This window comes from Rikenella microfusus DSM 15922, from assembly GCF_000427365.1.
In the GTDB taxonomy this organism is placed as follows: domain Bacteria; phylum Bacteroidota; class Bacteroidia; order Bacteroidales; family Rikenellaceae; genus Rikenella; species Rikenella microfusus.
The window spans coordinates 1,568,568-1,626,238 of sequence record NZ_KE386488.1 but is presented as its reverse complement, the minus strand read 5'-3'; the positions used below and the strand labels follow the sequence as shown (position 1 = coordinate 1,626,238).

43 protein-coding genes and 1 tRNA gene (1 of these 44 only partly in view) are annotated in these 57,671 nt (G+C 58.4%); 17 read left to right on the top strand and 27 right to left on the bottom strand.

What is annotated here, in order from left to right; all coding sequences use genetic code 11:
• A protein-coding gene (locus RIKMI_RS0107825) for an NAD(P)/FAD-dependent oxidoreductase (RefSeq protein WP_027291155.1) crosses the window boundary here: on the bottom strand, positions 1-1,163 show its 5' portion. The gene continues 136 nt to the left of window position 1, outside the view; the window shows 1,163 of its 1,299 coding nt (coding positions 1-1,163); its start codon is at positions 1,161-1,163; its stop codon lies beyond the left edge, outside the window.
• A 42-nt stretch (positions 1,164-1,205) separates the two neighbouring features.
• Here RIKMI_RS0107825 and RIKMI_RS0107820 point away from each other — a divergent pair, with 42 nt between their 5' ends.
• On the top strand, positions 1,206-3,041 hold the full coding sequence (locus RIKMI_RS0107820; RefSeq protein WP_027291154.1) for a family 20 glycosylhydrolase: 1,836 nt from the start codon (positions 1,206-1,208) through the stop codon (positions 3,039-3,041).
• A gap of 412 nt (positions 3,042-3,453) precedes the next feature.
• On the opposite strand, the gene clpB is transcribed toward RIKMI_RS0107820, so the two are convergent.
• From clpB to RIKMI_RS0107785, 7 genes are all read right to left on the bottom strand, one after another.
• Positions 3,454-6,045 carry an ATP-dependent chaperone ClpB gene (clpB, locus tag RIKMI_RS0107815; RefSeq protein ID WP_027291153.1) on the bottom strand — a complete coding sequence of 864 codons (2,592 nt, stop codon included), beginning with the start codon at positions 6,043-6,045 and terminating at the stop codon, positions 3,454-3,456.
• Positions 6,046-6,182: 137 nt separating this feature from the next.
• Complete coding sequence (locus RIKMI_RS0107810) at positions 6,183-7,778, bottom strand: glycoside hydrolase family 31 protein (protein ID WP_027291152.1); 1,596 nt, start codon at positions 7,776-7,778, stop codon at positions 6,183-6,185.
• A gap of 10 nt (positions 7,779-7,788) precedes the next feature.
• The gene (locus RIKMI_RS0107805; RefSeq protein ID WP_027291151.1) at positions 7,789-8,118 is read right to left on the bottom strand and encodes a DUF4286 family protein; all 330 of its coding nucleotides are present in this window, start codon (positions 8,116-8,118) and stop codon (positions 7,789-7,791) included.
• Between the two features lie 414 nt (positions 8,119-8,532).
• Positions 8,533-9,813 carry a serine--tRNA ligase gene (serS, locus tag RIKMI_RS0107800; RefSeq protein WP_027291150.1) on the bottom strand — a complete coding sequence of 427 codons (1,281 nt, stop codon included), beginning with the start codon at positions 9,811-9,813 and terminating at the stop codon, positions 8,533-8,535.
• A gap of 157 nt (positions 9,814-9,970) precedes the next feature.
• Positions 9,971-10,231: a 50S ribosomal protein L27 gene (gene rpmA / locus RIKMI_RS0107795; protein ID WP_027291149.1), complete on the bottom strand. Its 261-nt coding sequence runs from the start codon at positions 10,229-10,231 to the stop codon at positions 9,971-9,973.
• Positions 10,232-10,286: 55 nt separating this feature from the next.
• Entirely contained in the window at positions 10,287-10,598 is a 312-nt protein-coding gene (rplU, locus tag RIKMI_RS0107790) for a 50S ribosomal protein L21 (protein ID WP_027291148.1), read from the bottom strand.
• 488 nt (positions 10,599-11,086) lie between these two features.
• Positions 11,087-11,947, bottom strand: a complete 861-nt coding sequence (locus RIKMI_RS0107785; protein ID WP_027291147.1) for a bifunctional methionine sulfoxide reductase B/A protein — start codon at positions 11,945-11,947, stop codon at positions 11,087-11,089.
• Positions 11,948-12,540: 593 nt separating this feature from the next.
• On the opposite strand from RIKMI_RS0107785, the gene RIKMI_RS0107780 reads away from it, so the two are divergent.
• The gene (locus tag RIKMI_RS0107780) at positions 12,541-14,628 is read left to right on the top strand and encodes a cation:proton antiporter (RefSeq protein ID WP_051214426.1); all 2,088 of its coding nucleotides are present in this window, start codon (positions 12,541-12,543) and stop codon (positions 14,626-14,628) included.
• 312 nt (positions 14,629-14,940) lie between these two features.
• Here the strand turns inward: RIKMI_RS0107780 and RIKMI_RS13445 are convergent, their stop codons facing one another.
• Together RIKMI_RS13445 and RIKMI_RS0107770 are read right to left on the bottom strand one after the other, a co-directional pair.
• On the bottom strand, positions 14,941-17,466 hold the full coding sequence (locus RIKMI_RS13445; RefSeq protein ID WP_051214425.1) for a zinc-dependent metalloprotease: 2,526 nt from the start codon (positions 17,464-17,466) through the stop codon (positions 14,941-14,943).
• A gap of 297 nt (positions 17,467-17,763) precedes the next feature.
• Positions 17,764-18,843 (bottom strand): hypothetical protein, encoded by a 1,080-nt coding sequence (locus RIKMI_RS0107770; protein ID WP_027291145.1) that lies wholly within the window; start codon positions 18,841-18,843, stop codon positions 17,764-17,766.
• Between the two features lie 200 nt (positions 18,844-19,043).
• Between RIKMI_RS0107770 and RIKMI_RS0107765 the strand changes: the two genes are divergently transcribed.
• Positions 19,044-19,472: an Hsp20/alpha crystallin family protein gene (locus RIKMI_RS0107765; protein WP_027291144.1), complete on the top strand. Its 429-nt coding sequence runs from the start codon at positions 19,044-19,046 to the stop codon at positions 19,470-19,472.
• Between the two features lie 79 nt (positions 19,473-19,551).
• Here RIKMI_RS0107765 and RIKMI_RS0107760 read toward each other — a convergent pair.
• Positions 19,552-19,627 (bottom strand) — tRNA-His (locus RIKMI_RS0107760).
• A 78-nt stretch (positions 19,628-19,705) separates the two neighbouring features.
• Between RIKMI_RS0107760 and RIKMI_RS0107755 the strand changes: the two genes are divergently transcribed.
• The 6 genes from RIKMI_RS0107755 to RIKMI_RS14625 all read left to right on the top strand — a co-directional run bounded on the left by RIKMI_RS0107755 (position 19,706) and on the right by RIKMI_RS14625 (position 25,990).
• The gene (locus RIKMI_RS0107755; protein WP_027291143.1) at positions 19,706-20,968 is read left to right on the top strand and encodes an ABC transporter permease; all 1,263 of its coding nucleotides are present in this window, start codon (positions 19,706-19,708) and stop codon (positions 20,966-20,968) included.
• Positions 20,965-21,693, top strand: a complete 729-nt coding sequence (ubiE, locus tag RIKMI_RS0107750; RefSeq protein WP_027291142.1) for a bifunctional demethylmenaquinone methyltransferase/2-methoxy-6-polyprenyl-1,4-benzoquinol methylase UbiE — start codon at positions 20,965-20,967, stop codon at positions 21,691-21,693. The genes RIKMI_RS0107755 and ubiE overlap by 4 nt, the downstream gene beginning before the upstream one ends.
• Positions 21,690-22,283, top strand: a complete 594-nt coding sequence (locus RIKMI_RS0107745) for an LEA/WHy family protein (protein ID WP_027291141.1) — start codon at positions 21,690-21,692, stop codon at positions 22,281-22,283. Before ubiE ends, RIKMI_RS0107745 begins: the two co-directional genes overlap by 4 nt.
• Positions 22,284-22,293: 10 nt before the next feature.
• A complete protein-coding gene (locus tag RIKMI_RS14335) occupies positions 22,294-22,800 on the top strand; it encodes a hypothetical protein (RefSeq protein WP_147288495.1) in 507 nt (168 codons plus the stop codon).
• 457 nt (positions 22,801-23,257) lie between these two features.
• Positions 23,258-23,983, top strand: a complete 726-nt coding sequence (locus RIKMI_RS0107735) for a ComF family protein (RefSeq protein WP_037292361.1) — start codon at positions 23,258-23,260, stop codon at positions 23,981-23,983.
• Between the two features lie 123 nt (positions 23,984-24,106).
• Positions 24,107-25,990, top strand: a complete 1,884-nt coding sequence (locus RIKMI_RS14625) for a DNA polymerase III subunit gamma/tau (RefSeq protein ID WP_027291139.1) — start codon at positions 24,107-24,109, stop codon at positions 25,988-25,990.
• A 704-nt stretch (positions 25,991-26,694) separates the two neighbouring features.
• Here RIKMI_RS14625 and RIKMI_RS0107725 read toward each other — a convergent pair.
• The 5 genes from RIKMI_RS0107725 to RIKMI_RS0107705 all read right to left on the bottom strand — a co-directional run bounded on the left by RIKMI_RS0107725 (position 26,695) and on the right by RIKMI_RS0107705 (position 34,065).
• Positions 26,695-27,903 carry an aspartate aminotransferase family protein gene (locus RIKMI_RS0107725; protein WP_037291705.1) on the bottom strand — a complete coding sequence of 403 codons (1,209 nt, stop codon included), beginning with the start codon at positions 27,901-27,903 and terminating at the stop codon, positions 26,695-26,697.
• 661 nt (positions 27,904-28,564) lie between these two features.
• On the bottom strand, positions 28,565-31,285 hold the full coding sequence (locus tag RIKMI_RS0107720; RefSeq protein WP_027291137.1) for a glycoside hydrolase domain-containing protein: 2,721 nt from the start codon (positions 31,283-31,285) through the stop codon (positions 28,565-28,567).
• A gap of 26 nt (positions 31,286-31,311) precedes the next feature.
• Complete coding sequence (locus RIKMI_RS13435; protein WP_084135226.1) at positions 31,312-32,160, bottom strand: TrmH family RNA methyltransferase; 849 nt, start codon at positions 32,158-32,160, stop codon at positions 31,312-31,314.
• A complete protein-coding gene (rsgA, locus tag RIKMI_RS0107710; RefSeq protein WP_027291136.1) occupies positions 32,129-33,067 on the bottom strand; it encodes a ribosome small subunit-dependent GTPase A in 939 nt (312 codons plus the stop codon). The genes RIKMI_RS13435 and rsgA overlap by 32 nt, the downstream gene beginning before the upstream one ends.
• 128 nt (positions 33,068-33,195) lie before the next feature.
• Positions 33,196-34,065 carry a helix-turn-helix domain-containing protein gene (locus RIKMI_RS0107705; protein ID WP_084135225.1) on the bottom strand — a complete coding sequence of 290 codons (870 nt, stop codon included), beginning with the start codon at positions 34,063-34,065 and terminating at the stop codon, positions 33,196-33,198.
• A gap of 311 nt (positions 34,066-34,376) precedes the next feature.
• On the opposite strand from RIKMI_RS0107705, the gene rpsF reads away from it, so the two are divergent.
• From rpsF to RIKMI_RS13430, 4 genes are all read left to right on the top strand, one after another.
• Complete coding sequence (gene rpsF, locus RIKMI_RS0107700) at positions 34,377-34,721, top strand: 30S ribosomal protein S6 (RefSeq protein ID WP_027291134.1); 345 nt, start codon at positions 34,377-34,379, stop codon at positions 34,719-34,721.
• A gap of 2 nt (positions 34,722-34,723) precedes the next feature.
• Positions 34,724-34,993 carry a 30S ribosomal protein S18 gene (gene rpsR / locus RIKMI_RS0107695; RefSeq protein WP_027291133.1) on the top strand — a complete coding sequence of 90 codons (270 nt, stop codon included), beginning with the start codon at positions 34,724-34,726 and terminating at the stop codon, positions 34,991-34,993.
• Between the two features lie 23 nt (positions 34,994-35,016).
• Positions 35,017-35,484, top strand: coding sequence for a 50S ribosomal protein L9 (gene rplI / locus RIKMI_RS0107690; RefSeq protein ID WP_027291132.1), 468 nt, complete (start codon positions 35,017-35,019; stop codon positions 35,482-35,484).
• Positions 35,485-36,235: 751 nt separating this feature from the next.
• Positions 36,236-37,582, top strand: coding sequence for an MATE family efflux transporter (locus RIKMI_RS13430; RefSeq protein WP_051214422.1), 1,347 nt, complete (start codon positions 36,236-36,238; stop codon positions 37,580-37,582).
• Positions 37,583-37,983: 401 nt separating this feature from the next.
• Here RIKMI_RS13430 and gltX read toward each other — a convergent pair whose 3' ends face one another.
• Positions 37,984-39,519, bottom strand: coding sequence for a glutamate--tRNA ligase (gltX, locus tag RIKMI_RS0107680; protein ID WP_027291131.1), 1,536 nt, complete (start codon positions 39,517-39,519; stop codon positions 37,984-37,986).
• A 409-nt stretch (positions 39,520-39,928) separates the two neighbouring features.
• Between gltX and RIKMI_RS13425 the strand changes: the two genes are divergently transcribed.
• Positions 39,929-41,149: an FMN-binding protein gene (locus RIKMI_RS13425; RefSeq protein WP_051214421.1), complete on the top strand. Its 1,221-nt coding sequence runs from the start codon at positions 39,929-39,931 to the stop codon at positions 41,147-41,149.
• A 66-nt stretch (positions 41,150-41,215) separates the two neighbouring features.
• Here the strand turns inward: RIKMI_RS13425 and infB are convergent, their stop codons facing one another.
• The 5 genes from infB to RIKMI_RS0107650 form a co-directional block, all read right to left on the bottom strand.
• Positions 41,216-44,023 carry a translation initiation factor IF-2 gene (gene infB, locus RIKMI_RS0107670; protein ID WP_037291702.1) on the bottom strand — a complete coding sequence of 936 codons (2,808 nt, stop codon included), beginning with the start codon at positions 44,021-44,023 and terminating at the stop codon, positions 41,216-41,218.
• A 113-nt stretch (positions 44,024-44,136) separates the two neighbouring features.
• Positions 44,137-45,375 carry a transcription termination factor NusA gene (nusA, locus tag RIKMI_RS0107665; RefSeq protein ID WP_027291129.1) on the bottom strand — a complete coding sequence of 413 codons (1,239 nt, stop codon included), beginning with the start codon at positions 45,373-45,375 and terminating at the stop codon, positions 44,137-44,139.
• A gap of 84 nt (positions 45,376-45,459) precedes the next feature.
• The gene (locus tag RIKMI_RS13420; RefSeq protein WP_051214420.1) at positions 45,460-46,056 is read right to left on the bottom strand and encodes a ribosome assembly cofactor RimP; all 597 of its coding nucleotides are present in this window, start codon (positions 46,054-46,056) and stop codon (positions 45,460-45,462) included.
• 339 nt (positions 46,057-46,395) lie between these two features.
• Positions 46,396-47,199 (bottom strand): acyl-ACP--UDP-N-acetylglucosamine O-acyltransferase, encoded by an 804-nt coding sequence (gene lpxA, locus RIKMI_RS0107655; protein WP_027291128.1) that lies wholly within the window; start codon positions 47,197-47,199, stop codon positions 46,396-46,398.
• Between the two features lie 41 nt (positions 47,200-47,240).
• Positions 47,241-48,638 carry a bifunctional UDP-3-O-[3-hydroxymyristoyl] N-acetylglucosamine deacetylase/3-hydroxyacyl-ACP dehydratase gene (locus RIKMI_RS0107650; RefSeq protein WP_027291127.1) on the bottom strand — a complete coding sequence of 466 codons (1,398 nt, stop codon included), beginning with the start codon at positions 48,636-48,638 and terminating at the stop codon, positions 47,241-47,243.
• Between the two features lie 160 nt (positions 48,639-48,798).
• Here RIKMI_RS0107650 and RIKMI_RS0107645 point away from each other — a divergent pair, with 160 nt between their 5' ends.
• Positions 48,799-49,764, top strand: coding sequence for an energy transducer TonB family protein (locus tag RIKMI_RS0107645; RefSeq protein ID WP_051214419.1), 966 nt, complete (start codon positions 48,799-48,801; stop codon positions 49,762-49,764).
• 559 nt (positions 49,765-50,323) lie between these two features.
• On the opposite strand, the gene RIKMI_RS14325 is transcribed toward RIKMI_RS0107645, so the two are convergent.
• The 3 genes from RIKMI_RS14325 to RIKMI_RS0107625 form a co-directional block, all read right to left on the bottom strand.
• On the bottom strand, positions 50,324-50,914 hold the full coding sequence (locus RIKMI_RS14325; protein ID WP_051214418.1) for a porin family protein: 591 nt from the start codon (positions 50,912-50,914) through the stop codon (positions 50,324-50,326).
• 142 nt (positions 50,915-51,056) lie between these two features.
• Complete coding sequence (locus RIKMI_RS0107635) at positions 51,057-52,739, bottom strand: peptide MFS transporter (RefSeq protein ID WP_027291125.1); 1,683 nt, start codon at positions 52,737-52,739, stop codon at positions 51,057-51,059.
• A 448-nt stretch (positions 52,740-53,187) separates the two neighbouring features.
• Positions 53,188-54,189, bottom strand: coding sequence for an NYN domain-containing protein (locus RIKMI_RS0107625; RefSeq protein WP_027291124.1), 1,002 nt, complete (start codon positions 54,187-54,189; stop codon positions 53,188-53,190).
• A 300-nt stretch (positions 54,190-54,489) separates the two neighbouring features.
• Here RIKMI_RS0107625 and RIKMI_RS0107620 point away from each other — a divergent pair, with 300 nt between their 5' ends.
• Together RIKMI_RS0107620 and rsmI are read left to right on the top strand one after the other, a co-directional pair.
• The gene (locus RIKMI_RS0107620) at positions 54,490-55,398 is read left to right on the top strand and encodes a hypothetical protein (protein ID WP_027291123.1); all 909 of its coding nucleotides are present in this window, start codon (positions 54,490-54,492) and stop codon (positions 55,396-55,398) included.
• Positions 55,399-55,421: 23 nt separating this feature from the next.
• Positions 55,422-56,141, top strand: coding sequence for a 16S rRNA (cytidine(1402)-2'-O)-methyltransferase (gene rsmI, locus RIKMI_RS0107615; RefSeq protein ID WP_027291122.1), 720 nt, complete (start codon positions 55,422-55,424; stop codon positions 56,139-56,141).
• 3 nt (positions 56,142-56,144) lie between these two features.
• Here rsmI and RIKMI_RS0107610 read toward each other — a convergent pair whose 3' ends face one another.
• A complete protein-coding gene (locus tag RIKMI_RS0107610) occupies positions 56,145-57,227 on the bottom strand; it encodes an MnmA/TRMU family protein (RefSeq protein WP_037291699.1) in 1,083 nt (360 codons plus the stop codon).
• Between the two features lie 54 nt (positions 57,228-57,281).
• Positions 57,282-57,671 carry a DUF3276 family protein gene (locus tag RIKMI_RS0107605; RefSeq protein ID WP_027291120.1) on the bottom strand — a complete coding sequence of 130 codons (390 nt, stop codon included), beginning with the start codon at positions 57,669-57,671 and terminating at the stop codon, positions 57,282-57,284.

Below are 57,671 nucleotides of genomic sequence, written 5' to 3'. Positions count from 1 at the left end.
AGCAGCCATAAGGCCCAGGCGACGAAACCGCCGAAATGCCGCCCTCCGATCTCGGCCACGGCCCGGTTGCGTCCGATCGTCGCCATCGAACCCTTATCGTTATATACGAACGGTTCCGGCGCCCGCCCCGCCGCCATCCGCGACAGATTCGCCGCCACCGACCGGCCCTGCTGGATCGCCACCTGGGCTACCTGCGGATGTCCGTCCGGATAACGCGGATCGCTCGTTTGCAGGCACTGGTCGCCGATCACGAAAACGTTTTCCGTCCCCTCCATGCGGTTGTACGCATCGACCCGTATCCGCCTGCCGCGGCCGCACCGTTCCGGCCCGATCCCGCCGACCGTATTGGCGACGACGCCGCTGGCCCAAACCACCGTCCGGGCCGGAATCGACTCTCCGTCGTTGTAATATACGGTATGTCCGTCGAAATCCCTGACCATGGCGCCCAGCACCACCTCCACCCCGCCGCGCTGCAAATCCCGCAGGGCGCGGGCCGACGACTCTTCCGAAAAACCCTCCAGCAAACGGGGCGCGGCATTCAGCAGATAGATCCGCATCTGTCCGGCAATATCCAGTTCCGGATAATCTTTCGGGAAAATATGCCGCTGCAATTCGGCCAACGCTCCCGCCAGCTCCACTCCGGTGGGACCGCCGCCGACGACTACGAAATCGAGCAGCTCCGACCGCTCGCGGGGATCGGTCGTCCGCACGGCCTGTTCCATCGCCGAGAGCACCCGGTTGCGCAGGGCCAGCGCTTCGCCGACGCTCTTGAGCGGCAGCGCATGCCGTTCGACGCGTTCCAGCCCGAAATAATTGGTATCGGTACCGGCCGCCAATACCAAATAGTCGTAATGCACATCGCCCGCCGAAGTCCGCAGCCGCCCCCGCTCCGTATCCACCGCTTCGACCGCGGCCATCCGGAAATGGAAATCGCGGCTGCGGCGGAATACTTTGCGCAACGGGAACGAGATGGCGGTCGGCTCCATACCGGAGGTGGCCACCTGATACAGCAGCGGCTGGAACTGATGGTAATTGTTGCGGTCGATCAGCACGACCTGAAAACCGCCGCGGCGCGTCAGGGCGCGGGCCAGCGCCACGCCCCCGAAACCGCCGCCGACAATCACCGCACGTTTTTTACCCGAAGCGGGAATATTCAAATCCATAGTCTGTTCGTTTATGAAACAAAATCTTTATCTTGCGCATCTATGAAACGATCGTTGTTCCTCCTCGCGCTGTCTGCCGCCGCATATGCGGCAACCGCCGTGCCAAACCCGGAACGGAACCTGCCCGCGCTGATTCCCTATCCGCAGCAGGTCGAAATCACGGGTCCTTACAAAATGCCGTTGCTGAACGTCAAGGTCAGGATCGACTCGACGCTGGCCCTGCCCCCCGAAGGCTACCTCCTCGAAACGTACCGAAGGGGAGTACGAATCACGGCCAAAGACAAACGGGGCGAGATATGGGCCTACCAGACGCTGCGCCAGCTGACCGACGACAAAGGGCTGGTGCCGAGCGTGCGGATCGCCGACTGGCCGGCTTTCGCCTGGCGGGGTTTCATGCACGACACGGGCCGCAATTTCATCTCGGTCGAAAACCTCAAGAAGCACCTCGACCTCCTTTCGCAATACAAGATCAACCTGTTCCACTGGCACTTGACGGACTACCCGGCCTGGCGCATCGAGTCGCGGGCGTTCCCGCAGCTCAACGACCCGATCTACCAGCGGCAGGGGCGCGACGAAGGCAAATTCTACACCTACGGCGAGATACGGGACGTAATCGCTTATGCCCGCAAAAAAGGCATCCTCGTCATCCCGGAAATCGACATGCCGGGACACAGTACCTATTTCAACAGCGCTTTCGGGTTCGGCATGGCCGATCCGCGGGGCATGAAAGTGCTGGAAACGGCGTTGAACGAATTCTTCGCCGAAATCCCGGTCTCGGAGGCTCCCTATATCCATATCGGTTCGGACGAAGTGCATATCCCGAATCCGGAGCAATTCATGCGGTGGGCGGACAGCATGGCGACGGCAGCCGGCCGCACCCCGCTGGTCTGGGATCCGGGACTGCCGGCGGCCTCGGAGAGGACGATCCGGCAAGTCTGGTCGGAGGCGCCGGGATACGTGGCCCGGAACCCGGAGGCACGGGGCCGTTTCGTCGATTCCTATATGGGCTATCTGAATAATTACGACCCCATATCGTTCACGCCGCGCATGCTGCTCCACAATCCATGCGACCGGACGCAAGGCGATTCGCTCGCGCTGGGCGGCATCCTCTGCCTGTGGAACGATACCAAAGCGCCGAGCCAGGAGGAACTGATACGCAACAGCAGCCTGTGGTCGGGCCTGCTGCCGTTCGCCGAACGGTTCTGGCGCGGCGGCCCGGTTCCCGAAGGGGCCGACGAAAACCCGAACCTGTATCCGGCCCCTTCGACACCGGCGGGACGGATGCTGGCCGAATTCGAGCAGCGGATGCTGGCGCACAAGAACGACCTGCTGCGCGACGAACCTTTCTGCTGGTGGCCCAACGCTTCCCTCGCCTGGCGGGTTTCGGAACCGGTCGCCCCCGGAGCGGATACGACCGGAGTGAAATGGCACACGCTCTACGGCGGCGCGATCGACGTGGACGCGATGCTTTCGTCGCTCGGCCTGCCCAAACCGGACTCGGCCGTCGTCTGGGCCGAAACGGTGATTACGGTTCCGCGCGACACGGTCATCCGGGCGCAAGTCGGGTTCGAGGCGCCGTCGCGTTCGAACCGCATCTCGCCGGGGATCGGACGGCAGGGACAATGGGAAGCCGGCAGCGACATTTGGGTAAACGGGGTGCGGGTCGCGCCGCCGGTATGGAAAGAGCCGGGCGCGTATGCGTTCCACTTCAATACATGGCACAAACCGGAAGAGGAGCTGCCCTATACGGACGAACAACTGTTCTGGACGCGCGAACCGGTCGAACTGCACTTGAAAGCGGGAGCGAATACGGTCCGCCTCTGTTCCCGGAAAGTATTTCCCGGCCAGCACTGGATTTTCGCCTTTATTCCCCACTAAACCGTTGGCGGACGTATCCCTCTTCGATATACCGCTTCCCGGTTATATATTTTGCCCGATTCCGTACTTTGGCGCACCGGATAGGTTCGACGGGAATTCCCCTCCACCGGCCCGACGCCGCCTGAATCGAGTATAGTAAACCCGGCAAAGACCCGGAGGAGCCGGCGCAAGCCGAAACAACAGCGGCGAAAATAGTCGGTATATGAATATACATAAACGGCTACCGTTTTACCGGACACTTTTTCGGCATACCGGAGCGACCCCGCCCCCGAACATACGGCTCGAAAAATACCGAAGCGGGCGGGTACGGTCGAAATGACCGCACCCGCCCGCTCGATATTTACGGGAGTTCTCCTAAAGAGACCCTCTGCCCCCGCTTTCGTTCGATCGGGGAAAGGCATCCCGTTCGGAATCAGTTCGAGAAGACCAGCCCCATATCGGAGGCGTCCACCGTAACCGGTTTTTCCTTATTCACCCGGCCGCTGAGTATCTGTTTCGACAACTCATTGACCAGATTGCGTTGCAGCGACCGTTTGATCGGCCGCGCCCCGAACTGCGGATCGAACCCGTCGCGGGCCAGCCATTCCACCGCCCGGTCGCTCACCGCCAGCTCGATACCGCTCTGTTCCAGCATCTTCGTCAGCGCGTTTATCTGCAACGAAACAATCCGGCGCACATCGTCGATGGTCAGCGGCAGGAACATGATGATCTCGTCGATCCGGTTCAGGAATTCCGGACGGATGGTCTGTTTCAGCAAATCCATCAATTCGTTTTTCGTCCCTTCGATGATACCGTCGCGTTTTTCATCGCTGATACCGCTGTCTTCCAACCCTTCGAAACGTTCGTTGATGATGTGCGAACCGATATTCGACGTCATGATGATGATCGTGTTGCGGAAATCGACCGTACGCCCCTTGTTGTCCGTCAGACGCCCGTCGTCCAGCACCTGCAACAGGATATTGAACACGTCCGGATGCGCCTTTTCGATTTCGTCGAGCAGCACCACCGAATAGGGTTTGCGCCGCACGGCCTCGGTCAGCTGGCCGCCCTCGTCGTAGCCCACGTATCCCGGAGGCGCCCCGATCAGCCGCGACACGCTGTGCCGCTCCTGGTATTCGCTCATGTCGATACGCGTCATCAGGTTGGCGTCGTTGAACAGGAATTCGGCCAACGCCTTCGCCAACTCGGTCTTGCCCACCCCGGTCGTACCGAGGAAGATGAACGAACCGATCGGCTTGTGCGGATCCTGCAACCCGGCCCGCGAACGGCGCACGGCGTCCGAGATGGCCCGGATCGCCTCGTCCTGGCCGATCACCCGCTTGTGCAGTTCGTCTTCCATGAAGAGCAGTTTCTCGCGCTCGCTGGCCAGCATCCGGCTCACCGGGATACCCGTCCATCGCGAAACGACGCCCGCGATATCCTCGGCGTCCACCTCTTCCTTGATCATCGGGTTGTCCTTCTGGTTCTCGCCCAGCTGCGCCTGCAAACGTTCGATCTCTTTCTGGGCTTCCTGTATCTTCCCGTAACGCAGCTCGGCCACTTTGCCGTAATCGCCCCGGCGTTCGGCATCGACGGCCTCGGTCTTGTAACGGTCGATCTCCTCTTTCTGTTTCTGGATGCCCTCGATGATGTCGCGTTCGCCCTGCCATTTGGCCCGCAGCGCGTTCCGCTGCGAATTGAGTTCCTCGATCTGCCGGGTCAGCTCCTCTACCTTTTTGTCGTCATTCTCCCGACGGATGGCCTCCCGCTCGATTTCGAGCTGACGTACCCGACGGTCGAGTTCGTCGATATCTTCGGGCACGGAGTTCATCTCGGTCCGCAGTTTGGCCGCCGCTTCGTCAATCAGGTCGATCGCCTTGTCGGGCAGGAACCGCGACGTGATATAACGGTGCGAAAGCTCGACCGAAGCGATGATCGCCTCGTCTTTGATCCGCACCTTATGGTGGTTTTCGTAACGTTCTTTCAGCCCGCGCAGGATCGAGATGGCGTCCGGCACGCTCGGCTCGTCCACCATGACTTTCTGGAAACGCCGTTCGAGCGCCTTGTCCTTTTCGAAATATTTCTGGTATTCGTCGAGGGTCGTCGCACCGATGGCACGCAGCTCGCCCCGCGCCAGCGCCGGTTTCAGGATATTGGCCGCGTCCATCGCCCCTTCGCCGCCTCCGGCGCCAACCAGCGTATGGATTTCATCGATAAAAAGAATGATCTGCCCTTCGGAGTCGATCACCTCTTTGACCACGCCTTTGAGCCGCTCTTCGAACTCGCCTTTGTATTTGGCCCCTGCGATCAGGGCGCCCATATCGAGCGAGAAGAGTTGCTTATCTTTCAGGTTTTCGGGCACGTCGCCGTCCACGATCCGGTGTGCCAGCCCTTCGGCGATGGCGGTCTTACCCACGCCGGGTTCGCCGACCAGAATCGGGTTGTTTTTGGTCCGCCGCGTCAGGATCTGGAGCACGCGCCGTATCTCGTCGTCGCGGCCGATCACCGGATCGAGACGCCCTTTGCGCACCTGATCGATCAGGTTGATCGCATATTTGCCCAGCGCGTCGAACTGCTGTTCGCCGGTCTGGCTGTCCACGGTCGTCCCTTTGCGAAGCTCCTTAATGGCTTTCACCAGCTCTTTTTCGGTAACGCCGGCGTCTTTCAGCAGCCGGCCGGTCGATTCCAGGCCGAGCAGGATGTGTTCCGGGGTGACATACTTGTCCCCGAACTGCGCGGTGGCCTGCATGGCTTTCTGCATCGCTTTGTTGCTGTCCGACGAAAGGTAAGGCTCTCCGCCCTGCACTTTCGGCAGCCGCGCGAGATCGTTATCGACCGCCGTCCGCAATGCCGCCATATTGACCCCCACCTTGTTCAGCAGGTAAACCCCGATGGAGTCCTCCTCCCGCAGCATGGCGCTCAGGATGTGCGCCGGCTCCACGGCCTGCTGCCCTCCGGCCACAGCGATGTTCACCGCTTGCTGAAGAAGCTCCTGAGCCTTAATTGTCAAGTTGTTAGTCGTCATATCTATCTATTTTTATATTCTTTTCAGCGTTCGTGGGACAAGAGATACAAACTCCTTGCCAAAAAGGGCCGTCTGCCATTCTGACAGACGGCCCCGAAAAACGAAGAGAGGCGGGAATCCGCCTCTCTTCATGATGGTTACCGTTTCAGTTCGTAATAAGGGATACGCCCGACCGGAGCGGAGATTTCCATGACCAGCGGCCCTTTGAACTTCTGGCCGAGGTCGTCCACCCAGACTCCGCGCGGCAGACGCACCGTCCGCTTGCCGTCCGGGGTCAGGATCGGGGCGACGAGGTATTTCGCCCCCAGCATGTATTGGTCCCGACAGTCAGAAAATCCTTTGTTCGGATACATGTATTCCATGTGGCGGACGATCGGTTCGCCCGTCTCGGCGGCATGTTTCGCCGTCTCGATGATATAAGGCGCCATCTTTTCGTGCAGCCGCGCGGCGGCGAGGCAATAGCCGAGATGCTCTTTGTCCAGCACCCGCCAGGGGGCCACGGAAAATTGCATCATAGGCATCAACGCGTGGAGTTGCGCCGAACGGACGACCAGGTCCTGGTCGATCTTGGTCTGGTCCAGATTACGGAACGAACCGACCTGCCCGCCGCCGATCATGTCGGGACAGGTGTAGGCGTAGCCCATCAGCCCCGCGTTCACCATCTCCGGCACCAGCAGTCTCAGGTCATGCCACGAATAGGCCTTATCCCCCAGCCGCTGCACGAGGGGCTTGCCCTGCATTTTCCATCCGGCCCGGTATTCGTTATAGGGAAAGTGCAGTCCCAGTTCCGCCCATTTCATGCAATGGTCGGTGGCCAATGCCGTCGTGTCGTAGTAATCCTGCTGCGCCGGGTGATAATAATTCAGGTCGCCGGCGTCGAATTTGAAACCGTCCACGCCGTATTTCTCCTGCGTGCTTCGGAGTTGCGCGAGCAGGTGCGCGAATGCGTCGGGATTGGTCAGGTCGTAGCACGCGCTGTACCCGTTCCACCACCGGATAACAGCGGCGTTCCGGGTGCCTTTCTCGCGGATGAGGTATCCTTTTTCTTCCAGTTCCCGGAATTCGGGGCTGTCGGGGCTGACGAAAGGCGATATCCAGAGCATGATCTTGAATCCTTTGGCGTGCAACCGGTCGATCATCGCTTTCGGATCGTCGAAGCGTTCGGCCTTGAAATCGAAGTTGCCGTAATAGCGCTGCCAGTTGTCGTCCACCATCAGGATGCCTGCCGGAAAGCCGTTGGCCAGTATGTCGTCGGCATATTTTTCGATGTCCTGCTGGTTTTGGTCGTACTGCAATTCGATCCAGGTGTTGTACTGGGGCACGCTGAAGAAAAGTTCGGGGGGCAGTGTCCCGTCGGCGGGAAAGCGGTCGTGGGCGGCCAGGATGAAGGCCTCGCGGAGGTTCTTGCCGGCTTTGGTGACCGTAACCGGACTGACGGCGTTCTCGATGGTGAATGCGTCGCCGTCGAACCGATAGTCGAACCCGCCGTCGCTCCAGATATACCGACCGTAATTGGACACGAGGAACGGGACGTTCTGGTTGTTGAAGCTGTGTTTGCTGAGGGGCTGCAGCCCTTTTACGGGGGCCGCTATGGGCATTTCGGAACCTTTCGCGGTGAAGGCTCCCCACCATTTTTCGCCGTCGAGCACGGGGATTTTCTGCTGCGCGAGGGCCGTGCCGGCGGACAGCAGGGCGGCGGACAAAAGGGTTACGATCTTTCCGGAACTTTTCATAAGCATGGAGTCAAATATCTATTTTTTTGAGCAACGAGGTGAAATGCAACGCCTGCTCGCCGAACAGAGGCGCGGCAATGGCGCTGTATTCGCCCATGACATCCTGCATGAACCGCCGGTATTCGGCGGTGTCGGGCACTTCGACTTGCAGGGAGTAGGTGTAATGGGGATCTCCGCTGTCGGTCAGCACTCGGGTAAAAAGAATCCGGCGCTGTCCTCCGTCGGCGCTCTCTCCGAACCCCGCTTCACGCAGATAGGGCATGAACTTATGGACGAACAGGTCGTACCACCGCTCGTGTACGGGCGGCTCGACCATAAAAGAGGTATTTACAATATACATCACTTCATTACCTTTTCAATCGTTCGTTTATTTCGGTACTTGAGATTTGAGGCAACCGTTCTTTCTTTGAAAAGAAAGAACCAAAGAAACTTTCGAGCAGGTTTGCGACGTCTCAGTTTGTCGATGCCCCTTGGCACTGTGTTTTTTGTTTTGTAAGGACAGGGGGCATTCATGCAAATACAGAAACGGCCCCCTGTCCTTACAAAACAAATCGTCAAAGGATAAGTCATCCGACAGGCTCAGGAGATGCGCTAGCATCTCAAAAAGTTTTTCTGGTTCTCACTAACTGCGCTGCGCTTGTTTTCCTCCTCGCCGCTCGGTAAAGCGTGCAAGCCCGCTCTACACTCGCTGGCAGCGTCGGTTGTTCACAAAGAGAACAGTACCCTCAAACCTAAACAGTACGAAATAAACGAACTATTTAATGATATCGAAGCCGGTATAGGGTCTGAGTGCTTCCGGGATGACGATACCTTCCGGCGTCTGGTTATTTTCCAAGAGTGCCGCCACGATACGCGGCAACGCCAGCGAGCTGCCGTTCAGCGTGTGCGCCAGCTCCGTTTTCTTCGTCTCCGCATTGCGGAACCGGAGTTTCAGCCGGTTCGCCTGGAACGACTCGAAATTAGAGACCGAAGATACCTCCAGCCATTTGTCCTGCGCCTCGCTGTACACCTCGAAATCGTAAGTCAGCGCACTCGTAAAGCTCATATCTCCTCCGCACAGACGCAGGATACGGTACGGCAGTCCCAGCTTCTGCACGATCCCCTCCACATGGGCCACCATTTCGTCCAGCCTTTCGTAAGAATCCGACGGATGAGCCACCTGCACGATCTCCACCTTGTCGAACTGATGCAGACGGTTCAATCCCCGCACATCCTTCCCGTACGACCCCGCCTCGCGCCGGAAACACGGCGTATAAGCCGTCATCCGGATCGGAAGCTGTTTCTCGTCCACGATTTCATCGCGGAAAATATTGGTCACCGGCACCTCCGCCGTCGGGATCAGGTAGAAATTGTCCACCGTAGCGTGGTACATCTGCCCTTCCTTGTCCGGCAACTGCCCCGTCCCGAATCCCGAAGCCTCGTTCACCATGATCGGAGGTTCCACCTCCAGGAAACCGGCGGCCGTATTTATATCCAGGAAAAAGTTGATGAGCGCCCGCTGCAACCGGGCTCCTTTGCCTTTATAGACCGGGAAGCCAGCCCCGGTGAGTTTGTTCCCCAGTTCGAAATCGATGATGTCGTATTTTTTGGCCAGTTCCCAATGCGGCAGGATGCCTTCTCCTTTGAGCTGCCGGGCCTCCGGCCCTCCCATTTTGACCACAAGGTTGTCTTCGGCCGTTTTTCCTTCCGGCACGATCTCCGCCGGACGGTTCGGAAGGGTCACGATCAGGGACTCCATTTCGGAGATCACATCCGCCTGTTCCGTTTCGAGCGCTTTGGACTGCTCCTTCAGCCCGGCGACCTTTTCTTTCAAGGCATTGGCCTCGTCGGTTTTTCCGGATTTGAACAGACCGCCGATCTCTTTGGCGATCTTGTTCTGTTCGGACAGGTTGCCGTCCAGTTGCTGCTGGATCGCTTTACGGCGATCATCCAGCGCGACGATTCTGTCTATTATCGGAGCGGCATCCACCCCTTTTTTGGCCAAACGGGCGACGGTTTGTTCGCGTTCGTCCCGGATCTGTTTCAGTGTCAGCATTGTATTCTCGTATTTATCTCATCCTGTTTTTCGGGCCGGCAACAGGCGGCGCGGAATTTTCAAAGTTACGTTTTTTTGCAAAAAAAGAGGCCGGTTTTCCCTCTGCGGAGAAAACCAGCCCTCTGAAGTCTGTATGCCGGGATGCGCCCGGCAGCCGTTATTCCGCAATCGGGACCACCGATACGAACGACTTGCCTTCCGCTTTCTTCTTGAAGCATACGGTACCGTCCACCAGTGCGAACAGGGTGTGGTCTTTGCCCATCCCTACGTTTTCGCCCGGATTGTGTACCGTGCCGCGCTGCCGCACGATAATGTTGCCGGCTTTGGCCACCTGGCCGCCGAACAATTTGACGCCCAGACGTTTGCTTTCGGATTCACGGCCGTTCTTCGAACTACCTACACCTTTCTTATGTGCCATTGTCTTTTACTTTTTAAGCGTTTTCAACTGACAGAATGGATTTCCCCCCTCGAAATTAAGCAATGATGTCTTTGATTTCGATCTGGGTCAGGCACTGGCGGTGCCCGTTCTGTTTCTGGTAGCCTTTGCGGCGTTTCTTCTTGAAGACGATGACTTTATCGTCTTTGAGGTGTTTCAGCACAGTGGCTTCCACTTTGGCGTCTTTTACCGTAGGTGCGCCAACTGCAACCTTTCCGTCATTGTCAATTAGCAGGACTTTGTCGAAGCTCACGCCGGCGCCTTCCGCGTCAGCGAGACGGTGAACATACAGCTTGCGACCTTTTTCAACTTTGAATTGCTGACCTGCAATTTCTACGATAGCGTACATATTCGTTTCGCTTGTTGTTAGGTGTTTTGAACCGCAAAGGTAAAAACTTTTTCGATATCCCGCAAAACCGGACGATTTAATTCAGGCAACGACACATGGTTTTATTCTGGAACCGGGCAAAAAAGCAGATAAAGAACCGCCGGGTATGCGATTCCCCGGGTTTGCAGCCTCTACCCGATGAACGAACAGGAGGGAAAGATCAGGAATATTTAATTGTACGATTAATTTGCAGGCCCAATTCCGGAGCCAGCGAGGGTGCGACCGCAGGTTGCAGCCCTGCGCCGGGGGTGGCTCCGGGCTGACCGCTACGCGGATAAATAACCGTACAGTTAAAAACAAGTTTCCGCGTCAGCGGGCGAGCCGGAGGCCTCCCCACAGGAGGCCCGGTGCCGCTCGGTACTCGGGCCGGGCTGTAACTACCCGAGCCCTCCCGAGCGTCCGGCCCGAATATTTATCCGTACAGTTATTTGTCCGCATAGCGGCCGGAATCAGAATCTTTTGGTGTAGGCATGACAGTACGGCTCCGTACCCTTACGTTCGTAATAATCCTGATGATAATTCTCCGCCGGCCAGAACGTCGTCGCCGGAGTCACTTTCGTCACCACCCCGTAACCTTTGGCCCTGAGCCGTGCGATCAGTTTTTCGGCTACAGCCTTTTGCTCCGGCGTCAGATAAAAAATTTCCGACCGGTACTGCGGCCCCAAATCAGGCCCCTGGCCGTCCTCCTGCGTCGGATCGTGAATCTCGAAAAAGAGTTTCGCCAACGTTTCGTAATCCGTTACGGAAGGATCGTAAGTCACTTTCACCGCTTCGGCATGTCCCGTTTTTTTCGTGCATACCTGCTCGTAAGTCGGCCGATCGACCGTACCGCCGATATACCCCGAAACCACCGAAAGCACGCCCGGCTGCTTCTGCATCATGTGCTCCACGCCCCAGAAACAACCTCCGGCGAAGATCGCCTCCGCCGTTTTCCGCGCCGCCGGTTCAGCCCTTTCCGCAGGAATGAAATCCATCGAGACAGAGTTCACGCAATGGCGCGTATTTTTCTCCGTAAAGCCCTCGCCCGTAAAGACATGCCCCAAATGGGCGCCGCATCGGGCGCAAGCGATCTCCGTCCGATGCCCGTCGGCGTCCACGCTGCGTTTGACCGCCCCCGGAATCTCGTCGTCGAAACTCGGCCAGCCGCAGCCCGAATCGAACTTGTCTTCCGACCGGTAGAGCGGCGCGCCGCACTGCTTGCAGACATAAGTCCCTTTCTCTTTGAAGTCGTAGTATTTGCCCGTAAAAGGCCGTTCGGTACCTTTGTCGATCATCACCCTTTTTTCTTCGGGCGTCAGTTCCTTTTTCATATTTTGTGCATTTGCGGCGCCGACCGCCGACAACACGGCGAGCACCGGAATCCTCCGCACGATCAGCCGGAGTTTCCCGGCGCGGCGCATAAAATTAACGGTTTTTCCCATTTCATTTATAAAACGCAAAAAACATGCCCGGTATTGAATATTATTTTCCGGATATGGAAAAATAACGGAACCCGATTATATGCCCCAGTATGCCGGACTTGTTCGGCGATAATTTTCCGCTATCGGCTCCGCGACGCCGCCTGAATCGAGTATGGCTCCCCCTGGCAAAAGCCCCGACGGACCACTCCGGCCCGGAGTTTTCTCTGTCGAAAGGATCAAAAAACGCTGGAAAAAACAGTCGGTATAGCCAAAGTATATAATCGGGTAACGGGAATAGCCCAATGAGATTTGTGCTCTAATAGAGTTCCCGGCCTTCGATGCCCCGACGCGCAATCCGGCGGGTTTGCCTGCGACCGAACCGGCCATCCGGAATACCGGAACAAACCGAATCGGAATACGTCCGATAAATAAACCGTATTTTGCGGACATCGACCGGAAAAATTGGTAATTTTGCCATTTACCGTCCCAAACCGGATAAGCCTATGGATTCAATGGAATTGTTAGCCCCGCTGGTCTTCGTGATCGTCTCGCTGGTGGCCGGAGCCATTCTCAAATACGGACTCAAACGCACCGTCCTGCCCTATACGGTAGGGTTGTTCGCATTCGGGCTGATCATCGGCCTGCTGGACCGTGCCGGCGTATATGCCGACGGATCGGTCTTCAAAGCATCGATCGATTTCGCGGGCAATATCAATCCCGACCTGATCCTCTACCTTTTCCTGCCCATCCTGATTTTCGACGCGGCCTACGAACTGGATGCCCATATTTTCCGCAAGACCTTGTTCAACGCCACGCTGCTCTCGGTGCCGGGGATGGTGGTAGCCATGTTCCTGACCGGCCTGCTGATGATGGGCGTCAGCCTCTTCGCCCCGGACTATGCCCAGTGGGACTGGACGCACGCCCTGATGTTCGGCGCGCTGATCAGCGCGACCGACCCGGTGGCGGTAGTGGCCCTGCTCCGGGAATTGGGGGTGAGCAAGCGGTTCTCGACGCTGGTGGACGCCGAATCGATGCTCAACGACGGTACGGGCATCGTGCTGTTCATGCTCTTTTTCGGCACCTTTACTGCGGCGGGAGGGGTGGACACGCCGGTAACCGAATTCATTTACGTAGTGTTGGGCGGCGTGCTGCTCGGAGTCGTGTTCGGCTGGCTCTGCCTGTGGTTCATCACCCGGAGCCAGAGCGACGCGATCATGCAGAACAGCGCCATTCTGGTTTCGGCCTACCTGACATTTTTCCTGGCGCAAAGCTATTTGGACGTTTCGGGAGTCATCGCGCTGGTCGGATACGGCGTGGTGATCGCCTATTACGGGCGGCCGAGAATCGCCCCGGACGTGAACCGCTTTATGCAGGAATTTTGGGAATTGGCTACTTATATGGCCAATACGTTGATTTTCATACTTGTAGGGGTGGTGATCGCATTACAGGTCCAGGCGACCCTGATGGATTTCGTCGTGTTGGTACTGGTTTATACAGGTATCAACCTCATACGGATGGCGATGATCGCGATCTTCTATCCCGTGATGAAGCGGTCGGGATACGGGCTTTCCAAACGCGAAGCGGTGATCCTCTGCTGGGGCGGTCTGCGCGGGGCGCTGGGGCTGACGCTGGCCCTGATGGTCTCCTACACGCTGCCTATTCCGGAAGCCGTGCGGCAGCAGGTGCTGTTCCTGACGGCCGGGATCGTGACGCTGACCCTGACAGTCAATGCCACGACCATCGGATGGCTGCTGCGCAGGCTGGGCCTCACCCGTGTGTCGTCGGCCAAGACCTACCTGAATTATACGATCCACAAACAATTGTGCGACAACGCCGAAAAATACTATCGCGAACTGCAACAGAACGAGGCGTTGCAGGCGGCGGACTGGGACAAAGTCGCGACTTTCCTGCCGGTACCCGAGGCTGCGCCCGTCGGCCCGGTGCAGACCCAGGACCTGATGGCGGACATCCGGCTGCGGATACTGGACAAGGAACGGACGCGCTATTGGCAGTTGTACGAGAAAGGGATCGTATCGTCGGATTCGTTGCGGCGTTTGCTGACCGCCGTCGAGGAGCTGTACGACGCGGACGGGAAACGGCCGCTGTGCGAACGTGCCAAATTGCTGGAGCTGCCCAAACTGCCGCTGTACCTGAGGTGGAAAAAACGGTCGCGGGAGGTACTTTACCGATGGGTGGACCGGCACCACTCCTCGACATTCGTGGCCGTGTACGACGTCGCCCGGGGGCTGATCCATGCCCAGCGTACTTCAATGACGCTGCTGGACGAGTTGGAGGCTTCGGGATCGTTCGGTAACGAGGATATACGGAAATTGGAAATACTGCGCGGAGAGGTCCGGAAAAACATAGACGAAAGCCAGTCGATCATGGACATGATCGCGGAACATTACCCCAATTCGTACCGCTTGGCGATCACCCAGAAAACCGTACGCATGCTGATCAGCAATGAAAAGGCGACGGTGGCCCAAATGCTTCATGAAGGGCTTGTTACGCCGGACGACGTGCAGTCGATGATCGACGATATCAAAAAGCGTTACCGCGACACGACCCTGTCGCGTATTCTGAAGAAGTAGGAACGCACCGCCCGCGGCGGATATACGCAGGCCGCAGTGTCCGAAACACCGGCGTTTAGGTCGGTATTACATCGGAGTGTGTGCATAGATTGCGTTTTGCCGAACGTATCGGAGAGATTCTTTTACGGCTGCGCGGTGCTGCCGGGTACCCCGGCCGGGGTTCTTTGGGCGGGAGAAAGGAGGAATAGTGCGAGCCGGAAAATGCCTGCTGAAACAGCCGGCTCAAAAATGATAATCGAAAGACCGTAAACGCCGGGGCCGTTCTCTCCTTACAAGAGAACGGCCCCGGCGTTTACACGTCCTGTTGCGGACTTATTTCGGATCGAGCTTATCGCCGATCTTTTTGACGAGATACTGGTAGTGGGCTTTGACAGCCGGATCGGACGCGGAGGCCGTTTTCAACCGTCCCTGGAGCGTCCGCAGTTCGTAAGTTACCCGGGCGGGCACGTCGCTCAGGATCGGCATCCCCGATTTGGGCAGCAACGCGATCAGGCGATCCACATAGAGATTCTGCAATCCCCGGCGGTAAACGTCCGGCGCGGCCCCGGTCGAAAGTTCGCGCCAAACGCTGCGGTTCAGGTCGCCGAACAGGTCGTTCACGGTATAGGCGTTCCGGCCCAGCGCCGATTCGGCTTTGGTCAGGTTGAGCAATACCCGGGTACTGAGCAGGGCGTTCAATCCGGCGCGTTGTACCGTCAGGATCGCTTCCGGGCCGCTCGTTCCGATCTTGCCGTTGATGTTTTCATCGATCAGCCATGTCGGGGTGGTGAACAGATGGCGGTCGAGGAAAGCCATCGCCTCTTTCTGTTTGGCTTTTTCCACATACGCATATACCGGCCCCGCCTGTTCCACCGTCCTCGGCGTTTCGTAGATACCGCCGACCCATTTGGCCACGTGGCCGTTATAGCGGATGAACTGCATCATCACCTCTTTATATAAATCCTCCAGATTATCGTACCCCTCGTTCGACGTGCGCGTCCATTCCGGAATGCCGGCCAGTACGAATTTCAGGTTTTTGATCCCCAATTCATTGGATTTCATCTGGTTGTCGCCCAAGTCTTCGTTCTGTTCGCGCGGATCGTTCGGATTGGTTTCGGTTCCGAACCACAGGCGCGGATTTTGCAGCCGGGCGATAATCCATTTGTTGAGCGTGTCGGCCTCGGCTTCGGGCGTGGTCAGGTCCGGGAAACGGCGGTAGCCCCACTCGATCGCCCATTTGTCGTAGTCGCCGATCCGCGGATAGAGCAGCTCGCGGCGGATATGGTCTTCGGGCTGGGCTACGTAATTGAACCGGGCGTAGTCCATGATCGAAGCGGTGTGGCCGTTCTTTTCGAGGAACGACGCGCTGCGCAGGCTGTCCACCGGAGTCATGGCCGAGGAACCGTAATTATGCCTCAGCCCCAGCGTATGGCCCACTTCGTGCGAAGATACGAAACGGATCAGATCGCCCATCAACGCGTCGTCGAAGACCATCTTCCGGGCACCCGTATCGCTCGGCGCCGCCTGGATCATATACCAGTTTCGCAGCAACTGCATCACGTTGTGGTACCAATGGATATGGCTTTCCAGGATTTCGCCCGTGCGCGGGTCGCTCACATGCGGCCCCATGGCGTTGGCCACGTTCGAGGGCATATAGACGATGGCCGAATAGCGGGCGTCTTCGAGGCTCCATGTGGAATCTTCTTCCGGGGTCGGAGCCACTTTGCCGACGATGGCGTTTTTGAATCCGGCCTGTTCGAAAGCCGCCTGCCAGTCGTTCACCCCGGCGATCAGGTAGGGCACCCACTTTTTCGGGGTGGCGGGGTCGATGTAGAAGACGATCGGCTTGGCGGGTTCGACCAGTTCGCCGCATTTATAAGCCTCCATGTCTTCGGGTTTCGGTTCCAGCCGCCAACGGGTGATCATCCGGATGTCTTTAATCCCCTGCGGATTCTTGTCGTAGTCGATATAGTCGTTGGTGAAGAACCCGACGCGCGGGTCGAAATAACGCGGCTGCATCGGCGTTTCGGGCAGCAGGATCAGCGAGCTGTTGATTTCGTAGGTCGCGGGCATCGGACTGGGTTTGTAACCGGGGAAGCTGCTCTTGGGGGTGATGACGTAGCTGCGTGCGCTTTTCATCTCGATGTTTTCCGGAAAGGCTTTGACTCCGACGATATAGGATTTGTCTTTCTGGAATCCTCCGATATTCAGGTTGAGTTTGTAGGCGTTGTCGAAACCGGTCAGTTCGGTGTCGCCGCCGATAAAGTCGGTCGCGTCTACCAGCAGGGAGTCTTTCGCCTTGTTGGTGCCTTTGATTTCGAACGAGGTGACGATCGGCTGCATGTTGGAACGGACCACGGCCTGGTACATGTCGCCGGCGGTGTCGCGCGGCATCTCGCGGGTGGAGACGTTTTCGATAAAGAGTTTTTTCCCGTCGGGCGACTGCCGCAGGCGGATCATGTTCTCGCCGATGGGGTCGCCGGCGTAGCCGAAGAAACCCTGCCGCATATCGGCGGCGGCTTTCGAGATGCGGTTCACGACGAGCATGTCGCGCCCCATCAGCGAGGCGGGGATCAGAAAGTAGTATTTCCCTTCCTGCTCGATGACGGTGAAAAGCCCGTCGGTCCGCTTGGCGCCGGGCTTGATTACCGCTTCGATGCTTCCTTTGGCCGGAGCGGGTTTCTTCGCCGTGGTATCGGCTGCGGATTTTTTGCCTCTCTTGCTTTTCTTCGCTTTAACGGCTTTCCTGCCTGCCGTTTGCTCGGTCTTCGCTTTGGCAGAGGACTCGGCCCCGTACGCTGCTCCCAACGGCCCGGTACCGATCATTGCGGCCAGGGCCACGATCCAGATCTTGTTCATATAATTTATGTTTATGGTTTCGATAAAATTACGACAAAACTTCGTTTTGTCAGCCCGGCGTGGGCACGCGTCCCCGCGCGGGAGCGCAGTCGCCTCAAACTCGCGCACCATGCATAAAAGACGAAATTTTGCAAAAATAGCTTCTGCTATTTTTGCAGGATTTCGTCAGGCGCGCAGTTCCTGACAAGGGAGGCAGACGCAGAGGTGCTCCGACCGGGTACTTCGCAGAGGTTATCACTGTCCCTCTCCTCGTTGGCTCCGGGTTTGAGCCTGCTATATAAGAGTACGGTTTGAAAATCACTTCCATAGATGGACCAGGAGCGACGCCTGCTGGCAGAAGTCCAGTCCTCCGGCCGTTTGGTGGAACACCAGCGCCGCACGGATCGACAAGCGTTCCGCCAGCGTTTTCGACCAATAGAGGTCCGTGCGGTTATAGACCGGCGCATTGTAGAACGCATCGCCCCAGTACACCTGCGAGCCATACACATCCCACAGCGGCATCAGCCCCTTGCCCGCGAAAAAAGTATCCTCGATACCCCAGCCGTGCCATTCCAGATTGAACCGCGCATGGAATCCCGCGCGGGGCGTCCATCCTCCCGCATTCCCCACCTCGATACGTCCGCGAGACAGAGACCCCACGATCCCCACGTCCAGCGACAGCACATCCAGCGCCGTGATTCCTCCCAGGTCGATCCCCCCGTAAACATGATACATCACGTTATCCACCAGAAAATTCGGCGCCTCGCCCGCACTCACCGCCTTGTCCCCGATCCGATAGTGGTACATATAGCCCGCCAGCCCTACATTGAACAGTCCCCGCCGTCCCAGGTTCAGCCGTCCCGCCAGCCCTGCCATGAACGACTCCTTGCCCGTTTTGATATCCTCCGAATTCCAGTCGAAAAAGGCCTCGATTCCTCCCCGCTCGCCTTCCCACTGCAACAAAGCGCCCGCCAGCGTGTGTTTGAAATAACCCACCGAATCCGAAAACAGCGCCCGCGAATAATAACCCTTCATCTCGGCCCGCGGCAACAGCCCGCCGAACCCGTTGAACACCCGCCCCGTGTAGTTGTAGTACGCCAGAAAATCGGGCGTCTCCCCGAACGGTTTTTGCCCGAACTGTTGCAGGAAACTGATCCCCGTCATGATCCGGTGTCCGCCGCCGAAGCGCAACCCCACCGCCGGAGTCACGTAAGCCCCCGACAGGGTTTGCGGCGCCTTGTAATTCGAATTGTATTCCCCGTTGTCGAGAAAAGCCCCCAACCGTATATCGTAATCGAACTTCACCGTACCCGTCGAATCGGCTTTCGCCCACGCCTTTTCCCCCATCGCGACCGACATGCAACCCGCCAGTACGATAAGCGCCGTTTTTCTGAACATCGTCGTCTGTTATTAATATATCGTCATCAACCGCCCAAAGGTACGCATTAATCCGACATATTATTACTGACAAACTGACATCCGAACGCTGCCATAACGTCTCTTCGGGCGGCTGGCATGTCCTTTGCAGTGAATACTGCGGTCGCAGGTCCCGCAAAGAACCTGGACGCAAGAAGTTTAACCTAAATTTATAAACTATTATGATACCTGCTAAAAGATCACAGAACTGGCTGCCGTCGATTTTCAACGATTTCTTCGGCAACGAATGGCTCGCCAAAGCCAACAGCAACTCGCCGGCCATCAACATCCGCGAGACCGAAGACCGGTACGAAGTCGAAGTGGCCGCTCCGGGGCTGACCAAAGACGATTTCAAGATCCGGATCGAAGACGACAACCAACTGATCGTCACGATGGACAAAAGTTCCGAAAACAAAGAGGAAAAAGAGGAAGGCCGTTATCTGCGGCGCGAATTCTACTACTCGCACTTCCAGCAGAGCATGATCCTGCCGGAAAATATCGACAAGGAACGGATCGGCGCCAAAGTCGAAAACGGGGTGCTGACCATAGACATCCCGAAACGGAAAGAGGAAGAACGGGTTCCCGCCGCCAAAGAGATCGCCATCCGGTAACCTTCCCCTCTTTTTCGGACGGTAACGAACGAAGAAAGGCCCGCTGCGCATACGCAGCGGGCCTTTCTCATTTTCCCGAGGGTGGAAGATCGGGCTCGAACCGACGACCTCTTGAACCACAATCAAGCGTTCTGACCAACTGAACTACATCCACCGGGGACAAAAGTACAACACTTTTCCGAACTTCCAAAAAAAATGAATTACTTTTGCGGGAATCGAAAAATTCCGACCGTTTGATCCTCGAAACCTTCATAGCCCGGCGACTGGGCGGCGGACGCAAAGCCGGCATCATGCTGCGGGTGGCCACGCTCTGCGTGGCCGTGAGCGTGGCCGTCATGCTGGTCGCGCTGGGCGTGGTAAACGGTTTCCGGAGCACGGTCGCCGGAAAAGTGTCCGGTTTCGCGTCCGATATCCAGCTCACGGCCCGCGGCAGCGGCAATTCCTACGAAACCCTCCCGGTCGTTTACGACTCCCTGCTGGCCGATGAAATCCGTTCGACGGACGGCGTGGCCCACGTGCAGCGGTTCGCCGCCAAAGCGGGCATCATCCGCGGCGACAGCGCCATCCGGGGCATCGTGCTCAAAGGATTCGCCCCGGAAACCGACACCTCTTTCCTCCACCGGCAGATGATCGCCGGCCGCATCCCGACCTATACGGATACCGCCCGTAACCGCGAAGCGGTCGTCTCGCGGGCGTTGTGCCGTTCGATGCGTTTACGGCTCGGCGACAAGTTCGAAGTGCTCTTCGTGGGCGGCGAATCGCCGCGGCGCGACCGGCTCCGCGTGGCGGGAATCTACGACAGCGGCATGGAAGAGTTCGACCGGATGACCGTCATCGGCGACCTGGGCGTCGTGCAGCGAATCAGCGGCTGGGGCCGGGAACTCATCGGAGGGTATGAAATCGCCCTGTCGCCCGATGCCGATCCCGACCGGACGGCCTCGCTGCTGGCGGAAACGCTGCATCCGGCCGCCGTCCTCGACGGCTGGGGCGCTCCGGAACCGGCCGAAAGGAACGGAGAGCTGGACATTTCGACGGTCGGCGACCGTTATCCGCAGATATTCGACTGGCTCCGAATGCTGGGGCTGAATACCGCCATCGTGATCGTCATCATGCTGACCGTCGCGGTGGTCAATATGTCCTCCGGCGTGCTGATCGTAGTGCTGGAACAGACGCGGACGATCGGCATCCTCAAGGCACTGGGTATGCGCAATGCCGTGCTGCAACGCATTTTCGTGCTCCGTTCGGTCCGCATCACCCTGCGGGGCCTGCTGTGGGGCAATCTGACAGGCCTGGTTCTCTGCCTCGTGCAGCAATATACGGGGGTCGTGACCCTCGATCCGGAAAGCTACATGATGGCGGCCGTACCGGTACGGGTGGAGTGGTGGCAGGTCGTATGTCTGAACGCGGGCACGCTGGCGGTCGTCACCCTCGCGATGGCGCTGCCCACGGCGATCGTCGCCCGCATCGCACCCGACAAATCGATCCGATTCCAATGATAAAACCGCACAACGAAAATCCGGCCGGCAAAAAGGAACAGGTCCGCGACATGTTCGACTCCATCGCCCGGCGTTACGACCTGCTGAACCACCTGTTGTCGATGAACATCGACCGCAGGTGGCGGGCCAGAGTCGTGAAGATGATCCTCCGACAGTCGCCGGAGAGCGTTCTGGACGTCGCCACGGGCACGGGCGACCTTGCCATCGCCGTGGGCCGCGCCTTGCCCGCAGCCGCATTGACAGGCGTGGATCTTTCCCCCAGGATGCTGAGGATCGGACGGGAAAAGGTGGCGGCACGGTTCCCGGGCCGGGAGTTCCCGATGCTGGAAGGGGACGCCGAACGGCTTCCGTTCGCGGACGCGTCGTTCGGGGCCGTGACGTGCGGTTTCGGCGTGCGCAACTTCGAAAATCTGCCCCGGGGCCTCGCCGAGATGTACCGCGTGCTGCGTCCCGGCGGACGGGTCTATATCCTCGAATTTTCGATGCCTTCGCAGCGCAATGCCCTGGGCAGACTGTACCGGTTCTATTTCCGGCATATCCTGCCGGGGATCGGACGGATCGTATCGAAAGACGCGCGGGCCTACACCTACCTGCCGGAATCCGTCGGAGAGTTCCCCTACGGGGAACGGTTCCGCACGCTGCTGTCCGAGGCGGGTTTCGCCGCGCCGCAATCGGAAGTGCTGATGGGGGGTATCGCCACGATATACACGGCAGATAAACCATGACGCACATCGTAAACCATACGACCGCTTCCCGGTTCCGCCGGGGCCGAAGAGCCGGAACCGCCGGTGCGGCGCTGCGACTGCGGCGTTTCGGACTGTTGCTCGGCGTCGTCCTGCCGCTGCTGCTGGCGGCTTGTTCGGGGAGCAAGGCGCTGACCCGGCTGCGGATAGAACGGGTGGAGGAGTTCCGTCCGCAGCGGACGGGATTCGGTTTTGCCGAGGGGACGGTGGCGGTCTCGCTGTACAACGGGAACAAAAAAAACGTTATCTTTGATAGCGGACGCATCGACCTGAAACTGAACGGGCGAACGATAGGAAGCGCGATGCTGACGCGTTCGACGGTCGTAGGTAGCGGGATGCAACGGGTAGAGGTGCCCGTGCGGGTGCGTTTTGCCGTGGAAGGCATCGGTTCCTGGCTGAAAATGCTCTCCCCGGGGCAGGAACGCCGCATTCGCCGGCCGGCGCTGCGGATAACCGGTTCGCTGAATATCGTGGCGGGCAGCCCGCTACGGTCGCAGACCGTGCGTTTCGACCGCAGGCTCGACAGGAAAGCAGCCGAATGGCTCGGCCGGATAAGTTACAAATCGTATTGACGATAGGGATATGAGAACAACTCTCTTTTTCTTTTTGCTGGCGCTGACCGCTTTTTGCGCGGGAGCGCAGGATCGGGTGAGCACCCGTACGGCACGGCTGCGCGTACCGGACGCGACGACCGGAGCCAAAATCGTCGTGACGAACGACAGCGACGTCGCCGCAGGGCTGCGGACCGCGCCGCGCGGCGACGAAACGACGGGTTACCGCATCTGCATCTTTTTCGATAACACCCAGAACGGGCGCAGTCTGAACAACGAGGCGTTGGCGAAGTTCAAGGAACATTTTCCGGGCATACCGGGCGAAGTGATCTACGCCAATCCGACATTCAAGACGATGGTCGGCTACTGCGTGGACATGAACGAGGCTTCGATGCTGTTGGGGCGGGTGCGGGAGATATTCCCCACTTCGGTTATCGTCCGCGAAGAGAAGATGCCGGTTACGGACCTGCTCTCGAACCCGGTGGGCGCAGCGGCCGACAGCGTAGCCGCGGTACTCCCGGCCGAAGGGGGGTTCTGACCCGATAAGGGTAAATACATACTGTCTGTTTCGTAAGCCCGATTATATACATCGATATATTAGGATGCGGACTTCCCCGGTCGGCTCAGCGCCGGCCGGCATGAGGCGGTGCAAACCCGGGCAAAAGACCCGGAGGGTCCGGCGCGAGTCGAGAAAGTATCCACAAAAACGAATCGGCATATCGAAATGTATAACCGGGTTCGGAAGTATCCCCATTAGGTTTGTCCCGGTTTTCCGAACGGTCGGCCCGGTCGCGGGCAAGCCGGGGACGCATGCCGGAGCATCGGAGACCGGGATCCTTATAAAGCATAAGCCCCGAAAGATATTGCCGTACTATTTTTACACCGCATCCGTTTTTTCGGCTCCGCGCCCGTCGCGTCCGAATCCGCGAAGCGGGTCCGACGGAGGAGACGCCCGGTCTCAGGAAAAACCTTACCCTCAAAAATACCGATCCGTTTTGAAACAGTGGTTTCCGGCTCTTTTCCGCTGGCTGGCCGACCAGCTTTTCCCGTCGGTATGCCCGGTGTGCGGAAATGCGCTCGGCAAGGGCGAACGCACGATTTGCCTCTCCTGTCGCTGGGACATGCCGCTGACCGGCTTCTGGAGGGCGGAAGAAAATCCTGCCGCGGCGATGCTCCGCAAACAGTTTCCAAACCTGAGACATGCTTCGGCCCTGCTCTATTTCCGGCATGAAAGCGGTTACCGGACGATGATCCATGCGCTCAAATACGGCGGGCGGCGGGATATCGCCGTGGCGCTGGGAGCCATGTTCGGCCGGGAGCTGCGCGAATCCTCCCTTTACGACGACGTAGACGTGTTGGTACCCGTTCCGCTGCACTGGAGCAAACGGATGCGCCGGGGTTACAACCAGGCCGAAGAGATTTGCGTCGGTCTCGGCCGGAGTTTGGGTATTCCCTGCGATTTCCGGTCGCTGAAACGTGTCCGGCGGACACGTACCCAGGCCCGGCACCGCGATGCGGACGCCCGCCGCAAAAACGTGGCGGGGGCGTTCCGTCTCCGCAGGCCCGAACGGTTGCGGGGGAAACATATCCTGCTGGTGGACGACGTGCTGACCACGGGCGCCACCGTTTCGGCCTGCGCGGAAGCGATCGCCGCGGCATTGCCGGATACGCAGATCAGCGTCGTCACGCTGGCCGTCGTCCGCAAATACCTGAGAGAATAAACGGCTTGCCCCTCCCTTTCCGGGCCGCTCTCCCGGGAGGTCGTATGTACTTACCTCCCTTTTCAGATTCGGTTCCTGAAAACCGTGGCTGAAATCGTGCGGCTTTCATTATCTTTGTACATTATGGAACCATTCGTCGTATCGGCACGAAAATATCGTCCGGCTACCTTCCGCAGCGTGGTCGGGCAGAGCCATATCACCGAAACCCTCAAGAACGCCATCGCCCGCGGGCAATTGGCGCACGCCTACCTGTTCACCGGGCCGAGGGGGGTGGGCAAGACTACCTGCGCCCGGATTTTCGCCAAGGCGATCAACTGCATGAACCCGACTCCCGACCACGAAGCCTGCGGCGAATGCGAATCTTGCCGGGCTTTCAACGAAGGGCGTTCGTTCTCGATACACGAGCTGGACGCCGCATCCAATAATTCCGTCGAGGACATCCGGGCCTTGACCGAAAAGGTGCGTATCCCTCCGCAGGTCGGCAAATACAGCGTGTACATCATCGACGAAGTGCACATGCTGTCGGCCAATGCGTTCAACGCTTTCCTCAAAACACTGGAAGAACCGCCGCACTACGCGGTTTTCATTCTGGCCACCACCGAAAAGCACAAGATCCTGCCGACGATCCTTTCGCGTTGCCAATGTTACGACTTCAACCGGATCCGGGTCGAAGATACGGTGCAGTATCTGCAATACATCGCCGGCAACGAGGGGGTCGCCTACGACGACGAAGCGTTGCATATCATCGCCCAGCGGGCCGACGGCGGGATGAGGGACGCCCTGTCCATGTTCGACCGGGTCGTGTCGTTCTGCGGAGCGGAGCTGACGGGCGACAAAGTGGCCGAGAGTCTGAACGTGTTGGATTACAACACCTATTTCGCGGCGACCGACCTCATCCTGGCCGGGAACTACGCCGAATTGCTTCTCCTTTTCGATAACGTGCTGCGGCGAGGCTTCGAAGGGCAACTGTTCGTCGCGGGGTTGAACGGTCACATGCGCGACCTGCTGGTATGCAAGAATCCGCAGACGGCTCCGTTGCTGGAGGTGACGGGCCGCGTGGCGGAACGTTATCGGGCGCAGGCGGCGGCGTGCGATACGGGTTTCCTGTTCAATGCGATCAACCTGCTGACGCAGACCGACACGGGTTACCGCCAGGCTACCAACAGGCGGCTGCATGCGGAGCTGGCCCTGATCAAACTCTGCGGATTGGGCGGTATAAAAAAAAAAGGTGAGGATGTAGGGGATGCCGTGACGGATGAGCTGGCGTTGGTGGCCGGCGTCGGGAAATACCCGATGCCGGCGATCTCGGCTCCTGCCCAGGCTGCGCCGGTAACGCCCGTCGTAGCGGCTCCGACGGTCTCTTCCGCTTCCGTTCCGACGCAGGACGTTTCGTCGCAGCGGGCGGCATCCGTTTCATCGCCACCGCCCGTCGCACCGGTATCCGAGCAGGCACGGCAGACGCCGCCTGCCGTTACTCCGGCCGGGGCCCCTTCCGCGGTTCCTCCCTCTTCTCCTGCGGCACGTCCGACAGTAGGACGGTCGGTTACGGGAGTTTCCATTACGAATTTGCAGGTCCCTTCGCCGCGGGCCGTTCCGGTTCCGCCGTCGGCGGCTTCCGTCGCGGCGGAACCGGTCTCCCCGGTACGGCAGATGAGTCCCGAAGAGACCGAGCGTGCCGTCGCGGCGAAATACGACGAACTGATCCGGCTGTGGAACGAACGTCAGCGTCCCCGGCTGGCTACGGCGCTGACTTCGAAAACCATTGCGGGGAATCGGGTTACCGTGACCGTACCGAACGAGGTGCTGGCCGACGAAATCAACCAGGCCAAATGGGAAATCGAACGCGATCTGCGAACGCTGACGGGAGCGGCGGTCGGCGTGACGGTCGAAGTGAGCGAGGTACAGCAGGAGTATAAACCGGTTTCGACCGAAGACAAACTCCAGTATCTGGTCAATCTGAATCCCAATATTCTGAAGCTCCGCGACGAACTCGATCTGACTGTGTAAGAGGACACCGGGCTTTCGGAAACGGCATGCGCATGCCCTATGAAAACCTCGGCACGCGGGACTATGAGGTTCGCCGGAGACACGATGCTCAAAAATGGATTGGCAAGGGGCTGATATACATTGTGCCGCCTCAGCCCGGGCCATGTTTTCTCCATCGCCTTTGCGCCGTAACGACTATACCTGACGTAATCCCTGGGAACGGGCGGGCGGATTTATAAATAACAGTACGGTTATTTTTCATTCGGGTCGGGCGTCCGGGAGACCGCTCCGAGTGTGCGAAGGTAGCGGGCCTCCCGTGGGGAGGCGTCCGGCCCGCCCGCTATCGCGGAAATTTAGTTTTAACAGTACGGTTTATTACCATGTTCTCCCTTAGTCAGCCCGGAGCCACCCCCGGCGAAGGGCTGCAACTCGCAAAGCTCGTTTGGCCCTCGCTGGCTCCGGGAGTTTAGCCTGGAAATTAAAAGCAGGTTTAAAAAGTACTCCCGGCTTCTTCCTTGGAGTCGAAGTACGAGACTGCCGCCCCGAAATATGCGATTTCCCGTTCCGATGTCGGTCGGAAACGGGGAATCGCACATTCCCGACGAGTTTTTTACCTTCTTTTTGGGGGCACAAGAAAGTAAGTGCCCCGCCTACATAAGGCATCCGAAGAAGCCGGCGCCCCACGGTACGAACGGACTACACAAAACAGACATGCCGCCGGATAGCTACAGTCGGTCCAATACTTTCGTGCGGATATCCGCGCAGCAAGTTCGTATCTGTTCTTCGGTGATCGTCAGCGGCGGCGAGATACGGAACGCCGTATCGCAGAACAGAAACCAGTCCGACAGGTAACCGGCCTCCTTGAGCAGCTCCATCGCCCGGAACAGCCGTTCCGATCCGCCCAGTTCCACCGCCAGCAACAACCCGCTACGGCGTATTTCGGCCACAGCGGGGTGGTCTTTCAGCAACGCTTCGAACAAAGCGCCTTTCGGTTCCGCCTGCGCCGCGAGATCGTGCTTCCGAATATAGTCCAGCGCGGCCAGCCCCGCCGCACAGCAAACCGGATGACCGCCGAAAGTGGTGATATGTCCCAGCGGAGGATCGCTACGCAGGCCGGCCATGATCGCGGCGGACGAAACGAAAGCCCCCAGCGGCATACCCCCGCCCAAGGCTTTGGCCAGGCAGACAATATCCGGCGTCACCCCGTACCGGAGCAGGGCGAACATCGCGCCGCTCCGCCCGAACCCGGTCTGTATCTCGTCGAAAACCAGCAAGGCCCCGACTTCCGTGCAACGCTTCCGCAGCGCTTCCAGAAAACCGTCCGCCGGCGGACGTACCCCGCTTTCGCCCTGGACAGGTTCGACCAGGACACAGGCCGTCCGGTCCGTAATCCGTTCCAAATCTTCGAAACGGTTAAATCGCAGCTTCCGCGTATCCGGCAACAACGGCCGGTAGGCCCCGACGAAAGTCTCTCCCCCCATGACGCTCATCGCCCCGTGCGTCGAACCGTGGTAAGCGTCGAAGAACGAAACGATTTCCGTACGGCCCGTATGGCGTTTGGCCAGTTTCAGCGCCCCTTCGACCGCTTCGGCGCCCGAATTGACGAAATAGACGCTCTCCAGCGGCTGCGGCAGCAGCGAAGCGATGGCCGCCGCATATTTCACCTGCGGTCTTTCGACCATCTCGCCGTACACCATGATGTGCATGTAATCCCTCGCTTGGGCGCACACCGCCTCCACCACCTCCGGATTCCCATGTCCCACGTTGCTGACCGACACGCCGGAAACCAGATCGACATACCGTTTCCCGTCGGGAAAATCCGGCGTGGCCGGCGAATAGAAATAGATCCCCTCGGCCCGCGCCACCTCGATCATCAGCGGCGCATCCGAAGTCTGCCCCACATGGCGCAGGAATTGTTTGCGTAGTATATCCATTTTATGTATTGGCTTTCCAAAGCCTGTAACGGCTCGTGCAATTCGCAGCCGCGAATTTACGATCACCGTACGGTTAATTGTAATGTCTTTCGCCGACGGGCGTTTGTGTTTCTTCGCCCGCTTATGCTGCGAGGACCTCGGTTTCTCCGGACGCCTCATGTCGGCGGGGCACTTACTTTTTGGGGTGACCAAGAAAGAAAGCAAAGAAGTCGCTGGGAATGCGATTCCCCGTTCCCGACTCCCGTCGGATCGGAAAATCGCACATTCCCGGGTCAGCAGCCTTTACCCGTACTTCGACACCAATGTAAGAAGCCGGTAAAAGTACTTATGTAAACCCTACGGTTTAATACCATAATATCGGCTTTGCGCCCCCCGAAGCGGCTACGCCGCTTGGGCGCGAAAGCCGGCGATTCTGAAGAATCGCATCAATAAAAATCGTACTTATTTAAACCGTGCGATTATTTTTCATTCGGGTCGGGCGCCCAAAAGACCACGGGTAGTTGCAGCCCGGCCCCCTCTGCCGAGCGGCACCGGGCCTACCGTGGGGAGGCCTCCGGCCCGCCTGCTATCGCGGAACTACTTGTAACCGTAAATTAGAAATGTCCCGGCTATTTCTTATCCGATATCCGTATGGCGCAGGATTTCGGATTTCTGAATGAAGTTATTCGACTAAAATAAGCATCCCTTTTTTCCCATCGACCGTCACCGGCACTGACAGGTCGATATTTCCCGCCGTTTGCAACGTTTCGACTTCCGGCAGCGTCGCGCGTACCGGTTCGAATCCCAGACGGGAAACGTCCAGCGTCAGCGTAGCCGTCTGCGGCTCGTCCGTCCAGTTCGCGACCGCCAGCAACGCCTTGCCGCCCGGCAACCCGTAAACCGTTACCTTCACCCGCTCGTTATCGCTCGTCGCCGGAGCGGAAGGATCCCACCAGCCGTACATCACCGCATCCTTCATCCCCACCGAATCCCACAATTTCCAGAGCGGCACCGGATTGCCGCTCCAGGGCAGACGCGGCGCCATGCCGTACACCATGCCCCGCCAAACGTTGTGCGCATCCAGCGTTTCGCTCATCAGCCCGAACGGAATGCCCGACATCTCGACCAGCCAGAAATCCGGCGTATTGTCCGCCCCGAAACCCTCGCCGATCCACGTCCGATCGACATAAGGCAGCAGGTCGAGGTACATATGCAGCGAATTGGCGAATCCGGCCCACTCGTTCATGTGGTTCCACGAATGGATATCGATCTGGCGGCGCACGCCGTCGGCGTCCAGCAACCGGCGTGCCCGTTTGAGCGTCTCGCGGTCGAGCGCGCTGTCGTCGATATAGACGCCCCGCAGCCCGTAGTTGCGGATCATCCATTGCAGCCCTTCCAGGTAATAGTTGTTCCACCGCGAATCAGGGGTGGTGATGACCGAAATGTCCATCTCGCCCTTGTATTTCCCCTCCTTGAATGCGTTGAACCACGCCGGGATGAAATGGTCGCCGAAATTTTCCGACAGCCACGGATTCGGCCCGTTCGGGTGGATCAGCGTGCGGGCATCCCTGCCCGGCCCGTCGTGGATCACTTCGCTTCCGAGACTGCGCAGCGCCCAGATTTCCGGAACCTTGACCGTCAGTTCACGGGTGGTGTAATAGACCCTGGTACCGATCCCTTCTTTCGCGGCACGGTCGGCGAAAGCCTTGAAGTCCGCGACGTTCTCATCGAAATAGGGATAGTTGATATAGGGATAAATCTCCTTCTTGTGGTGAATATTGATGAAATTGGCCCCCGCCGCCTTGGCCGCCGGAATATAGGAGTCGCTCAGGTCGCTGTTGGAGTGGTAGAAACGTTCCGTCACATGATGTTCCATGTCCAGCGGCTTGACCGGCGTAACCAGCATCTCTACGCCGAAATCCAGCGTTTCGCCCTTCGTAAGCGTCCGCGGCCCGCTGAACGCCGTCACCAGCACGCTGCCGTCGTCCCGGTCGGCGATCCGGATACCGCCTTTCCCGCCGTTACCCCACGACTCCGGCATCCGCAGCCGCCCGAGGCCGTAATAGATATTGACCAGCGGCCGCTCGTAATTCGACGGGTCTTTGAATTTCAGGTTGAGACCCGCGTTCACGTTCCCCATCCACAAAGCATCCTGATGTTTGGTCGTGTCCCAGGTGAAAGTTTCTTCCACGACCGATATATCGGCCTCCTCCGCGTGCCGGAATCCGCCCCGGCGTCCCAACCCCATGATGTAACGGGAAGCATAAGCCGTGTAAGGCACCTCCAGCCGGATATCTTCGACGGCGGTATTCTTTTGCGCCGCCACGCGGATGTTGAGGTCGGCGAAGCCGTCAAACTCCATAAAGCCCGATACCTCGATCCGCAAATCGCCGTTCGTGCCGGCAGCCGACCATTCCGCCCGCCCCCCGGATACTTTGGCCAGCCGGATGTTCCGGGCCGAAAAGACATCGGTTTTACCGTCCGCCGTCTCCACCACGAAACGCACCGGGGCGGCCAATACCGCATTCTCCGTCGCCGGATCCAACCGGTTCTGCGTATCGTAATGCGTCGCGATGGCTGCCGGAAGCCCGCTGGCGCCCAATCGGAACGTGCCGCCCAGCCAACCGACGGCATCGGCGGACACCGTTACCGGAACATACGGCGCCGTCGGTGTTTCTCCCACGCCGGTCTGCGAATCGAGCCAGCGGAGCCGGGCCATGCGCCAGCCTTCGCCGGTACCCCCGTCCGGCAACGGATCGCCCGTTACGGTCAGCGCGACCGGTATGCGGGTCGCTCCGCGCCCCTCGGGCCGTACGGTAACGGCGCCGGCATAGGTTCCCGCGGGCAGATCGGCCGGAATCGCCGCACCGCACCAGAGGCTCTGCACTTTCCCCTGCGGCACATCGACCCGTTCGGTGAAACGCCGTCCCCGCAGGTCGGTACCTCCGAGGTTGAAGCAACGGATCGAATCGGCCGGGATGACCGCCTTACTGTCCGTATTCCGCAAGTCGGAAAACCGCAACTGCACATTATCGAGCGGGAACGACGGGCCGTACAGGGCGATCTGCCAGGTATAGAATTCTCCCGGCGCCGCCGCACCGACGAAAGCAGTCCGCTCGCCGGGCGTACGCGCCATCCAGACCGCAGGCAGCGAATCCGTCCGCCGGACCGGATTGAGCCGGTCTTCGGCGAAACAAAAATAGCCCTGCTCCGGCACCGTGTTCATCAGGGTGTCCATCTGCGCCGGCGAAGCGGCGCGGCGCATCGGCGAGTCCCTCTCCTGCACGCTGCCGCTTCGTTTGAGGTCGTCGAAAGCATTGGTCGTCTTTTCCTGCGCCGCGACAGGCGACAGAACGCCGCCGCACAGCAGCGCGGCAGCCATCGGGATAGCTAAGAATTTCATCTATATGGTTCGGTGTTAGTATCTTTTCAACAACTCCCGTCGGGTTCCGACGGGAAACCGCCGCGTTCCAGTATCCGCCGGCAATCGCGTACCGAACGGGAGAGCCAGCGCAGCAACAGCCGGTCCCGGTCGGCCGCTTCCAGCTCCCACGCCACGCCGTTCTCCGGCTCGCGGATACGTTCGGCGAGCCGCTGCGCCGCAATCGCCGCCGAGACCGAAATATTGAGGCTTTCGGCGAAGCCTACCATCGGGATCGAAATCACCGCGTCGGCTTCATCCATCAACCACGGCGAAATGCCGCTCTTTTCGGTTCCCATAAAGAGGGCGAAAGGCCCGGCGGCAACGTCGAAGTCGGAAGGCGTGCCGTTGCGCTGCGGGGCTTCCGGCCGGGGCGGGGCCGTAACGACGATCCGATAGCCCCGCCCCCGCAGATGGGCGACCAACGAGGGGGTATCGTCCCATTTGCGAAGGTCGATCCACTGATCGGTGCCCCGCACGATATGTTTGTTCGGGGCGAAACGGACGGTATTTTCCACGGCGTGCACCTCCTGCAAGCCGAACGCCTCCGCACTGCGGATCACCGCGCTGGCGTTGTGCGGATAGTAGATGTCTTCGAGGCACACCGCCATATAGCGAGTACGCCAGCGGAGCCGCCGCACGAGCCCCTCGTACCGTTCCGGCAGCACGAAACCGCGCAGGTATTCGATCTTCCGCCGCACGGTCTCCGACGGCTCCTCCGCATCGTCCGTTTCCGTCCGCAGCGGCCGGATGTCGCCTTGCCGCAACGAAGCGTTCAGGTCGCGAAGCTGCTGCCGGGTCGGTATCCCGTTCTCCCGGAAATAATTATTTGCGGTATTTCCCGTTTTGGTCGTCATCTTCCAGCATTTTCAGGTAACTCACATAACGCGATTCGGCGATTTTCCCTTCGCCCGCCGCCGCCATGACCGCGCAGTTCGGCTCGTGGGTGTGCGTGCAGTTGTAGTATTGGCAACCAGCCGCGTACCGGAACAGGTCGGGAAAATAACGGGCCAGCTCTTCGGGGGCGATGTCCACCAGTCCGAAACCTTTGATCCCGGGCGTATCGATCAGGAATCCGCCGCCCGAAAGCGGAAAAATCTCGGAAAAGGTGGTCGTATGCTTCCCTTTATGATGGTAACCGGATATGGCTCCGGTTTTCAGGTGCAAACCCGGTTCGAGAGCGTTGATGAGGGTCGATTTGCCGACGCCCGAATGGCCTGAAAAAAGCGATGTTTTCCCGCGCATCCGTTCGCGCAACGCGTCGATACCCGTGCCCGCGGACGCCGATATTTCCAGGACTTCGTACCCTGCGCCGCGATATGTATCCGCAAATTCGTCGATGATTTCGCGGTATTCGGGCGCGGCGAACAGGTCCATCTTGTTCAGCAGAATGACCGCCGGGATGCGATAGGCTTCGGCCGTGACCAGGAACCGGTCGATGAATTCCGTGCTGGTGGCCGGAAAATCGAGCGTGACGACCAGGTAGACGGTATCGATATTGGCCGCGATGATGTGGCTCTCTTTGGAAAGATTGGACGCCCGGCGAATGATATAATTCGTGCGGGGCCGTATCTCGACGATCACGTTGTCGCCTTCGTCTTCGCCGATCTCAGCCCGAACGCGGTCGCCCACGACCACCGGACTGGTGGTACGGCTGCCGCGCAGTCGGAACACGCCGCGTATGCGGCACCGGGCCTGCCGCCCGCTGTGCGGGTCGAGCACGGTGTACCAGCTGCCGGTACTTTTAATTACGATTCCCTCTATTGTCGTCTCTGCCATGGCGAACAAAGTTAGCGATTTTTACACAGAAAGGCCCCCCGGTCATATGACCGGGGGGCCTTGGGAATCGACAAACTCCGGCAAAGCGGGGCGGCTGTCCCTTGCGAACCGGTTTACCGCCGCTGTTCCTGCCTGAGCGAGAGCGGCGTTTTACCGAACTCACGCTTGAAAAGTTTGATGAAATGCGAAATATTATCGAACCGGCATTCGTAACCGATCTGCGAAATGGCTTTGTTCGTGGATACCACTAAAAGCCGCGCATGCAACAACCGCTGTTTGACGATCCACCGGTGAGGAGTATCGCCGAAAACGCGCTGGAAGTCGTTTTTGAACGACGTGAGGCTTTTATTCGTCTTCAAGGCCAACTCCTCGATGGTCAGATTTTCGAACACCGAATTGCGTATGATGCTTTCGAACGGGTCGCTGAGCCGGTCGATGCACTGGAGCAGTTTGTGTTGCAGCCCGTACTCTTTGTGGACGATCACCATATAGGCGAATTCGGCCAGTTTGAGCCGCATGAGCTGCGGGTGCAGACTCAGATAATCCGTATTCAGATACGGAGCCAGCGAATCGAAGAACAGCTGCGTTTCGGGCCATACCCTCGTACTGACGTGCGCCAGCGTCGGATCGGGCCTTCCTCCCTGCGGATGGCGTATTTCCATACCGTACAGCGACACCAGCGTGGAAAGAGCGTCCGCCATCATCCGATTGTCGAACGCCAGGCAGGTCTCCTTGTACGGACCGTCGGCCGCGGGTATATTCTCGATGTAATGTTTGCCCGGGGCCAGGAAAAAGACCTCCCCGCTCCGCACCGTATATCGGGCATGGGCGTACTGGATCGTCTTGGCTCCGTTTTCCACCAGCCCGATCAGATTATCGGACAACTCGACCCATTCGGCCCCGTGGTCCGCATGAGTCACGTACTGCCACAGCGAAGCGGACTGCCCCGTGTCGTTTTCTATCATTTTTGGTAACTCCGACATAAATTGACAACAATTATAAATTAAAGTATAGTTTCCCGTCGCAAGGGACGCAAATATAATCCATAAATAAGCCTAAATGTTGCGTATTTAACCGGATTGCGTTACATAACGGACTTTATGGAGTATTGAGAATCGGCAGTAGCGGAACATACCGGATAACCGTAACAGACAACAAGCGTGCCAAGCGAAAAATATCGCGCCCCGCTTTGCATATCCCGCGAAAAACCGTACCTTTGTGGGCCGAAATATCCTCCGGGAATTTCGTTAAACGACCATTAACCAACATTTTACTCATTTTACGGACAATTCTTATGAACCGTTACGAAACCGTTTTCATTGCGACCCCCGTTCTTTCGGACGTGCAGCTGAAAGAGCTGGTCGGCAAATTCCAGGGTGTCATCACCGAGAACGGCGGCAAAGTGAACTACACCGAAGAGTGGGGTTTGCGTAAGCTCGCCTATCCGATCCAGAAAAAGACGACCGGGTTTTACACCCTGATCGAATTCGAAGGCGAAGGCAGCCTGGTCGAGACTCTCGAAACCCAGTACCGCCGCGACGAACGCGTAATCCGCTTCCTGACGTTCAAACAGGACAAATACGCGGCCGAATACGCAGAAAAACGCAGAAACCTTAACGCAGCAAAAACTCAGGAGTAATCATGGCAGCACCGCAATCAGAAATCCGTTACCTCAACCCGGTATCCGTAGAGGTCAAAAAGAAAAAATACTGCCGCTTCAAGAAAGCGGGCATCAAATACGTCGATTACAAAGACGCGGAATTCCTCAAGAAATTCCTGAACGAGCAGGGCAAGATCCTGCCCCGCCGTCTGACCGGAACGTCGCAGAAATTCCAGAAAAAGGTGGCTACCGCCGTTAAGCGCGCCCGTCATCTGGCCATCCTGCCGTTCGTAACCGACCTTTTGAAATAATTATAAACCGAGGAGAAAACACTATGGAAATCATCCTGAAACAAGACGTCGATAACCTCGGCAATAAGGACCAGATCGTGAACGTGCGGCCGGGGTATGCCAACAACTACCTCATCCCGCAGGGTTATGCTACGGCCGCCACTCCTTCCGCCAAAAAGGTACTGGCCGAGAAGATCAAACAACAGGCGCACAAGGAGGCCAAAATGGTGGCCGATGCGCAGGCCGTGGCCGACAAGCTCGCAGGCGTGGCTGTGGCTATCGTCGCCAAGGCTGCCGAAGGCGGTAAGATCTTCGGATCCGTTACCGCTGCGCAGGTAGCTGACGCTATCGAGGCTAAAGGCTTCCAGATCGACAAACGCAACGTGAAAGTAGATGCTATCAAACAGATCGGCGAATACAAGGCGGTTGTCAAGATCTACAAGGATATCAAGGCCGAAGTGGCCGTATCGGTAACGGCGGAAGCCGCTGCCGAAACTCCGGCGGCAGAGTAACCGCCCGACTCCGCCGGGGGGCGTCCCCGTTATATGACGGAGCCACCCCGGCGGGTCATCGTTCTGAAATTTGCGTAAAGCGGTCGAGTATTACCGTCTCCGAGCTTTCAAAATCAAAAAAAGGTGCTTGCTCCCCTCCGGGAACAAACACCTTTTTTGTTTCATTAACCACTCGGTTATTTAATACGTTGATATTTGAGTCAACCGTTCTTTCTTTTCAAAGGAAGAACCAAAAAGATTTTCGAGCAGCCATACACGCCTCTCCGGAACCCCATTTCGTCCGATAAAACCAGAGGTTCGGCCTGTCGCCCTCCCCCCGTGGCGCGAAGCGCCAGGGCGACAAGGCCGGCGGTTCTGCGAACCGCAAAACAACGGGCTGTCGTTCCGATCGAAAATCCTGAAGAAAAGGGCACCTGCCAAACTCAGGAGATACGATCTCAAAAAGTTTGGCTTCGCCTTCCTCCTGGCGCCTCGGCCATTCGAACGAGTTCGACGGTACTCGGCTGCTGCGTCGGTTTTCCGGTTCTCTTTGTTCACAACCGACGCTGCCAGCGCATCCGGAGACCGCTTACGGGCTATGGTAAGCGGCGAGGAGAAACCGAATAGCGTTCCGAGACCGAAGACCGTGAACGGTCTTTGGCAAGGCAGCACGAGGAAGCCGCAGGCAAAACGAGCGTAGCGAAGTTAAAGAGAACAGTACACTCGAACCTAAACTATACGAATAACCGAGCGATTAAAAAACAGTAAAGTTATGTTATTCACAGGTTACAGGTCTTATTACGGAGCCAACCTGCGGTTAGCCGTACCCGTTATCATCTCGCAAGTAGGTCAGTACTCCGTTCAGATCGTCGATACCGTCATGGTCGGTCATCTCGGAGAAGCCGTGCCCTTGGCCGCCATATCGTTCGCCTACGCCCTCTCGTGGCCCATTTTGTTTCTGGGTACCGGCGTCGCCATGGGTCTTACCCCGCTCGTCGGGAAAAGCTACGCACGCGGCGACAGGACACGCAGCGCATCATTGTTCAAAAATTCCCTGCTGCTCGGCACAGCGATGAGCGTCGTTCTGATGTCCCTGCTCGGCCTGATGATTCCCCTGATGGGATATATGGGACAAGACCCCGAAATCCTGCCTATCGCCCGCGGTTACATGTGGTACCAACTCGCCTCGGCGCTCCCGATGATGCTTTTCGCCAGCTGCAAGCAATTCCTCGAAGGCATCGGCAATACCGCCCATACGATGGTCATCGCCATTATCGGCAACGTATTGAATATCGTGCTGAACGGCGCCCTGATCTACGGTTGGTGGATATTCCCCGAAATGGGGGCCGTCGGCGCCGGAGCCTCGACCTTCATCGCCCGCGTGGTCATGGTCCTCCTGTTCGCCCGGCTGATGTTCGCCAACGCCGACTACCGCGACTACCTGAGGCAATTCCGGAAAGTCGGCATCACCCTGTTCCGCATCCGCCGGTTGTTGAACGTCGGCTTCCCGATCGCCATGCAACTCTTCATCGAAATGGCGGCCCTGAGCCTGATGGCCGTCGTCATCGGCCTGTTCGGAGCCGTTCCGCAGGCCGCGCACCAGATCGCCGTGAACCTGCCCTCGCTCAGTTTCATGGTCGTAACCGGACTTTCGGCCGCCACGACGATCCGCGTGAGCCAGGATTACGGTCTGCGGCTCTATCCCTCCATGCGCCGGGCGATGAACGCCTCGCTGCACATGATTACGGCTTTCACGGTATGCGCTTCGTTACTGGTCTTCCTGTTCGGACGGCAGATCGCCGGACTGTTCACCGATGAACCCGCCGTCATCGACATCGCCACCCATCTGCTGCACTTCGGCTGCATCTTCATGGTGATCGACGGTTTTCAGGGCGTGATCCTGGGCGCACTGCGCGGACTCACGGAGGTCAAAAGACCCATGTACTATGCGATCTTCACTTATACCTGCATCTCTGCGCCCGTGGGGTACATATGCGGATTCGTATGGGACATGGGCGCGGCAGGCACCTGGGTAGCCTTTACCACAGGGCTGGCCGTGCTATCGTGCCTCTATTACCGTCTGTTCCGCAAACGTTACCGCAGTCTGACCGCCCTGTAAAAATACCGTGCTCTCCATATACGACGGGGGCGGATAAGGAAGATACCTTATCCGCCCCCGTCGCATGACCGAGCGTCCCGGAAGAGTCGGAGGCCGAAACGCCTCACAATCCGCTCTGCTTGTAAAAAAGAATAGGAATTATCCTTTTCGTGTCGTTGCCGGAAAACTGCGCGTTCCGGGGTATCCCGAAGAGCGCCGGCCAGCAGCCGCCCCCGTGCGGAGGGTCGCTCTGCCCGCTTGCGCCCGCTCGCGTCCTCCGCCGGCTACGGACCGACAATAACCTGAGTACGCAAAAGGGGATAGTCCCGAATAAAATGGAATAAAAACCGTACAAGCCACCTCCCGAAAAGAGGGCTTCACATACCTCTGTCCGCTTCCGGAACAGCCCCGCCGGGCAGCGTTTATCCCAGGATTTCGTGCGCCCGTTCGATACGGCGCAGGAACTCTTCGCGGCCGATGATCTCCGCGATGTCGAACAGATTGGCCCCTGTACTCGACCCCACCAGCGCCAGACGCAACGTGTTCATCACTTTGCCCATCGGCAAACCTTCCCGTTCGATCCAGGCATGCGCTTTCGCCTCCAGGGCAGAAGCCGTGAAATCCTCGACCACCTCCAACTGGCGGCGCAGGTTTTGCAGATGTTCCGGATTGTCGTCTTTCCAGAACTTCGCCACCGCCTTCGGATCGTACGACTGCGGAGCCTCGAAGAAGTAACGCGACAGCTCCCACAAATCGGTCAGGAACGTAGCCCGTTCTTTCACCAGCCCCATGATCCGCTCCGCTTTCGCCACCGGAACCTCCCCGTGGCCTTTTTCAGCCAGCACCGGCAGGAACAAAGCCGCCAGCTCGGCATCCGGCTTACGGTGCAGATACTGCGCGTTGAACCACCGGGCCTTTTCCGGGTCGAACCGCGCTCCCGATTTGCTCACCTTTTCCAGCGAGAACAGCTCGATCAGCTCCGGCATCGACAGTATCTCGGAATGGTCGTTACCCGGATTCCAGCCCAACAGGGCCAACAGATTCACGAAAGCCTCCGGGAAATAACCGTCCTCCCGATAACCCCGCGCCCCTTCGCCGCCGTCCTGCGGTTTCCATTGCAGCGGGAAAACAGGGAATCCCAATTTATCCCCGTCCCGTTTGCTCAGCTTCCCGCCTCCGGTCGGCTTCAGCAACAACGGCAGGTGAGCGAACCGCGGCATCCGGTCCGTCCAGCCGAACGCCCGGTACAGCATCACGTGCAACGGCAACGACGGCAGCCACTCCTCGCCCCGAATCACATGGGTAATCTCCATCAGGTAGTCGTCCACGATATTGGCCAGATGATAGGTCGGCAACCGGTCGGCCGATTTGTAGAGCACCTTGTCGTCCAGCGTCGAACTGTTCACCGTCACATGGCCGCGGATCATATCGTCCATTTCGATCTGCTCGTTCTCCGGCATCCGGAACCGGATCGTCCACTGGTCGCCGCGGGCGATGCGGGCCGCGACCTCGTCCGCAGACAATACCAGAGATGTGGCGAGCTTCCCGCGCACGGCATAGTTATAGGCGAAAGTCTCGCCCCGCGACTCGTACTCTTTTCGGATCGCATCCAGCTCTTCCGGCGTATCGAAAGCATAATAAGCCCAACCGTCTTCCACCAGTTTTTCGGCATACTTCAGGTAGATTTCGCGCCGTTCGCTCTGCCGGTAGGGAGCATGCGGCCCGCCGACGCCGACCCCCTCGTCCACCTCGATGCCGCACCATTTCAGCGACTCGACGATATACTCTTCGGCGCCCGGCACGAACCGGTTCGAATCGGTATCCTCGATACGGAGCAGAAAGGCTCCCCCGTGCTGGCGGGCGAAAAGATAGTTGTATAATGCGGTGCGTACGCCGCCCATATGCAGCGGCCCCGTGGGACTGGGGGCGAACCGGACTCTGACAGGTCTGTTATTCATGGTAAATGATAATTCGATAATTCCGTCATGACCGTGTCTCCGATCATGCTCCGATACGCGAAATTACAAACTTTATTCCATACTTTTCAGGCAAACCCGTACCACGGTTGCGGAATCCGGACAACCGTCGGGATTTTCGCGACCCGATTATATACTGGGTATACCGAACCTGTTCGGCTGTAATTTTCCGCGATCGGCTCAGCAGCGCCGCCCGAATCGAGCAGGGAAAACCCAGACAAAAGACCCGAAGGGTCCGGCGCCAGTCGAAAAAACGCCGCGGAAAATTGTCGGTATATCAAAGGATATAAGCGGGTTTCGCTATATTTGTCAGTAATATTTCTCCCGAATCGTCGTTCCCGGCGGCAAAGGCCCCGGAACCCGAACGGCTGCTTTACCCGGTACTCTGCTTATGGATAAACACCCGTTTCTGCGCAATTTCACGAATAAGATACCGAAACTCCTGTTCCTGCTCGCAGTCCTTTACGCCCTGAGCCAGAACAAAGGGATGCTTTTCGGACACGATACCGAACCTGTCCGTGCCGACACTCCGACCCCGTTCGACACGACCTGCGCAAACGCTTTTTTCAAACGACCGGTCGTCCTCTCCACACAAGATTCCGTCCTGTACGAAGTGCGATTCGAGGCCGGGAACGACGACCCGGACGGATATGTGATCGCAGGCAAACGCAAAACCAACTCCGCACGGGGATTCGGCGGCAATGTGCCGGTCGCGGTCTTTCTGGACGACGGAATGATTATCCGGGGGGTCAGGCTGCTGGAGAACAACGAGACCCCGCGTTTCCTCCGCCGGATGGATGAGGAGCGGTTCCTGGAGCGGTGGAACGGACGACATCTCTACGACCCGCAGAAACGGATCGATGCGTCGTCGGGAGCCAGCTACACGGCCCGGGCCGTCATTTCGAACGTGAACAATACCTTAGCCGCCCTGCTGGACCGCAAACCGCTTCCGCCGCCGCGCCGTTTCGCCGCCGACTATCTGGGCGAGTCCGCCGTTCTGCTGGTCACGATCATGTCGCTGGCCTGTTTCGTTTCGCCGCAATCCACCCGACGGATACGGATTCCGTTGCTGCTCCTGTCGATTGCGGTACTGGGCATCTGGCAGGGGGCGTTCCTGTCGCTCGCCCTGCTCTACCGATGGCTGCTATTCGGCGCATCGCCGCTGGTACGTTTCGGGATTTTCGCCGCGGTCGTCCTGAGCCTGCTGCTGCCGTTCCTGACAAACCGCAGGTTCTACTGCGCCTACCTGTGCCCGTTCGGTGCGGCGCAGGAACTGGCCGGACGGCTGGGAATGCGCAAATGGGCGATCCCGGAACGCTTTCTGCGCCCGGCCCGCTGGGCGCGGCGGGGTATCCTGGCGGCGGCCGTCGTTCTCCTGCTGATACTGCCGCATTTCGAGCTGGCCGATATCGAACCGTTCACGGCATTCCTGATCCGTTCGGCTTCGGCCGCCTCGCTGACGCTTGCCGGACTGAGCCTCGCCGCGTCGTTCTTCTTCCAACGACCGTGGTGCCGTCTGTTATGCCCCACCGGCGAACTGCTTTCGATCCTACGCCGTCCGGTACGCTATCCGAAACGCGTCCTTCGCAGAAATCCGCCCGGCTGCCGATAGCTCCGTAAACGCGCAGGGGTCTCCGGCATTGCCGGAGACCCCTGCGGATCTGTCCGTTCCGGACGGTTACGACAGCTTGCGGGCCACTTCGACCTGCTCGTACCCTTCGATGATGTCGCCGATCTTGATATCGTTGTAGTTCTCGATATTCAGACCGCACTCCATGTTCGGGCCAACCTCCTTGACGTCGTCCTTGAACCGTTTGAGCGAACCGAGTTTGCCGGTGTAAACCACGATCCCGTCGCGAATCACGCGCACCAGCGTGTTGCGGGTAATCTTCCCTTCGCGCACGAGACACCCGGCCACGGTACCCACTTTGGTGATCTTGAAGACCTCCATGACCTCCACGGAACAGGTGATCTCCTCTTTGGTTTCCGGCGCCAGCATCCCTTCGATGGCGTCCTTGATCTCGTTGATCGCATCGTAGATGATGGAGTAGAGCCGGATTTCGATCTCCTCTTTTTCCGCCAGTTTTCGGGCCGACGCGGAAGGCCGCACCTGGAAGCCCACGATCACCGCATTGGAAGCCGCCGCCAGCAGGATGTCGCTCTCCGAAATGGGGCCCACGGCCTTGTGGATCACATTGACCTGCACCTCTTCGGTCGAGAGCTTCACCAGCGAGTCGGTCAGGGCCTCGATCGAACCGTCCACGTCGCCCTTAATGATGACGTTGAGTTCCTTGAAGTTCCCCACCGCGATACGTCGCCCGATCTCGTCCAGCGTGATATGCTTCTGGGTCCGGAGTCCCTGCATGCGCTGGAGTTGTTCGCGTTTGTTGGCGATTTCGCGGGCCGACTTGTCGTCTTCCATCACGTTGAAGTTATCGCCCGCCTGCGGCGCACCGTTCAGCCCCAGCACCAGCACCGGCGTGGAAGGCCCGGCTTCGGTTACTTTCTGGCCCCGTTCGTTGAACATGGCCTTGACGCGGCCGGAATAGGTGCCGGACAGCATCACGTCGCCGACGCGGAGCGTACCGGAGCTGACCAGCACGGTCGCCACGTAGCCCCGCCCCTTGTCCAGCGACGATTCGACCACCGTACCTGCGGCCCGCTTGTTCGGATTGGCCTTCAGGTCGAGTATCTCGGCCTCCAGCAATACCTTTTCGAGCAGTTTGTCCACGTTGATCCCTTTCTTGGCCGCGATGTCCTGCGACTGGTATTTGCCGCCCCACTCTTCGACCAGATAGTTCATGTTGGCCAGTTCTTCCTTGATCTTTTCGGGATTCGCGCCCGGCTTATCTATCTTGTTGATGGCGAACACGATCGGCACGCCGGCCGCCTGCGCATGATTGATCGCCTCGACGGTCTGCGGCATGACGCTGTCGTCCGCCGCGATGATGATGATCGCCACGTCGGTCACTTTCGCTCCCCGCGCACGCATCGCGGTAAACGCTTCGTGCCCCGGAGTATCGAGGAAGGTGATCCGGCGGCCGTCTTCCATCTTCACACTATAGGCTCCGATGTGCTGGGTGATCCCCCCGGCTTCGCCTTCGATCACGTTGGTTTTGCGGATGTGGTCGAGCAGCGAGGTCTTCCCGTGATCGACGTGTCCCATGACGGTCACGATCGGCGGACGCGGCAACAGGTCTTCGGGTTTGTCCGCCTCCTCTTCGATCGCTTCCTGAATATCGACGGTCACGAATTCTACTTTGTAACCGAATTCTTCGGCCACGATCACCAGCGCTTCGGCGTCGAGCCGCTGGTTGATCGACACCATCAGCCCCAGGTTCATGCAGGCCGTGATCACTTCGGTCACCGGCACGTCCATCATGGTCGCCAGCTCGCTGACGGTCACGAATTCCGTCACTTTGAGGATCGACTTTTCACGTTCCTGCTGCTCCATCTCTTCGGCCATACGCCCGTGGATCGCTTCGCGTTTGTCGCGGCGGTATTTGGCGCTCTTGCTGCCTTTGCCTTTGGTCGTCAGGCGCGCCAGCGTCTCCTTGATCTGCTTCTGCACATCCTCGTCGCTCACCTCCTGTCTTACGACCGGTTTGGGACCGCGACCGCCTCCCCGACCGCCGCGGCCGCCGGCATTGCCGCCTGAGCCGAAACGGCCTCCGCCGTTATTTCCGCCGCGCCCGCCGCCGGCATTGTTGTTTCCACCGCCCGCGCCCGCCGGCCTCGAAGTACCGGGTGTATTGGCCACATCGACCTTGCCTTTCTTGATTCGGTTGCGTTTGCCGCGCTCCCCTCCCCGACCGCGCTCGTACGAGGCGGGCAGTTCGATCTTGCCGACGATTTTCGGCCCGGCCAGCTTGTTGGCATCGTCGTTGGCACGGAACACTTCCGGTTCTTTCGGAGCGGGAGCAGGCGCGGCCGCCGGCTCTGCGGCCGTCGGCTGCGACGGAGCCGGCGAAACGGCGGGAGCGGCCTCTTTCTTCTCTTCGGCAACAGGCGCGGCAGGCATGGCTTTCCGTTCGGCGGCCGCCGGCTTTTCAGCCGAGGCTGCCGCCGGTTTCGGCTCTTTCGCCGGAACCGGAGCGGTTTTCTTTTTCGCGCCGTCCAGGTCCAGCTTACCTACGACTTTCGGCCCGCTCAACGCTTCGACGGGGGTGGTGAACACCGTATTGGTCTTGATATTGACCACTTCGTCTTCCTTTTCGGACGGTTTGTTCGTTTCGGAACCGTTATCATGCAGCGAAACGCTTTCCTTGACCGGTTTGATCTTTTCCCGGATATTGACCTTCTCCACGCTCTTGCCTCCGAACTCGTTACGCACGAGTTCCACCGCTTTCGGATCGAGAATGGTGCTCGGCCCGTGTTCCACTTTGATACCCTTCTTCTCCAGGAACTCCACGATGGTTCCCTGGCCGACGTTGTACTCGCGTGCAACGCCGCTCAATCTGACTTTTGTCTGTTTCTCTGCTGCCATGTATCTGCTTTCCTCTTTTTTAACGTTCTCCGCCGGATTGTCGGCCCGGCCGCCTTAGATCAATGCCGCCCCCCGTACCGGGGAAACCGGAAGTGTTCCCGCCGTATCGCGGATCACTCGAATTCCGAGCGCAGGATACGGAGCACTTCCTGTATGGTCTCCGTCTCCAGGTCGGTACGCTGAGCCAGGTCGTCCGGGTTCTGCGCCAGTACCCGTTTGGCCGTATCGAGGCCGATCTTCCTGAACTGGTCGATGATCCACGGTTCGATTTCGTCCGTGAATTCGGTCAAATCGACGTCTTCCTCGTCCTCTTCGCCCGTTTCGCGGTAAACGTCGATGTCGTAACCGGTCAGCATGCTGGCCAGGCGGATATTGAGGCCGCCTTTGCCGATGGCGAGCGATATTTCGCTCGGTTTGAGGTGTACTTCGGCCGTCTTGGTCTCTTCGTTGATGTCGATCGAGAGCACTTTGGCCGGATTCAGCGCCCGCTGGATCATCAGGCTCGGGTTCGAGGTATAGTTCACCACGTCGATGTTCTCGTTACGCAGCTCTTTCACGATCCCGTAGATGCGCGAGCCTTTGACGCCCACGCAGGCGCCCACCGGGTCGATGCGCTCGTCGTAGGATTCCACGGCCACTTTGGCGCGTTCGCCGGGAATGCGGACGATTTTCTTGATGGTGATCAGCCCGTCGAAGATCTCCGGCACTTCCAGCTCGAACAGCCGTTCGAGGAACTCCGGCGCGGTACGCGACAGGATGATCTTCGGCGAGTTGTTGATCATCTCCACTTTGGAGACGATCGCCCGCACGGTATCGCCTTTGCGGAAGAAATCGCTGGGAATCTGCTCGCTCTTGGGCAGGAGCAGTTCGTTGTCTTCGTCGTCCAGCACCAGCATTTCGCGTTTCCAGACCTGGTAAACTTCGCCCGTAATGATCTCCCCGACCCGCTCGGTATATTTCTGGAACAGATTGGCTTTTTCGAGGTCCGTGATGCGGGAGGCGAGGTTCTGCCGGATCGCCAGCACGCTGCGCCGTCCGAAGTCGGAGAATTTCACTTCGGTGGCCACCTCTTCGCCCACTTCGTAGGTCGGATCGATCTTGCGCGCGTCGCTCAGACTGATCTGCGTGTTTTCGTCCAGCACGTCGCCGTCTTCCATCACCAGCCGGTTGCGCCAGATCTCGAAGTCGCCGCTTTCGGTGTTGATGATGATGTCGAAGTTCTCGTCCGAACCGTAGGTCTTGACCAGCATGTTGCGGAACACGTCCTCCAGCACGCTTACCATCGTGGCGCGGTCGATATTCTTCAGTTCCTTGAACTCGGCGAAAGTGTTGATCAGGTTTATTGTTTCCATCGCTCTTTTCTGCATTCCCTTATCGCCCCGGTGCCGGGACAGCGGGCATTAGGTATATGGTTTTGTTTTTTTGAATCCCGTGGTTTATCTGAACTCGAAATATTCGGTCACGGCCTTGGTATCGGACAGGGCGACCCGTTCGCGTTTCTCGACCGTCTCTTTCCGTTTCCTGCCGGGCAGGAGTTCTTTCGTTTCGTACATCACTTCGATGGCCGCGGGCACGTCGGCTCCACCGTCCGCCGCGCCGTCGTAACCGATCCCGCACAAGACCGCTCCGGCGAGTTTCCGCCCGTCTTTGAACAAAACGTCCACGCGGGGCAGGGTGCCTCCGGCCGAAGCGCGACGCACCAGTTTCTCGTACTGCCGTCCCAGCCTGAGGGGTTGTCCGAGTCCCGCCGACATGACCGTCAGCGAAAAATCGGCCTCTTCTGCCACGCCGTCGATCACCGTTCCGGGCAACGTTTCGACCAGCCGGGCCGAAATTTCGCGGCTCAGCGACGCGCAGTCATCGATCCCCACGCCGGTCTGGCCGTCGCTGTCCACGCTCACTTCGATTTCGTCCCCCACCGCCCCTTTGCAGAGGATATCGACCACGAAAAAACCTCTGTCCGCCCACGGCGAACCTTCCCCTTCGACGACCGAATAAACCGTCTCGCGAACCGATGCTTTGTAATCCGTCATAACCCTGCGGCTTTAAAACAGGAAACGGAGGCTGTCACCCCCGTTTCCTAAATCCCCCGTTACGAATATCATCCGTAACGCTGCAAATATATGTAATATTATACAGTTATACAAATCCGACCGCTTATTTGTATATCTTGTTTTTATTCGGTACGAGAGCGCCGTCGCCTTGAGCCGTTCGCTCGTTTTACCATCGGGTTGCCTGAAAACTTGCTCCTTGAGCTTCGACCGTTCGAGCGCACTCGACGGCGCCCGGCGGTTGCGACGGCTTTTCGGTTCTTTCTTTCAAAAGAAAGCACGGTTGTCTCCCCCCAAAAACAGGAATACGAGTAAAAGCGTTTATTCTTCGTCCTGATCCTTGGTCCGGGCCTGATAGGGTTTGATGGCCCCCCGCTTCGACCCCGCGAAGAACGTCAGCATCTCCCGTCTGGCGTCCGAATCGGGCATCTGTTCTTCGAGTATGCGGCAAGCCTTGCCGTATGAATAACCGTTCTGGAACATGATACGGCAGATATCCATAATCTCGTTGATCTGTTCGCCCGTAAATCCGCGGCGGCGAAGGCCGATCGAATTGACTCCCACGTACGAAGCGGGATTGTGGGCCACTTTGATGAACGGCGGAATATCCTTGCCGACCATCGTTCCGCCGCTGGTCATGGCATGCTTGCCGACGCGGCAGAACTGGTGGATGGCGGTATGCCCCCCCAGAATCGCCCAATCGTCCAGTTCCACCTCTCCGGCCAGAGAGACGTTGTTGGCCAGGATGCAGTGATTTCCGACCACGCAGTCGTGCCCCACGTGGGCGTAAGCCATGATGAGCGTGTCGCTGCCCACCACTGTGGTTCCTTTGGCCGCCGTTCCCCGGTTCACCGTGGCGCACTCGCGGATCATCGTCCGGTCGCCGATCACGGCCGTCGTCTCCTCGCCGCGGAACTTCAGGTCCTGGGGAATACCGGCGATCACGGCCCCGCTGAATATCTTGCACTCCTTCCCGAGTATCGCCCCGTCGTTCACGACCGCATTGGGACCGATCCAGCAGCCGTCCCCGACGGTCACCTTACCGGCGATGTATGCAAAAGGTTCTACCGTGACGTTCTCGCCCAGTTCGGCGTCGGGATGGACATAGGCCAAGGGATGTATCATAACTTTGCTGAAAGTCTAAAAGTGTGCTTACTCCGGATCTTTTATTTGTTCTTGGTGATGAGCGCCATCAGTTTCGCTTCGGTGGCCAGCGTGTCGCCGATATAGGCGCGCGCGTCCATCTTCACGATCCCGCGGCGGATCGGTTCCGAAAGCCGCAACTCGAACTGGAGCGTATCGCCCGGCACCACTTTATGACGGTATTTCACGCCGTCGATGGTCATGAAATAGGTCGAATAGTTTTCCGGATCGGGCACCGTGCTCAGCGCCAGGATTCCCCCGCACTGGGCCATCGCTTCCACCTGGAGCACGCCCGGCATCACCGGTTCGTCCGGAAAGTGGCCCACGAAGAACGGTTCGTTCATGGTCACGTTCTTGATCCCCACCACCTCGTCGTCCGTGATGTGGATGATCTTGTCCACCAGAAGGAACGGCGGGCGGTGCGGCAGGGTCGCCTTGATGCGGTTGATGTCGTAAACCGGTTCGGCGTTCGGATCGTACCGGAACGTCGGTTTGTCGGCGTCGCGCTTGATATGTTTGCGCAGCAGCCTGGCGAATTCGGTATTGGCCTGGTGTCCGGGCCGGGTGGCGAAGATGCGCCCTTTGATGCGCGTACCGACCAATGCGAGGTCGCCCAGCAGGTCGAGGAGCTTGTGCCGCGCGATTTCGTTGTCGAAATGCAGGTCGAGGTTGTTCAGATACCCCCTGCGGTCGGCGGCTACGCCTTCGCGCCCGAACAGTTTGCCGATTTCGGTCGCCTTGACCGCATCCACCGGCTGTTCGACGATCACGATGGCGTTGTCCAGATCGCCTCCTTTGATCATGTTGTTCCGGATCAGCGGCTCGATCTCGTGCAGGAAAACGAACGTTCGGCTCGGCGCTACGGCAGCGGCGAAATCATCGCCCCCCTCGGCGGCCGAAAAGACCGCATATTGCTTGCCCACCACTTTGGAGTCGAAATCCACGTTCACCACGACCGAAAAAGCATCGTCCGGATAAGCGACGATCTCCCGCCCGTTATCCAGCGTCAGGACAGTTTTTTCCGAAATCTCGTAATATTTGCGCGGGGCATTCTGTTCGACGACTCCGGCCCGCCGGATCAGTTCGACCCACGGCAGGGCCGAGCCGTCGGCGATGGGGACTTCTCCTCCGTCCACTTCGACCAGCGCGTTGTCCACCCCGCACCCCCACAGGGCCGCCATCAGATGCTCCACCGTCGAAACGACGGCTTCGCCCTTTTTCAGCAGGGTGCTGCGCGAGGTCTGCGACACGTTGTCCGCCACAGCATCGATCACCGGCCGCCCTTCGAGGTCGGTCCGGCAGAATCTGATGCCGTGCCCTTCGGCCGCCGGCTGTATCGTAAGGTTCACAGTCGCACCCGTATGCAGGCCTTTCCCGGTATAGGCGACGGCCGCTGCGAGCGTTTGCTGTTTTTCGGTCATAACTGTTCTGTTTTGGGGGCAAAGTTATTAAAAAAATAACATTATACTACTGTACGGACAACGACACGGGACTTTCGGTTTTCAGGTCTTCCGGGAACGTAACCCCGGCAGGCATTATCCCGTCCGGACGGAACCGAAAAATTATTAACTTTGCCCACGGATGACAACACCCGGAAATAAACGCAGGCCCGAAGCGGGTTCGGGACGCCGCCTGGTCCATATGGGCGGGAAACGCCACATTCCGCAAGGGCGGGAAACGGCCGCTCCCGCCCGACCCCGGAGGGTTAGGGAGTCCGCGGGGCTTTCCGTGCCGCCCCGCGCGGCGGGAACGGAACGTCCCGACAGAATCGTCCTGCCGTTCGACAGGCGCAAACAACGGGGCGATGCGGGCGACTGGGTGTACCGCCACCGGGTGGGATTGCTGGTGACGGTGGTGCTTTACCTGATCGCGGCTATTCTTTTCGTTTCGTACAAAATCGTAGTGTACGAAAATCCCACGACGACGATGTACGTAGACTTGGTGAATCCGGAGGAGCCGGAACCGCCGAAACCGGAAGAGGCGCCGCAAAAACCGATCGAGGAGATCGATCCGGGACATTACGAACAGGTCATGAACCGGACGTCGGACCTGAACGCCAAAATGGACGCTTCGCTGAAAGACGACCGGGGAACACAGGCGGACAAACTGTTGGCGGAAGCTGAACGGGTACAGCAGGAGCTGGCGGCGGGACAACAGGCTTTCCGTTCGGGCATGGACGAAATCGCGGAGATGTCGAAACGTCGCAAAATGCCGAAATCGACCTCTTCCGCCTCCAAAAGCAGTTCTTCACAACGGCAGACGGTCAAAGTACAGGGCAATGTTACGGTCTCTTACGATCTGGCGGGACGCACGGCGACTTACCTGCATGTGCCGGCCTATCAGTGCCGCGAGGGGGGAACGGTGATCGTCGGGATCACGGTGAACCGGAACGGGGAGGTGACGGGAGCGGAGGTCGAAAAGGCTTCGCCGGGGGATTGTATCGCGGAACGGGCGGTACAGGCGGCCCGGGCTTCTACGTTCAATGCGGACGCAGGCGCGCCCGACCGGCAACGAGGCACTATCACTTACGTCTTCGTCGCCCAATAAATCCATCTTTTATTCCGTAATCTGTTCTTAGGGTTTGAGGCAGCCGTTCTTTCTTTTCAAAGACAGCACCAAAGAGCCGAGACGTTAGGAGGGAGGCGAAACCAAACATTTAAGCAACGGTGTATGCCTCAGATCCCGCGATTCTTTTGCATAGCGAACTCTTTTGTGCTATTGGGATAGAGGGCTTCAGATATAAACATATTAGTCGGTTATATTTTACGCAAACTTCTCAATAACCCGGTTTCGGTTCGGCGCCGGACGTATGAGGCGGTGCCAACCCGTGCCCCCGAAACGGTAAAACCGCTTGGGTACAGAGCCGTGTGGGGAGATCATTACCCGACTTTGGGTAAAGTCGTAATACTTCCACTATTATTCGGGATCATCCCTTTTGCGTAGTCCGGATATTGTCGGTCCGTAGCCGGCGGAGGACGCGAGCGAGCGCAAGCGGGCAGAGCGGCCCTCCGCACCGGGCGACTGCGGGCCGACACTCTTCGGGATACCCCGAAGAGCGCAACTTTCCTGCAATGCCTAAGGACAGATTATGGAATAAAAGATCGGTTTATTTATTAGTACCGATAAAACGCCAGCCGACCGCTACGCGGAAATAGGTCGGACAGGTAGTTTCTCCGCTGTGCATGATCGCACTGTGAAACCCTTTCGAATACGAAGCCGTAAGATCCAGCCCGCAGCGGAGCAGGTAGCCCGCGCCGATCGTGAAAGCGATGTTTGACGAACGAACGTTTTCCATCCGAGTCGTCGGACCTCCGTTTTTCTCCTTGCGTTCCGCCGAAAGGTTGAACAATCCCTCGACCCCCGCTATGACCCGGAAACCGCCGAGAAAATTGAACTTTCCGACCAACGGTACCGAAAGGTACTCCATGCGGTGGATCGTTTGGGAAGCATAACCGACCTCGACATTATTCGTCGAACCGAGCTGCGAATAATAGACCCCCGTTTCGATGCCCCAGCGGTGGGTGATGTTATAATCGGCGAAAGCGCCGGCATAGACGCCCGTGCGGGCACTCCCCGGACTGTTCATATAATCGGCGAGATTGACCCCCGCGCGGGGGCCGAAACCGAAACCTTTGACCTGTGCCGCAGCTACGGAGACTGCGAAAGCGAATACCAGAAACAGGAATATCTTTTTCATGAGCCGATCCGGAATGTGAAATCGTGTGGGTCCGGCAAATATAAAGAAAAAGCCGGAGAAGCTTTCGTCTTCTCCGGCCGATAATCAAAAATCGTTCCGTCCGGACTGCATTTCCGTAAAACGGAACACGATGGGATTGAGATTAAGCGTCTTTGGTCGTCCGTTCCAGCTTTTTCATCACGCTGAACAGGAAGATGGCCGATACGGCGCAGCAAACCACCAGAATGCCCCACAGCATCCAAAGCGACATACCGCCCCACAGGTAACCGATGATAGCCACCAGGTAGTTGCCCACGGCCGTGGCCGCGAGCCATCCGCCCTGGGCCAGCCCCTTATATTTCGGGGGCGCCACTTTCGATACGAACGAGATTCCCATCGGGCTGAGGAACAGTTCGGCGATGGTCAGCACGAAGTAGGTCGAGATCAACCAGTTGGGCGACACGCGCGAGGCTTCGTCCAGACCGCCCATGCTTTCGAGAGCGCTCGGGGTGGGCAGACCGGTCGAAGCGAAAGCCAACAGAATGAAACCCAGAGCGGCGATAATCATCCCGATACCGATCTTGCGCGGCGCGCTCGGTTCGCTGTTCCGTTTCTGAAGCCACGAGAAGAGGCCGACGGTCACCGGCGTAAGGATAATGATAAAGAAGGGGTTGAACTGTTGGAAAATCTGCGGCGTGATGTTCATCGGCTGAGGCAGGGCGGTATAGGCCCACCAGGCGCATACGGCACCGACCGCCATGACGACGAATCCCCCGAAACGTCCTTTGCCGTTTTTCGATTGAAACAGGCTCAGCAGACCGTAGAAAGCCACAATGAACGGAATCATGGTCAGCAGCGAGAACCCGAAGCGGTCGATGCCGCCGACCGAGGTCTGGGTATAGTCGCGGGCGAAGAAGGTCATCGTCAGACCGTTCTGGTGGAACGACATCCAGAAGAAGATCACCACGGCGAAAACGAGGCCAAGCGCCACCAGCCGGTCTTTGACCTGTTGCGGGGTGAGTTCCACCACGTTCGGGTTATGTTCGGCCTGTTTCTGTTTTTCAGTCTTATCGGCAGCCTTATAGTATTTGCGGAACCCGATGAAGATGAGCATCGAGACGATCAGCGAGAGGCAGGCCACGCCGAAACCGTAGTTGTATGACTGGCTGAGGCTGTCGATATAATTTTGGCCGAATTGCGCCAAGTCGGTGCCGGTATACCCCTGCTGGGCGGCCATATCGGTGAATTTGGCCATCGCTTCGGACGAAATGTTGCCGTTCTGGAGCTGGTGTGCGAGGGAGGGGATGTCGGCATTATAAGTGAAACCGTCTTTGCCGAGGAAGTAGTTCGATACCCCTTCGGCCGCGGAGGGCGCGAAGAAAGCACCGATATTGATGCACATGTAGAAAATGCTGAAAGCGATGTCCCGTTTGGAGCTGTATTTCGGATCGTCGTAGAGGTTGCCGACCAGCGCCTGGAGGTTACCTTTGAAACAACCGGTACCGATGGCGATCAGGGCCAGCGAACCGAACATGGCGATCTGGGCGCCGAGACCGGCGCCGCTCGGGATAGCGAGGCAGAAATAGCCGGCGAACATCACCACGATACCGAGCATGATGGTCTTGCCGTAGCCGAGCACCTTGTCGGCCAGCAAACCGCCGAACAGCGGCAGGAAATAGACCATGCTCAGGAATATCCCGAACGTCGTGGCCGTTGCGTCCGAGGTGTAACCGAATTTCGCCTGCATATACAGTACGAAGATGGCCAGCATGGTGTAGTAGCCGAAGCGTTCCCCCATGTTGGCCAGCGCCAGTACGAACAGGCCTTTGGGTTGTCCTTTTAACATTTGCTTATTCTCGTTTTGGTTAATAATTCCGCGAGGGGGCGCTTCGCCGCTGTGCATCAATATCTTTGCGGCCGCACCGATCATATACTGCTTTACACGGCATCATTTTCGGCCCGCGCCGTCCTTTCCCGACGGCCGGAAGCCCGCCCGGGCCGAACCGAAACGGAGTTTATGGAAGTTCGCGTAAAGTCGTATCTGCTTGTCCTTGCAAAATTAACAGTTTCGGGAATACAAACAAGTTTTTGTTAAATTTATAACAGATTTCCGGTAATTTTCAGAACTGCCGTCGGAGTCCGCCGGAATCGGGAACCGGCAGCCTTCCCGTAATATCGGAAAGACTGCCGGTCGTTATGCTGCGCCCCGTCGTTCATTCTCCGGCCGGATTGCCGTTGTGAACGGTATCCGGCAAGCGGGCGCATTCCGTCGCCGGTCCCCTTGCGGAGCAGCGTCAGAGGTTGTTCCAGAACGAGTCGTCGCTCTTCGGTGCGGCATCGTCCGCTTCCAGACGTTTTACCTGCTTGGCGACATCCTGCCCCTGGTCGTTCTTGTCGATCGAGAATTCCACCTCGTCGCCCGGAGAAAGTTCGCCGAACTCCCCGTCGATTACGTCGAGGCTGTGGAAAAAGAGGTTGTTGTTCGGATATTTGATGAAACCGTATCCGTTCTTCAGGCTCAGTATCTGACTCGTGTACCGGGCGCCCGGCGTGCGTTCGGCGGCCGCCTCGTCGCTGCGGCTGCGGGTATAGTCTTCGTCCTCTCTCCGGTCCTCGTTTTCCATTCCCTGCCTCGAATCGGAAGTCTGAACGAACAGATTCAGAATCAACTGGTTGTTTTGTTTCAATCCGCAGTCGATCACCTCCTGCATCGGTACGGGATAGTGGGCGAGGCTGAGCAGTTCGTGGGAGGTTTTGGTCACGATTCTCGTCCCGTCGTCGTTGGTGTACTCGAATTCCCAGCTGATGAGCATCACGCGCACGCCCATGGCGATGAGCTTGCGCACCAACGGCACGTAATCGGTATCGGCCACTACCAGCACGGCGACGTCGATTTTGCCGAGCAGGGCCATTTCGAACACTTCGAGCGAGAGCCACACGTCCGTTCCGCGTTCTTCCTTGCGGCCGTATATGTTCCGCAGCGGCAGGTAGTGGGTGTGCACCCCTTCCGACATCAGGATGTCGTCGAACACGCGGTCGTGGTAAAGCTGGCTGCCCCGCTGGGCCGCGTCCGCCGCATTGAGCCGCCCCCGGAAGTAGTGCGCTTCGCAGACACGGCAGCGTTTGGGATCGATGCCTTCTTCTTCAGCGACCCTCTGGCATATAAAATCGTGCAGGCCATTGACACTGAGCCGTCTTCTTTGCGGATGGATATAATTGTAATAGTTCGAGGCGTGCAGCAAAAAATTGCCGTCATAGAATACGCCTATCTTCGGTGCGCTATGGTTCGAATACATGGATAAATAGAAAACAGCTGTACTTATGAAAGTTAATGGCATCCGCCCGATGCCGGCCTCAAAGTTAGCATATTTTTGTTAAAATTAGCGTAATAGATAAGTTGCGAAATTCGAACCTTTACGGCTGAATCGTAAAGAATTATAAATAAAATATTTCGGGCTATACGCCGCTCTGCGAACAGACGGTCGGTCGGCGGTTTCGCCCGCAAAGCCGGGCATATATGGAAAAAACTTGGCACGGTTTATGAAAAATACGGGAATAAAAACTATTTTTGGAATCGGATAAAACGCGAGCAGATTATGGGATACAACGAATTGGAGGTCGAATTGCGGAAGACGCTGGCTCAGATCGCCCGATGGCGGGAGATGGGGTATATGCCGACTATCGAACAGGGAATCGCGTTGGGGCGTTTGCAGAAAATATACGCCGGCCTGCTCGATCTGCCTTGCAGCGAACCGGAAACCGAGACGGCGATCTCCCCGGTCGAATGGAACGCCGATTCGGACCATGAGGTGATCGCGAGAGGAATGGCGGCGACCGACGGAAAGCCGCGCGGGGGAACGGACACGCACGGTGCAATCGCGCCGGACGACGAGTCGTTCGAACCATGCTGCGATCCGGAGACGCCGACGGGAGGTACGGTACGGGAAACGAAGGCGGACGATGACGGTAATTTTGCGGACCTGTCGGTCCGGGAAGAGAGCCGCCTCTCGGAAGAGACGCATCTGAGACAGGACGACGAAGCACGCGACTTGTGTCCGCCGCCGACGGAATTCTCTCAGGCGCAGGCGACGGCCGAGGACGGGGAGAAACCGGCGACGGCCGAGACGACCGGCGGAGCAGAGGACGGGAAGGGTACAAGCGGGGAAAGCCGCCTTTCGGAAGAGACGCATCTGAGACAGGACGACGAGGCACGCGACTTGTGCCCGCCGCCGACGGAGTTCCCTCAGGCGCGACATGCGACCGAACAAGCGCCGGAACAGCCGCGTATATTCGGCATCGAGGTGAGTCCCTATGCACGGCACGAGATTATCGACACGCTGTTCCACGGCAATACGGCGCTTTTCGAAACGGAAACGGCCAAGCTGAATAGTATGGGATCGCTGGAGGAGGCGTTGGTCTATATCGGCGAAACGTATCGCTGGATCCCGGAAAATGCCGCGACGATCAAGTTCATCGATCTGCTCGAAACCCGATTCGAAAATTAAATCGTTCGTTATTCAGACTGGCAGTGGCGAAATTATATGTGGTTCCTACTCCGGTAGGCAATTTGGAAGACATGACCCTGCGGGCCGTGCGCGTACTCCGCGAGAGCGACTATATCGTCGCCGAAGACACCCGCACCAGCGGCAACCTGCTCCGGCATTTGGAGATCAGCAAGCCGATGAGCTCGTACCACAAATTCAACGAACACGGCGTAGTCGAACAGATCGTCGCGCGGATGCTCGGCGGACAGACCGTCGCCCTGGTATCCGACGCCGGCACCCCCGCCATTTCCGATCCCGGCTACCTGTTGGTCAGCCACGCCATCGCCGCCGGGATCGACGTCGAGACCCTGCCCGGGCCGACCGCTTTCGTTCCCGCCCTGGTCGATAGCGGGCTGCCCTGCGACCGGTTCGTATTCGAAGGGTTCCTACCCCCAAAAAAAGGACGCCAGAGCCGGTTGCAGCAACTCGCCGCCGAACCGAGAACCATGATCTTTTACGAATCGCCCCACCGTGCCGGCAAGACACTGGCTCAGTTCGCCGAACTGTTCGGCGGAGAGCGAAGAGCCGCCCTGTGCCGCGAAATATCCAAGAAATTCGAAGAGACCGTACGCGGGACACTCGCCGAACTGGCCGCACGGTATGCCGACAAAGAACCGAAAGGCGAAATCGTACTGGTCGTCGAAGGCGCCCGCGAAGCCGCGAAAAAGACACGCGGCGGGACCTCTGCCGACGAAGACGAATAAACGCTACGCCTCCCGCTTCACCTCGTCCGACACACCGCCGCCGACCACCCTGTCGTCCAGATAAAACACCGTCGGCTGGCCAGGCATCAGCGCCCACGCCCTGTCGTGCAGCAAAGAGACTTCCAGGCGGCCGTCGTCCAGCACCGTCAGACGGCAGCCTCCTTCCGGATTCCGTCCCACGCCCCGCACCGCAACCTGCAATTCGGCGGCATGGTCGAACAACTCCTGCGGGCACGTCGCCCGCCATTCTTTCAAAATGATCCGCCGATAATACAGCGCTTCGTCCGGCCCCGCCACAATCCGATTCCCGGCCGCGTCCACGGAGACGACAGCCATACCTCCGGAACCCGGTTCAAAGAGAGAGAAACCCCGCTTCTGGCCCGCCGTATAGAGCGGGAAGCCCTCGTGCCGGCCGATAACGACGCCCCGCAGATCGACCGCCTCCCCCGGCCGCACCGTCCCCGCAGGCAGATTCGCCTTCAAAAAATCACCGTAACGCTTCCCCTCCAGGAAACAGCCCCCCATGCTTTCCCGACGCCGGACCAGCTCCGTCAGTCCGTATTTCTCCGCCAGTATGCGCCGGACTTCCGCCTTGGTGAGGTCACCCAGCGGAAGTACCGCCCGCCGGATCAGCGGTTCCGGCACGTCCCACAGATAATAGGACTGGTCTTTGACCGTATCCCGTCCCCGCCGGAAATAGACATGCCCGTTCCGCTCGACGGTACGCACGTAATGCCCCGTGGCGACGGAACGGATACCGAGCCGGTCCGCCGCCTCGACAAGCAACCTCCATTTGATCCGGGGATTGCACCGCGAGCAGGGCGACGGCGTACGGCCCGCCGCATGTTCGGCCAACGCGTGTCCGACGACCTCTTTCCGGAACCGGTCGGCACAAGGCTCCACGATCAGTTCCACGCCGAGGGTCTCGGCCGTCCGACCGGCCTGCCTGCGACCCTGCTCCGAGTCGAGCATATCCAGAAAAAGCGCGCGAGGACGGTAACCCGCCTCGCGCAGAAATAAAACGGCTGCGGCGGAATCCAATCCGCCGCTCAACGCCACCAATACGTCCGCGCCGCCGGACGTCATAACGGGGAATAGGGCCAGTTTCCGTAAAACATGCGTGTTACGGATAAAGAATTATTACAAGCCTTTGAAAAAGTCGTCCTCCGAAACGGTCGTGCTGCCGTAAGACGAATTTTCCGACGAAGCGGCCATCGAACTGATCGCCGACCCGTCCGCATTGAAAAATTCCGGCCGTTCGCGTTTGATATAATCGACCACTTCGCGGAACCCTTCGCCGAATTTCTGGAAATCTTCCTTGTAAAGGTGTATTTTATGTTTGTCGATGGTGAAACCGCCGTCCCGCATCTGTTTCTTGCGGCTTTCGGTGATGGTCACGTAATAATCGCCGCCGCGGGTGGCTTTTACATCGAAATAGTAGATACGTTTTCCCGCCTTCACCGGCACGGAGTACAGTTCGTCGCCCATCGAATCCGTTTCGCCCCGGTCGTTGTAGTCAAAATTGTTCAT

Coding starts and splice junctions, on each gene's coding strand:
- RIKMI_RS0107820 (WP_027291154.1), top strand. CDS start 1,206: ATGAAACGATCGTTGTTCCTCCTCGCGCTGTCTGCCGCCGCATATGCG.
- clpB (WP_027291153.1), bottom strand. CDS start 6,045: ATGACGACTAACAACTTGACAATTAAGGCTCAGGAGCTTCTTCAGCAA.
- RIKMI_RS0107810 (WP_027291152.1), bottom strand. CDS start 7,778: ATGAAAAGTTCCGGAAAGATCGTAACCCTTTTGTCCGCCGCCCTGCTG.
- RIKMI_RS0107805 (WP_027291151.1), bottom strand. CDS start 8,118: ATGTATATTGTAAATACCTCTTTTATGGTCGAGCCGCCCGTACACGAG.
- serS (WP_027291150.1), bottom strand. CDS start 9,813: ATGCTGACACTGAAACAGATCCGGGACGAACGCGAACAAACCGTCGCC.
- rpmA (WP_027291149.1), bottom strand. CDS start 10,231: ATGGCACATAAGAAAGGTGTAGGTAGTTCGAAGAACGGCCGTGAATCC.
- rplU (WP_027291148.1), bottom strand. CDS start 10,598: ATGTACGCTATCGTAGAAATTGCAGGTCAGCAATTCAAAGTTGAAAAA.
- RIKMI_RS0107785 (WP_027291147.1), bottom strand. CDS start 11,947: ATGAAAAAGGAACTGACGCCCGAAGAAAAAAGGGTGATGATCGACAAA.
- RIKMI_RS0107780 (WP_051214426.1), top strand. CDS start 12,541: ATGGATTCAATGGAATTGTTAGCCCCGCTGGTCTTCGTGATCGTCTCG.
- RIKMI_RS13445 (WP_051214425.1), bottom strand. CDS start 17,466: ATGAACAAGATCTGGATCGTGGCCCTGGCCGCAATGATCGGTACCGGG.
- RIKMI_RS0107770 (WP_027291145.1), bottom strand. CDS start 18,843: ATGTTCAGAAAAACGGCGCTTATCGTACTGGCGGGTTGCATGTCGGTC.
- RIKMI_RS0107765 (WP_027291144.1), top strand. CDS start 19,044: ATGATACCTGCTAAAAGATCACAGAACTGGCTGCCGTCGATTTTCAAC.
- ubiE (WP_027291142.1), top strand. CDS start 20,965: ATGATAAAACCGCACAACGAAAATCCGGCCGGCAAAAAGGAACAGGTC.
- RIKMI_RS0107745 (WP_027291141.1), top strand. CDS start 21,690: ATGACGCACATCGTAAACCATACGACCGCTTCCCGGTTCCGCCGGGGC.
- RIKMI_RS14335 (WP_147288495.1), top strand. CDS start 22,294: ATGAGAACAACTCTCTTTTTCTTTTTGCTGGCGCTGACCGCTTTTTGC.
- RIKMI_RS14625 (WP_027291139.1), top strand. CDS start 24,107: ATGGAACCATTCGTCGTATCGGCACGAAAATATCGTCCGGCTACCTTC.
- RIKMI_RS0107725 (WP_037291705.1), bottom strand. CDS start 27,903: ATGGATATACTACGCAAACAATTCCTGCGCCATGTGGGGCAGACTTCG.
- RIKMI_RS0107720 (WP_027291137.1), bottom strand. CDS start 31,285: ATGAAATTCTTAGCTATCCCGATGGCTGCCGCGCTGCTGTGCGGCGGC.
- RIKMI_RS13435 (WP_084135226.1), bottom strand. CDS start 32,160: ATGACGACCAAAACGGGAAATACCGCAAATAATTATTTCCGGGAGAAC.
- RIKMI_RS0107705 (WP_084135225.1), bottom strand. CDS start 34,065: ATGTCGGAGTTACCAAAAATGATAGAAAACGACACGGGGCAGTCCGCT.
- rpsF (WP_027291134.1), top strand. CDS start 34,377: ATGAACCGTTACGAAACCGTTTTCATTGCGACCCCCGTTCTTTCGGAC.
- rpsR (WP_027291133.1), top strand. CDS start 34,724: ATGGCAGCACCGCAATCAGAAATCCGTTACCTCAACCCGGTATCCGTA.
- rplI (WP_027291132.1), top strand. CDS start 35,017: ATGGAAATCATCCTGAAACAAGACGTCGATAACCTCGGCAATAAGGAC.
- RIKMI_RS13430 (WP_051214422.1), top strand. CDS start 36,236: ATGTTATTCACAGGTTACAGGTCTTATTACGGAGCCAACCTGCGGTTA.
- gltX (WP_027291131.1), bottom strand. CDS start 39,519: ATGAATAACAGACCTGTCAGAGTCCGGTTCGCCCCCAGTCCCACGGGG.
- RIKMI_RS13425 (WP_051214421.1), top strand. CDS start 39,929: ATGGATAAACACCCGTTTCTGCGCAATTTCACGAATAAGATACCGAAA.
- infB (WP_037291702.1), bottom strand. CDS start 44,023: ATGGCAGCAGAGAAACAGACAAAAGTCAGATTGAGCGGCGTTGCACGC.
- nusA (WP_027291129.1), bottom strand. CDS start 45,375: ATGGAAACAATAAACCTGATCAACACTTTCGCCGAGTTCAAGGAACTG.
- RIKMI_RS13420 (WP_051214420.1), bottom strand. CDS start 46,056: ATGACGGATTACAAAGCATCGGTTCGCGAGACGGTTTATTCGGTCGTC.
- lpxA (WP_027291128.1), bottom strand. CDS start 47,199: ATGATACATCCCTTGGCCTATGTCCATCCCGACGCCGAACTGGGCGAG.
- RIKMI_RS0107650 (WP_027291127.1), bottom strand. CDS start 48,638: ATGACCGAAAAACAGCAAACGCTCGCAGCGGCCGTCGCCTATACCGGG.
- RIKMI_RS0107645 (WP_051214419.1), top strand. CDS start 48,799: ATGACAACACCCGGAAATAAACGCAGGCCCGAAGCGGGTTCGGGACGC.
- RIKMI_RS14325 (WP_051214418.1), bottom strand. CDS start 50,914: ATGAAAAAGATATTCCTGTTTCTGGTATTCGCTTTCGCAGTCTCCGTA.
- RIKMI_RS0107635 (WP_027291125.1), bottom strand. CDS start 52,739: ATGTTAAAAGGACAACCCAAAGGCCTGTTCGTACTGGCGCTGGCCAAC.
- RIKMI_RS0107625 (WP_027291124.1), bottom strand. CDS start 54,189: ATGTATTCGAACCATAGCGCACCGAAGATAGGCGTATTCTATGACGGC.
- RIKMI_RS0107620 (WP_027291123.1), top strand. CDS start 54,490: ATGGGATACAACGAATTGGAGGTCGAATTGCGGAAGACGCTGGCTCAG.
- RIKMI_RS0107610 (WP_037291699.1), bottom strand. CDS start 57,227: ATGACGTCCGGCGGCGCGGACGTATTGGTGGCGTTGAGCGGCGGATTG.
- RIKMI_RS0107605 (WP_027291120.1), bottom strand. CDS start 57,671: ATGAACAATTTTGACTACAACGACCGGGGCGAAACGGATTCGATGGGC.